This is a genomic window from Bacillus thermotolerans, from assembly GCF_000812025.2.
GTDB lineage: Bacteria > Bacillota > Bacilli > Bacillales > Domibacillaceae > Quasibacillus > Quasibacillus thermotolerans.
Map to the genome: position 1 here is coordinate 1 of NZ_JWJE02000019.1, position 57,232 is coordinate 57,232.

63 protein-coding genes are annotated in these 57,232 nt (G+C 44.9%); 54 read left to right on the forward strand and 9 right to left on the reverse strand.

The features are described from left to right. The first annotated feature begins 249 nt into the window (after positions 1-249). The 6 genes from QY97_RS09375 (at position 250) to QY97_RS09400 (ending at position 4,881) form a co-directional block, all read left to right on the forward strand. Positions 250-1,020, forward strand: a complete 771-nt coding sequence (locus QY97_RS09375) for a tRNA threonylcarbamoyladenosine dehydratase (protein ID WP_039238200.1) — start codon at positions 250-252, stop codon at positions 1,018-1,020. A 129-nt stretch (positions 1,021-1,149) separates the two neighbouring features. After that, positions 1,150-1,926 (forward strand): hypothetical protein, encoded by a 777-nt coding sequence (locus tag QY97_RS09380; RefSeq protein WP_039238202.1) that lies wholly within the window; start codon positions 1,150-1,152, stop codon positions 1,924-1,926. Positions 1,927-1,929: 3 nt separating this feature from the next. After that, positions 1,930-2,307 (forward strand): GntR family transcriptional regulator, encoded by a 378-nt coding sequence (locus tag QY97_RS09385; protein WP_039238204.1) that lies wholly within the window; start codon positions 1,930-1,932, stop codon positions 2,305-2,307. Beyond that, positions 2,304-3,011, forward strand: coding sequence for an ABC transporter ATP-binding protein (locus tag QY97_RS09390; protein WP_039238206.1), 708 nt, complete (start codon positions 2,304-2,306; stop codon positions 3,009-3,011). Before QY97_RS09385 ends, QY97_RS09390 begins: the two co-directional genes overlap by 4 nt. Continuing rightward, positions 3,008-3,931 (forward strand): ABC transporter ATP-binding protein, encoded by a 924-nt coding sequence (locus tag QY97_RS09395; RefSeq protein WP_039238209.1) that lies wholly within the window; start codon positions 3,008-3,010, stop codon positions 3,929-3,931. Before QY97_RS09390 ends, QY97_RS09395 begins: the two co-directional genes overlap by 4 nt. Further along, on the forward strand, positions 3,928-4,881 hold the full coding sequence (locus QY97_RS09400) for an ABC transporter permease (protein ID WP_039238211.1): 954 nt from the start codon (positions 3,928-3,930) through the stop codon (positions 4,879-4,881). The genes QY97_RS09395 and QY97_RS09400 overlap by 4 nt, the downstream gene beginning before the upstream one ends. Before the next feature lie 32 nt (positions 4,882-4,913). Here the strand turns inward: QY97_RS09400 and QY97_RS09405 are convergent, their stop codons facing one another. Further along, positions 4,914-5,708 (reverse strand): DUF2935 domain-containing protein, encoded by a 795-nt coding sequence (locus tag QY97_RS09405; protein ID WP_039238214.1) that lies wholly within the window; start codon positions 5,706-5,708, stop codon positions 4,914-4,916. Positions 5,709-5,769: 61 nt separating this feature from the next. Continuing rightward, positions 5,770-7,038 carry a replication-associated recombination protein A gene (locus QY97_RS09410; protein ID WP_039238216.1) on the reverse strand — a complete coding sequence of 423 codons (1,269 nt, stop codon included), beginning with the start codon at positions 7,036-7,038 and terminating at the stop codon, positions 5,770-5,772. Between the two features lie 152 nt (positions 7,039-7,190). Here QY97_RS09410 and QY97_RS09415 point away from each other — a divergent pair, with 152 nt between their 5' ends. From QY97_RS09415 to QY97_RS09505, 19 genes are all read left to right on the forward strand, one after another. Then, complete coding sequence (locus QY97_RS09415) at positions 7,191-7,883, forward strand: YczE/YyaS/YitT family protein (protein WP_039238218.1); 693 nt, start codon at positions 7,191-7,193, stop codon at positions 7,881-7,883. After that, entirely contained in the window at positions 7,867-8,289 is a 423-nt protein-coding gene (gene cymR, locus QY97_RS09420) for a cysteine metabolism transcriptional regulator CymR (protein ID WP_039238219.1), read from the forward strand. Before QY97_RS09415 ends, cymR begins: the two co-directional genes overlap by 17 nt. Before the next feature lie 14 nt (positions 8,290-8,303). Next, entirely contained in the window at positions 8,304-9,449 is a 1,146-nt protein-coding gene (locus QY97_RS09425) for a cysteine desulfurase family protein (RefSeq protein ID WP_039238222.1), read from the forward strand. A 35-nt stretch (positions 9,450-9,484) separates the two neighbouring features. Then, on the forward strand, positions 9,485-10,600 hold the full coding sequence (gene mnmA, locus QY97_RS09430; RefSeq protein ID WP_039238224.1) for a tRNA 2-thiouridine(34) synthase MnmA: 1,116 nt from the start codon (positions 9,485-9,487) through the stop codon (positions 10,598-10,600). A 124-nt stretch (positions 10,601-10,724) separates the two neighbouring features. Further along, positions 10,725-11,390, forward strand: coding sequence for a tetratricopeptide repeat protein (locus QY97_RS09435; protein WP_039238227.1), 666 nt, complete (start codon positions 10,725-10,727; stop codon positions 11,388-11,390). A gap of 17 nt (positions 11,391-11,407) precedes the next feature. Further along, positions 11,408-13,801 carry an SF1B family DNA helicase RecD2 gene (recD2, locus tag QY97_RS09440; RefSeq protein ID WP_039238229.1) on the forward strand — a complete coding sequence of 798 codons (2,394 nt, stop codon included), beginning with the start codon at positions 11,408-11,410 and terminating at the stop codon, positions 13,799-13,801. A 68-nt stretch (positions 13,802-13,869) separates the two neighbouring features. Next, on the forward strand, positions 13,870-14,076 hold the full coding sequence (locus QY97_RS09445) for a hypothetical protein (protein WP_039238231.1): 207 nt from the start codon (positions 13,870-13,872) through the stop codon (positions 14,074-14,076). A 126-nt stretch (positions 14,077-14,202) separates the two neighbouring features. After that, positions 14,203-15,282, forward strand: coding sequence for an AI-2E family transporter (locus QY97_RS09450; RefSeq protein ID WP_039238233.1), 1,080 nt, complete (start codon positions 14,203-14,205; stop codon positions 15,280-15,282). 334 nt (positions 15,283-15,616) lie between these two features. Beyond that, on the forward strand, positions 15,617-18,250 hold the full coding sequence (gene alaS / locus QY97_RS09455) for an alanine--tRNA ligase (protein WP_039238235.1): 2,634 nt from the start codon (positions 15,617-15,619) through the stop codon (positions 18,248-18,250). Positions 18,251-18,333: 83 nt separating this feature from the next. After that, entirely contained in the window at positions 18,334-18,600 is a 267-nt protein-coding gene (locus QY97_RS09460; protein ID WP_039238237.1) for an IreB family regulatory phosphoprotein, read from the forward strand. A gap of 5 nt (positions 18,601-18,605) precedes the next feature. After that, a complete protein-coding gene (ruvX, locus tag QY97_RS09465; RefSeq protein ID WP_039238239.1) occupies positions 18,606-19,022 on the forward strand; it encodes a Holliday junction resolvase RuvX in 417 nt (138 codons plus the stop codon). 13 nt (positions 19,023-19,035) lie between these two features. Beyond that, entirely contained in the window at positions 19,036-19,323 is a 288-nt protein-coding gene (locus tag QY97_RS09470; RefSeq protein WP_039238241.1) for a DUF1292 domain-containing protein, read from the forward strand. Between the two features lie 188 nt (positions 19,324-19,511). Further along, entirely contained in the window at positions 19,512-20,627 is a 1,116-nt protein-coding gene (mltG, locus tag QY97_RS09475) for an endolytic transglycosylase MltG (protein WP_039238243.1), read from the forward strand. A gap of 149 nt (positions 20,628-20,776) precedes the next feature. Then, positions 20,777-21,421 (forward strand): O-methyltransferase, encoded by a 645-nt coding sequence (locus QY97_RS09480; RefSeq protein WP_039238245.1) that lies wholly within the window; start codon positions 20,777-20,779, stop codon positions 21,419-21,421. Positions 21,422-21,423: 2 nt separating this feature from the next. Next, a complete protein-coding gene (locus QY97_RS09485; protein WP_039238246.1) occupies positions 21,424-22,353 on the forward strand; it encodes a peptidase U32 family protein in 930 nt (309 codons plus the stop codon). A gap of 22 nt (positions 22,354-22,375) precedes the next feature. After that, entirely contained in the window at positions 22,376-23,644 is a 1,269-nt protein-coding gene (locus QY97_RS09490) for a peptidase U32 family protein (RefSeq protein WP_039238318.1), read from the forward strand. A gap of 2 nt (positions 23,645-23,646) precedes the next feature. Continuing rightward, complete coding sequence (gene udk, locus QY97_RS09495; protein ID WP_039238247.1) at positions 23,647-24,285, forward strand: uridine kinase; 639 nt, start codon at positions 23,647-23,649, stop codon at positions 24,283-24,285. Between the two features lie 177 nt (positions 24,286-24,462). Continuing rightward, positions 24,463-24,933, forward strand: a complete 471-nt coding sequence (gene greA, locus QY97_RS09500; protein WP_039238320.1) for a transcription elongation factor GreA — start codon at positions 24,463-24,465, stop codon at positions 24,931-24,933. A 122-nt stretch (positions 24,934-25,055) separates the two neighbouring features. Continuing rightward, positions 25,056-25,730 carry a YrrS family protein gene (locus tag QY97_RS09505; RefSeq protein ID WP_039238248.1) on the forward strand — a complete coding sequence of 225 codons (675 nt, stop codon included), beginning with the start codon at positions 25,056-25,058 and terminating at the stop codon, positions 25,728-25,730. A 32-nt stretch (positions 25,731-25,762) separates the two neighbouring features. Here QY97_RS09505 and QY97_RS09510 read toward each other — a convergent pair whose 3' ends face one another. Beyond that, complete coding sequence (locus QY97_RS09510; protein WP_039238250.1) at positions 25,763-25,969, reverse strand: YrzA family protein; 207 nt, start codon at positions 25,967-25,969, stop codon at positions 25,763-25,765. A gap of 135 nt (positions 25,970-26,104) precedes the next feature. On the opposite strand from QY97_RS09510, the gene mtnN reads away from it, so the two are divergent. Continuing rightward, positions 26,105-26,803 carry a 5'-methylthioadenosine/S-adenosylhomocysteine nucleosidase gene (gene mtnN, locus QY97_RS09515; protein WP_039238252.1) on the forward strand — a complete coding sequence of 233 codons (699 nt, stop codon included), beginning with the start codon at positions 26,105-26,107 and terminating at the stop codon, positions 26,801-26,803. Positions 26,804-27,012: 209 nt separating this feature from the next. Here mtnN and sigK read toward each other — a convergent pair whose 3' ends face one another. Continuing rightward, a complete protein-coding gene (gene sigK / locus QY97_RS09520) occupies positions 27,013-27,723 on the reverse strand; it encodes an RNA polymerase sporulation sigma factor SigK (RefSeq protein WP_039238254.1) in 711 nt (236 codons plus the stop codon). 218 nt (positions 27,724-27,941) lie between these two features. Then, positions 27,942-28,481, reverse strand: coding sequence for a CDP-diacylglycerol--serine O-phosphatidyltransferase (gene pssA, locus QY97_RS09525; protein WP_039238256.1), 540 nt, complete (start codon positions 28,479-28,481; stop codon positions 27,942-27,944). A 121-nt stretch (positions 28,482-28,602) separates the two neighbouring features. On the opposite strand from pssA, the gene QY97_RS09530 reads away from it, so the two are divergent. Next, entirely contained in the window at positions 28,603-29,382 is a 780-nt protein-coding gene (locus QY97_RS09530) for a phosphatidylserine decarboxylase (RefSeq protein ID WP_039238258.1), read from the forward strand. Between the two features lie 131 nt (positions 29,383-29,513). Here QY97_RS09530 and sda read toward each other — a convergent pair whose 3' ends face one another. Then, the gene (gene sda / locus QY97_RS19915) at positions 29,514-29,648 is read right to left on the reverse strand and encodes a sporulation histidine kinase inhibitor Sda (RefSeq protein ID WP_082090027.1); all 135 of its coding nucleotides are present in this window, start codon (positions 29,646-29,648) and stop codon (positions 29,514-29,516) included. Positions 29,649-30,070: 422 nt separating this feature from the next. Between sda and QY97_RS09540 the strand changes: the two genes are divergently transcribed. Genes QY97_RS09540 through QY97_RS09575 form a run of 8 tightly spaced genes read left to right on the forward strand, consistent with a single transcriptional unit; the run spans position 30,071 to position 35,127 of the window. After that, positions 30,071-30,592, forward strand: coding sequence for a YqeG family HAD IIIA-type phosphatase (locus tag QY97_RS09540; RefSeq protein WP_039238262.1), 522 nt, complete (start codon positions 30,071-30,073; stop codon positions 30,590-30,592). Further along, the gene (gene yqeH, locus QY97_RS09545) at positions 30,589-31,695 is read left to right on the forward strand and encodes a ribosome biogenesis GTPase YqeH (protein WP_039238264.1); all 1,107 of its coding nucleotides are present in this window, start codon (positions 30,589-30,591) and stop codon (positions 31,693-31,695) included. The genes QY97_RS09540 and yqeH overlap by 4 nt, the downstream gene beginning before the upstream one ends. A 43-nt stretch (positions 31,696-31,738) precedes the next feature. Beyond that, complete coding sequence (gene aroE, locus QY97_RS09550; RefSeq protein ID WP_039238266.1) at positions 31,739-32,587, forward strand: shikimate dehydrogenase; 849 nt, start codon at positions 31,739-31,741, stop codon at positions 32,585-32,587. Beyond that, complete coding sequence (yhbY, locus tag QY97_RS09555) at positions 32,574-32,867, forward strand: ribosome assembly RNA-binding protein YhbY (protein WP_039238268.1); 294 nt, start codon at positions 32,574-32,576, stop codon at positions 32,865-32,867. The genes aroE and yhbY overlap by 14 nt, the downstream gene beginning before the upstream one ends. Beyond that, on the forward strand, positions 32,864-33,439 hold the full coding sequence (locus QY97_RS09560; protein WP_039238270.1) for a nicotinate-nucleotide adenylyltransferase: 576 nt from the start codon (positions 32,864-32,866) through the stop codon (positions 33,437-33,439). The genes yhbY and QY97_RS09560 overlap by 4 nt, the downstream gene beginning before the upstream one ends. Further along, positions 33,429-34,007 (forward strand): bis(5'-nucleosyl)-tetraphosphatase (symmetrical) YqeK, encoded by a 579-nt coding sequence (gene yqeK, locus QY97_RS09565; RefSeq protein WP_039238322.1) that lies wholly within the window; start codon positions 33,429-33,431, stop codon positions 34,005-34,007. Before QY97_RS09560 ends, yqeK begins: the two co-directional genes overlap by 11 nt. Continuing rightward, positions 34,007-34,363: a ribosome silencing factor gene (rsfS, locus tag QY97_RS09570; RefSeq protein WP_039238271.1), complete on the forward strand. Its 357-nt coding sequence runs from the start codon at positions 34,007-34,009 to the stop codon at positions 34,361-34,363. The genes yqeK and rsfS overlap by 1 nt, the downstream gene beginning before the upstream one ends. After that, entirely contained in the window at positions 34,360-35,127 is a 768-nt protein-coding gene (locus tag QY97_RS09575; RefSeq protein ID WP_039238273.1) for a class I SAM-dependent DNA methyltransferase, read from the forward strand. The genes rsfS and QY97_RS09575 overlap by 4 nt, the downstream gene beginning before the upstream one ends. Before the next feature lie 88 nt (positions 35,128-35,215). On the opposite strand, the gene comER is transcribed toward QY97_RS09575, so the two are convergent. Then, the gene (gene comER / locus QY97_RS09580) at positions 35,216-36,040 is read right to left on the reverse strand and encodes a late competence protein ComER (RefSeq protein ID WP_039238275.1); all 825 of its coding nucleotides are present in this window, start codon (positions 36,038-36,040) and stop codon (positions 35,216-35,218) included. Between the two features lie 75 nt (positions 36,041-36,115). On the opposite strand from comER, the gene QY97_RS09585 reads away from it, so the two are divergent. The 3 genes from QY97_RS09585 to QY97_RS09595 all read left to right on the forward strand — a co-directional run bounded on the left by QY97_RS09585 (position 36,116) and on the right by QY97_RS09595 (position 39,577). Continuing rightward, positions 36,116-36,772: a helix-hairpin-helix domain-containing protein gene (locus QY97_RS09585; RefSeq protein WP_039238277.1), complete on the forward strand. Its 657-nt coding sequence runs from the start codon at positions 36,116-36,118 to the stop codon at positions 36,770-36,772. 75 nt (positions 36,773-36,847) lie between these two features. Further along, entirely contained in the window at positions 36,848-37,273 is a 426-nt protein-coding gene (locus QY97_RS09590; RefSeq protein ID WP_039238278.1) for a deoxycytidylate deaminase, read from the forward strand. A gap of 9 nt (positions 37,274-37,282) precedes the next feature. Then, positions 37,283-39,577, forward strand: coding sequence for a DNA internalization-related competence protein ComEC/Rec2 (locus QY97_RS09595; protein ID WP_039238280.1), 2,295 nt, complete (start codon positions 37,283-37,285; stop codon positions 39,575-39,577). A 51-nt stretch (positions 39,578-39,628) separates the two neighbouring features. On the opposite strand, the gene QY97_RS19920 is transcribed toward QY97_RS09595, so the two are convergent. Next, on the reverse strand, positions 39,629-39,760 hold the full coding sequence (locus QY97_RS19920) for a YqzM family protein (protein WP_039238282.1): 132 nt from the start codon (positions 39,758-39,760) through the stop codon (positions 39,629-39,631). A 243-nt stretch (positions 39,761-40,003) separates the two neighbouring features. Here QY97_RS19920 and holA point away from each other — a divergent pair, with 243 nt between their 5' ends. After that, the gene (gene holA / locus QY97_RS09605; protein WP_046128492.1) at positions 40,004-41,065 is read left to right on the forward strand and encodes a DNA polymerase III subunit delta; all 1,062 of its coding nucleotides are present in this window, start codon (positions 40,004-40,006) and stop codon (positions 41,063-41,065) included. Positions 41,066-41,111: 46 nt separating this feature from the next. Here the strand turns inward: holA and rpsT are convergent, their stop codons facing one another. Continuing rightward, positions 41,112-41,366, reverse strand: coding sequence for a 30S ribosomal protein S20 (gene rpsT, locus QY97_RS09610; protein ID WP_039238284.1), 255 nt, complete (start codon positions 41,364-41,366; stop codon positions 41,112-41,114). Positions 41,367-41,564: 198 nt separating this feature from the next. Here rpsT and gpr point away from each other — a divergent pair, with 198 nt between their 5' ends. The 15 genes from gpr (at position 41,565) to QY97_RS09685 (ending at position 57,162) form a co-directional block, all read left to right on the forward strand. After that, complete coding sequence (gene gpr / locus QY97_RS09615) at positions 41,565-42,668, forward strand: GPR endopeptidase (protein ID WP_039238286.1); 1,104 nt, start codon at positions 41,565-41,567, stop codon at positions 42,666-42,668. Positions 42,669-42,763: 95 nt separating this feature from the next. Beyond that, a complete protein-coding gene (gene spoIIP, locus QY97_RS09620) occupies positions 42,764-43,942 on the forward strand; it encodes a stage II sporulation protein P (RefSeq protein WP_039238287.1) in 1,179 nt (392 codons plus the stop codon). 12 nt (positions 43,943-43,954) lie between these two features. Continuing rightward, positions 43,955-44,239 carry a hypothetical protein gene (locus tag QY97_RS09625; RefSeq protein WP_039238290.1) on the forward strand — a complete coding sequence of 95 codons (285 nt, stop codon included), beginning with the start codon at positions 43,955-43,957 and terminating at the stop codon, positions 44,237-44,239. A gap of 161 nt (positions 44,240-44,400) precedes the next feature. After that, entirely contained in the window at positions 44,401-46,230 is a 1,830-nt protein-coding gene (gene lepA, locus QY97_RS09630; RefSeq protein WP_039238292.1) for a translation elongation factor 4, read from the forward strand. A gap of 61 nt (positions 46,231-46,291) precedes the next feature. After that, complete coding sequence (gene hemW, locus QY97_RS09635) at positions 46,292-47,440, forward strand: radical SAM family heme chaperone HemW (protein ID WP_039238293.1); 1,149 nt, start codon at positions 46,292-46,294, stop codon at positions 47,438-47,440. A 98-nt stretch (positions 47,441-47,538) separates the two neighbouring features. Continuing rightward, positions 47,539-48,567, forward strand: coding sequence for a heat-inducible transcriptional repressor HrcA (hrcA, locus tag QY97_RS09640; RefSeq protein WP_039238295.1), 1,029 nt, complete (start codon positions 47,539-47,541; stop codon positions 48,565-48,567). A 90-nt stretch (positions 48,568-48,657) separates the two neighbouring features. Next, positions 48,658-49,230 (forward strand): nucleotide exchange factor GrpE, encoded by a 573-nt coding sequence (grpE, locus tag QY97_RS09645; RefSeq protein WP_039238297.1) that lies wholly within the window; start codon positions 48,658-48,660, stop codon positions 49,228-49,230. A 38-nt stretch (positions 49,231-49,268) separates the two neighbouring features. Then, positions 49,269-51,101, forward strand: a complete 1,833-nt coding sequence (dnaK, locus tag QY97_RS09650) for a molecular chaperone DnaK (protein WP_039238299.1) — start codon at positions 49,269-49,271, stop codon at positions 51,099-51,101. Between the two features lie 161 nt (positions 51,102-51,262). Further along, positions 51,263-52,384, forward strand: coding sequence for a molecular chaperone DnaJ (gene dnaJ / locus QY97_RS09655; protein WP_039238301.1), 1,122 nt, complete (start codon positions 51,263-51,265; stop codon positions 52,382-52,384). 22 nt (positions 52,385-52,406) lie between these two features. Next, positions 52,407-53,348 carry a 50S ribosomal protein L11 methyltransferase gene (gene prmA, locus QY97_RS09660; protein WP_039238303.1) on the forward strand — a complete coding sequence of 314 codons (942 nt, stop codon included), beginning with the start codon at positions 52,407-52,409 and terminating at the stop codon, positions 53,346-53,348. A 45-nt stretch (positions 53,349-53,393) separates the two neighbouring features. Beyond that, positions 53,394-54,146: a 16S rRNA (uracil(1498)-N(3))-methyltransferase gene (locus QY97_RS09665; RefSeq protein ID WP_039238304.1), complete on the forward strand. Its 753-nt coding sequence runs from the start codon at positions 53,394-53,396 to the stop codon at positions 54,144-54,146. Positions 54,147-54,151: 5 nt separating this feature from the next. After that, the gene (mtaB, locus tag QY97_RS09670) at positions 54,152-55,495 is read left to right on the forward strand and encodes a tRNA (N(6)-L-threonylcarbamoyladenosine(37)-C(2))-methylthiotransferase MtaB (protein ID WP_039238306.1); all 1,344 of its coding nucleotides are present in this window, start codon (positions 54,152-54,154) and stop codon (positions 55,493-55,495) included. Positions 55,496-55,714: 219 nt separating this feature from the next. After that, positions 55,715-56,398, forward strand: coding sequence for a deoxyribose-phosphate aldolase (gene deoC / locus QY97_RS09675; protein WP_039238308.1), 684 nt, complete (start codon positions 55,715-55,717; stop codon positions 56,396-56,398). A gap of 124 nt (positions 56,399-56,522) precedes the next feature. Then, complete coding sequence (gene rpsU, locus QY97_RS09680; RefSeq protein ID WP_039238310.1) at positions 56,523-56,696, forward strand: 30S ribosomal protein S21; 174 nt, start codon at positions 56,523-56,525, stop codon at positions 56,694-56,696. A gap of 19 nt (positions 56,697-56,715) precedes the next feature. Continuing rightward, entirely contained in the window at positions 56,716-57,162 is a 447-nt protein-coding gene (locus tag QY97_RS09685; RefSeq protein ID WP_039238312.1) for a GatB/YqeY domain-containing protein, read from the forward strand. Positions 57,163-57,232: the final 70 nt, after the last annotated feature.

The following is a 57,232-nucleotide window of genomic DNA, read 5'->3' on the forward strand; positions in this document are numbered from 1 at the left end:
GTAATATAAATTGAACCGCCGTATACGGAACCGTACGTACGGTGGTGTGAGAGGGGCGAAAATAATCAACTTATTTTCCCTCTACTCGATTTTGCCAGAGAAAAACAGCGTAAACAGTCTTTCTTAAGAAAGGCTGTTTTTTAATTCCGTAAAAGAGGAACATATTGAAGGAAGGCTTGTTTTCAAGTATGATTAATCCTATCCGCAAAAAATAAGAATATAACTTAAAGATATGGAGTGATCCGATCAATGCTGCATCAGTTTTCGCGTAATGAGCTCGCGATAGGCGAGGAAGGATTAAATATTTTAAAAAATAGTACGGTCGCTATTCTAGGTATCGGTGGAGTCGGTTCTTTTTCTGTCGAGGCATTAGCCCGCTCAGGTGTCGGCCGCCTTGTGCTGGTGGACAAGGATACCGTTGATATTACCAATGTTAACCGCCAGTTGCCAGCTTTGCTTTCCACCGTGGGCCGCCCAAAGGCAGAAATCATGAAGGAACGCATTGCCGATATTAATCCCGAGTGTGAAGTGATCACCTTGAATATGTTCTATACAGAAGAAACATATGAAGACTTCTTTCAATATGACCTGGACTTCGTTATTGATGCATCCGATACTATCGTATACAAAATTCATTTAATCAAAGAATGCTTAAAGCGCAACATCCCAATTATCTCAAGCATGGGAGCAGCAAACAAGATGGACCCAACGCGCTTCCAAATTGCCGATATTTTTAAAACACATACAGATCCAATCGCTAAAGTGATCCGCACCCGGTTGCGAAAAGAAGGGATTAAAAAGGGGATTCCCGTTGTGTTCTCTGATGAGAGCCCAATTGTCATTCGTGAAGATGTCCGGAAAGTAGTCGGTAACGATGAAGCGGAAATACGTAAAGCGAAAATGCCGCCTTCTTCTAATGCGTTTGTGCCATCTGTCTGTGGATTAATTATGGCCAGCTATGTGGTGAGGGAGCTGCTTAAGGATATTAAAGTCACACGTGTAAATGATGAAAAGAAATGAGTTAAAAACCGCTCCGGTTATCCGGAACGGTTTTTTTATGTAAAATATGACAAATGCCATTGACGTCTAAGTTTGTCCTAGTGTACTATGTAACTAATACACCAATACACTAATACATGGAGGGATATCATGTTTGCTGGATTGCTTAAGAAAGATTTCTTGTTGATTAAAAATTATTTTTTATGGTGGCTATTGCTGATGGTAGGGCTCTATATCGTAGTCGCTGCTTTTGGGGCCTATCACGACAGGTTCTATATAGTAATGGCCCCGATTTTCTTTGTGTACTTTTTTCATGCGGCGCTGCTGCCTATCGTTGTCTTGCTGCTCCTGAGAGCGGAGGAGAAAGGGCATTACTGGCTTCATAGTACAGCTGGGGGCGGAAAGCTGCTGTTATCTAAGCTATTAGTCGGATCCTTTGTATTTATCATCTCATTGGTTCTTATAGACGTATTAGCTCTCTTTTCACTGAATGTAGTTATTCCAATGGACTATACTGAAACACCAGGCAGTGAAATGCCTTATATGGAAGGGTGGCTATTGAATATGGGCATTACAGGAGGCGCCCTATACTTCACTATTTGGGGATTGTTTCTCTGGTCTATCTATCACTCGTTGAACGCTTACCCTATGTTAAGAAAGGTTCGCTGGCTGATCGTGATTGCTGTGTATATCCTTATACAAACGTTGACATCTAAGCTGATGGAGCTGTCATTTGTTCAAAAATGGTTCGCAAGCTGGACAGTCAATATAGGTGAAGTAGGTGAAACGATATTTGGAATGGGCGGGATGCAGATGTCAGTAATCAATAATGATCTGCAAGTATGGCCAGTCCTTCTCACAATTATTTTTCATATTATGCTGTTTTTAGCGGCGGCTTGGCTGCTCAATCGTAAAGTAGAGGTGTAAGAGATGACCGAAGAATTTAAAACATCGAAACCGATATATAGTCAAATCGCTGACCGGATTATTCAGCAGTTCGTCCGTGGTGAAATCAGGCCAGGAGAGAAGCTCCCTTCCGTAAGAGAAATGGCGATTCAATCGGGGGTTAATCCGAACACGATTCAGCGTACGTACGGGGAGCTAGAGCGAATGGGAGTGGTTGAATCTAGAAGAGGGCAGGGGACATTTATGACAGAACAAATAGAAATGAGAAATCAATTAAGAGCCGATATTCAGAGAGATATCGTTGCGGCATTTATTGAAAATATGAGAGGGATTGGCTTAGAGGACAGAGAGATTGCTTATGCGGTAGAACAATTTCTAGTGAAACGAGAGGAGGATAAGTGATGATTGAGTTGAGAGGCGTGACGAAGGAGTACGGCAAACGAAAAGCATTAGATGATATAGATATCACTTTCCAAAAAGGAAAGGTGTACGGCATATTAGGGCCGAATGGGAGCGGGAAATCCACGATGATGAAGCTGATTGCAGGCCTTGTTTTTCCAACAAAGGGGAAGATCTATGTCAACAACAAGCAGGTGAACCGCTATATTGCTGAAGAGACAGCCTACTTAGCGAGTGAAGGAATGCTGTATCCGGGTTTGACAGTTGCACAAATGATTGATTTCTTTTCCTCTCAGTACAAAGACTTCTCTGTAGAAAAAGCTAATGAGCTGCTTTCTTTCTTGAGCTTAGACGCCTCGCAAAAGACAGGGAAATTATCCAAGGGACAGCAAGGACGCTTGAAGCTTTTACTAGTATTATCTAGGGAAGCACCAGTCATTTTGCTCGATGAGCCGTTTCTAGGGTTGGATCCTATGGTAAGAGAAACAATTGTGAAGGGGCTCGTTTCTTTTATTGACTTTGGAGAGCAGACAGTTATTATTGCGACGCATGAGATTACAGAAATTGAGCCGGTTTTGGAAGAAGCTATTATTTTGAGTGAAGGAAAAGTACAAAACTATTGCCAAGTGGAAGAGTTGCGGGAAGAAAAAGGGCTGTCTGTTCTTCAGTGGCTCAAAAGTAGTTACAAGGAGGGGACTGGACGATGACAGCATTGGTGGAGCTGTGGAATGTATCAAAGGTAATAAAAGGCAGGAAGATCATTGACTCTCTCAGTTTTACGGTGAAACAAGGTGAAGTATTTGGCTTTCTCGGTCCGAATGGAGCGGGGAAAACGACTACCATCCGTATGATTGTAGGTCTAATGAAGCTCTCGGAGGGAGATATCCTTATCAACGGACACCCGATCCGAACTGGTTTTGAGAAAGCGGTGAGTCAAGTTGGGGCGATTGTAGAGAATCCAGAAATGTATAAGTTCTTAACCGGCTTTGAAAATCTGCAGCAATATGCCCGTATGCAAAGCAAGATAACAAAGGAGAAGATTGAAGAGGTTATTAAGCTCGTAGGACTTGAAGATCGTATTCATGAAAAGGTAAAAACCTATTCTCTCGGTATGCGCCAGCGGCTTGGCATTGCTCAAGCTTTGCTTCATGACCCTAAAGTGTTAATTCTTGATGAACCGACAAATGGGCTAGACCCTGCCGGCATAAAGGATATTCGCCGCCATATTCGTGATTTGGCCGAGAAGAAAGGGATGGCCATTATCGTTTCAAGCCACTTGTTATCGGAGATGGAAATGATGTGCGACCGTATTGGCATTCTTCAAAAGGGGCGGCTAACTCATATTCAGGCTGTTCATGAGAGTTCTGACCGTGCGGTGGATCGGTACGCAATCGAAGTCAACTATCCAGAAGCAGCTGTTAAAAAAGTGATCTCCTCGTTTTCTTATGTCCAGCCCAAAATTGCGGGAAGCTGCCTGATGGTGGAAGCAGAGAAGGAGAGACTGCCAGAAGTGATCAGCCTGCTGGTATCCAGTCATATAAAGGTGTATGAGGTGAAAAAGGTAACGAAGTCACTTGAGGAGAGGTTTCTGGAAATTACTGAAAGGCAGGAGGTCATGAGCGGATGATCGGGTTAATCAAGAATGAATGGCTAAAACTCGTTAAGCAGTGGGGGACCCGTGTTATGATTGCTTTGCTTGTATTAATTACCTGTTTATTCGCCGGCTTGATGAAGTATGAAGAAAGCCATCAAGCTGATTCGCCGACACCTGGCTGGCAAGAGAAGCTGCAGGCAGAAAATGCCGCCTATAAAAAGGAACTTACTGAAGAACAAAACCTCACAGAAGTCCGCAAAGATTATTTAGAGGGCCAAATAAACATAAATGAATATAGGCTTCAGCATAACCTGCCCGTTGATACAGATATGGATATGCAGTCCTTTGTGGAGGGAAGCAGTGATCTGCTTAGCTTTGCAGGCTTATTTGTTCTAATTGCAGCTGCTGGCATTGTAGCAAATGAACATACATGGGGGACGATTAAGTTACTGCTGACGCGTCCTGTAAGCCGGGTGAAGATCCTCTTTTCTAAATATGCTACCGTTATCTTATTTGGCTTATTCTTATTAGCGGTAGCATTCACTTTATCCTCTTTACTAGGGCTTGTTTTGTTCGGTGCCTCAGGCTCAAGTATTCATCTTGCTTATGAAAATGGGCAAGTCGTTGAACAAAGCATGATTTTCCATCTTCTTAAAGTATATGTATTTAAATTCGTTGATGTATTAATGTTTGCTACGCTGGCATTTATGGTTTCAGCCGTTTTTCGCAGCAGCTCGCTTGCGATCGGTTTATCCTCGTTTTTGTTGTTTATAGGCCCGACCGTTACGATGCTGCTCTCTATGAGATATGAATGGACGAAGTATTTATTATTTGCCAACACCGACTTATTGCAATTTGAAGAAGGCCGCACGCTTGTTTCAGGAATGACAATGGAGTTCTCTCTTGTCGTTCTCGCCGTTTATTACGCTGTCTTTCAAATCCTGGCATTTATTGTATTCTCCAAGAGGGATGTAGCTGCATAACAGGCTGCCGCACCGGTGCGGCAGCCTGTTTTTTACTCTGTTATTCTTGGTTTTCCAGGATCGCAGCCAGGCGGCTCCAGGTGAGTCACCTCGGCCAGCTTCGTTAAATAATAGCATTCTTCTCTCATCATATGATCGGCCATCAGCGGAGCAAATGTACCAAGCGCTTGCTTGCTGAGTTCAAGCTCCTCTATTTCCTGCAGAAAGCCCGTAAATAACTTCATTTCTAAAGAAGTCTCATCATTAAACCTTTCTAATGCCGGAAAGGTGGAAAGGTTTGTTCGCAGAAAGCCGGTTAATTCGACGGCTTTTAAATAAAATGCTTCAAAGTTCTTCGTAAACTGATCGCTCTTTTTCTTGATTTTTTTTTCAATCCGGTCCATATTATCTGAAATTGCTCCTGCATGACCAGCTGCATCCAATAGCCAGATCGAATGATGGTGAAGAGCGTGGTACAAGGCAGGCACGCGCCCCTGTGTTAGATCTTTCAAGAGACGCAAGTACTCATCAAGCTCATTCACCATATGGCTAATGAAGGTTGGACCAAGGTGAATCATTATATTTCCTGTGAGGTGTCTCTTGATTAATTGAAGTTTAAACGTCCGCAATCTCCGCGCTGCTTCTTCAGCTTCTCTGCTTAAAGATATGGCATCATCCGCATCGATCTGCTCTAGAAGCTGATCAAAAGTGCGAATGAAAGAGACCGCTGTTTCAATAGCTTCTGTCTCGCTTGGAGCAAGAGAATCATGTATGAAGCGCGAGTGGTCTCCCAGTACCTGCAGCCAGAAGCGATGCTCAAACGAGGCTGTTTCTTTGTAGTCTCTCAATCCATGACCTCCCTTTTCGCAATGCTTTTATCAGTTTATAAGGGAGGGGAAGGGAGTATGATTATTTCTTGCTTTTTTCCACTTTTTCATAGATTCCCGCTAACGCCTGTTCAAATTTACCGGTTTGCTTTGGTTCGTAATAGCGCTTCGTTTTTAAGCGGTCCGGTAAGTATTGCTGCTTAACCCAGCCGCTGTCATATTCGTGAGGATACTTATACTCTAACCCTCGGCCGAGTTCTTTCGCCCCTTTATAGTGAGCATCCTTTAAATGTTCAGGGATCTCGCCAATCTTGCCGGCACGTATATCAGAGAGCGCCTCGTCAATGGCTGTGATCGCTGAATTGGATTTAGGCAGCAGACATAACTCGATAACGGCAGCAGCAAGAGGGATGCGCGCTTCTGGAAAACCGATTCTTTCAGCCGTCTGTATGGCCGCAAGTGTCCGCTGGCCAGCCTGAGGACTTGCTAAGCCAATATCTTCATAAGCGATGACAAGAAGCCTTCTCGCAATGCTTGGCAAATCTCCGGCTTCGATTAAGCGGGCTAAGTAGTGGAGAGCAGCATTCACATCACTGCCGCGAATGGATTTTTGAAAGGCGCTCAATACATCGTAATGAGCATCCCCATCCTTATCATGAGAAAAGCTTTTCTTCTGCAGGCATTCTTCAGCAATATCGATATTCACATAAATGGCGCCGTCTTTCCGGGGGGGAGTAGACAGCACAGCCAGCTCTAAAGCGTTTAAGGAGCTTCGCACGTCACCGCCGCTTCCTTGAGCAAAATGAAGAAGAGCTGCTTCATCAATTGTAATGTTGTATTTTCCGAGGCCGCGCTCCTCATCTTGAAGAGCCCTTGTCAGTACATCCTTCGTCTCTTCTGCAGTGAGAGGCTTAAGCTCAAAGATTTGGCAGCGGCTCCGGATAGCCGGGTTAATAGCATGGTATGGGTTACTTGTAGTTGCCCCGATCAACGTAATCATGCCATTTTCTAAAAAAGGGAGAAGAAAATCCTGCTTTCCTTTATCAAGCCGATGCACTTCATCTAATAGCAGAATCACTTTACCAGACATTTTAGCTTCAGCAGCTACCACTTCCATATCCTTCTTGTTGCTGGTCACTGCATTCAATGTACGAAATGCATATTTCGTACTGCCGGCAATGGCGCTGGCAATAGATGTTTTGCCGATGCCGGGCGGACCATACAAAATCATCGATGAGAGCTGTTTCGCATTCACCATGCGACGAATGATTTTTCCTTCACCGACCAGATGTTGTTGTCCAGCTATCTCTTCAATGGTCCGTGGACGCATCCGAAAAGCTAATGGCTTCATTCTAACTCCTCATTTCTCGTTGTTTTTTCTCTTCACTTTATCATAGGAAATGGGAGTATGACATGTTATTTGATCGGTTTCCTATGATATAATAGCCGGAGTTAACTATATACAATGGAAGTGAATGGCTCGTTCAGTAAGGGGAGTAGACTATGCAAGGAGACAAGGGGCAGAGGTATGAGAATTTGACAAGCCGTCTGATTATTTTTATCGTAGGCTTGTTATTGATGTCGCTCGGCATCGTGCTGTCCATCCGTGCTGACCTGGGGGCTACACCCTGGGATGCACTTCACGTTGGGCTGTATGAGCAGTTTGGTTTAACGGTTGGAACATGGTCAGTATTGACAGGAGTCCTGATTTTAGGAGCTGCTTCGCTTTACTTGCGTGAGTGGCCGCAATTTGGTGCATATCTAAATATGCTACTGGTCGGTTTATTTATTGATTTGTTCCTGATGATGCCAATGATCGTTACTCCCATGCATTTTATGGGTAAGCTGATGATGTTTATTACAGGTATCGTTGTTATGGCTTACGGAATGGCCTTTTATTTATCAGCTCGGCTTGGAGCAGGTCCGCGGGACAGCTTTATGCTGGCGGTCATGAAGAAAACGGGATGGAAGGTGTCTCATGTCCGGCGTGGAATGGAAGTTATCGTGATGATTGCTGCCTGGCTGATCGGCGGGCCTATTCATATAGGCACACTGCTGTTTAGCGTGTGCATGGGAACAGCTGTCGGCGTTTCGATGCCGCAATGCCAGCGGTTTTCAGATATAATTATCAGTAAAGTAAATGAATGGAAAAAAGAAAAGAAGCAGGAGGTAACCATATATGAGGATTTCCACTAAAGGAAGATACGGATTAACAATTATGATTGCTTTAGCAAAGAGACATGGGGAAGGGCCAACTTCTTTACGTGTCATTGCCGAGGAGCACAATCTATCTGAACATTACTTAGAGCAATTGATTGCACCTCTTCGTAATTCAGGGCTTGTACGGAGCATCCGCGGTGCTTATGGCGGCTATGTACTTGGAAGGGAACCCCGTGAGATTACGGCCGGTGATATTATCCGGGTACTAGAGGGGCCGATTACTCTTGTAGAAGGAATTGAGGATGAAGAGCCAGCTAAGCGTGAGTTATGGGTTCGTATCAGCGAAGCTATTAAAGGTGTGCTGGAGAATACGACATTAGACGATTTAGCAAATCACGTAGAAACACGCGGTGAATCTGATCCGTACATGTTCTACATTTAAGGAGTGACTGAGGAATGGAACGGATTTATTTAGACCATGCGGCTACTACTCCGATGCATCCTGAGGTAATTGAGGCGGTCTCCAGGCAAATGGGTGAAGTGTTTGGAAACCCGTCCAGTATTCATTCGTTTGGCAGAACGGCGCGTCATGTAGTAGATACTGCCCGTTCAACAGCAGCGAAGAGCATCGGCGCTGATTTTAACGAAATCATTTTTACAAGCGGTGGTACCGAAGCGGACAACCTGGCTATTACAGGCATTGCCAAGGCTATGAAACAAAAGGGGCGCCATATTATTACAACGGCGATTGAGCATCATGCCGTTCTTCATACGTGTGAGCAATTGGAGAGGGAAGGACATGAGGTGACATATCTGCCAGTGGGCGAAGATGGACAGCTTCGTTTAGCAGATTTAGAAGAAGCGCTGAGAGAAGATACTATTTTAGTATCGGTGATGTACGGGAATAATGAGGTAGGCACGCTTCAGCCGATTGCTGACATTGGACAGCTCTTGAAAGACCATCAAGCGGTTTTTCACACGGATGCAGTACAGGCTTATGGCATGGAATCAATCGATGTGAAAGCCGCTCATATTGACTTGCTGTCTGTGTCCAGCCATAAAATTAATGGTCCAAAGGGGATCGGCTTCCTGTATGCAAAGGAAGGGATCGCGCTTGAACCGGCACTGTTTGGCGGTGAGCAGGAGAGAAAGCGGAGGGCAGGAACGGAGAATGTTCCAGCAATAGCTGGTTTTAATAAGGCTATCGAATTAGCTGCCAGTTCCCTAGAGGAAAAGAGGGAATTGTATACCGGCTTCAAAAAGCAATTAATAAACATACTTGAGGACAAGCAGATTACCTTCCATTTGAACGGTACGCTTGAACAGTCATTACCCCATGTGGTAAACTTAAGTTTTCCTGGAACGGATGTAGAATCTATGCTTGTCAATTTAGATCTTGCCGGCATTGCTGCTTCGAGCGGCTCTGCTTGTACAGCTGGGTCGATCGAACCATCTCACGTACTTGTAGCTATGTACGGCAAAGATTCTGACCGGCTGCGTAATTCTATCCGGTTCAGCTTTGGTTTGACCAATACGAAGGAACAAATAGATCAAGCGGGAGAAGCTGTGGCAAAGATTGTCGCTCGTTTAACGAACAAGTAGCCGGCTCTTCCCCTTTTGGAAAGTGAGTGGACAAAATGGAAAAAGCACCGAAAGATACACGTGTCGTTGTTGGTATGTCCGGCGGTGTAGACTCTTCGGTTGCCGCCCTTTTACTGAAGGAGCAGGGCTATGATGTCATCGGTATTTTCATGAAAAACTGGGATGACACGGATGAATTTGGCGTCTGCACAGCAACGGAAGACTATAACGATGTCATTCGCGTATGTAATCAAATCGGGATCCCTTATTATGCGGTAAACTTCGAAAAACAATATTGGGATAAGGTATTCACGTATTTCCTCGGTGAATACAAGGCCGGACGTACACCAAACCCGGATGTCATGTGCAATAAAGAAATTAAGTTTAAAGCCTTCTTAGACCATGCGATGAGTCTAGGAGCGGATTATTTAGCGACCGGTCACTATGCCCGAGTCGACCATAGCGGTGAAGAAGTAAGAATGCTTCGCGGCCTTGATGAAAATAAGGACCAAACGTACTTTCTTAACCAGCTTAATCAAAGCCAGCTGGAGAAAGTGCTTTTCCCTATTGGGGATATAGATAAAAAGCGCGTTCGCGAAATTGCTTCAAAAGCTGGACTCGCCACAGCAACGAAGAAGGACAGCACTGGAATTTGCTTCATCGGTGAGCGCAATTTCAAAGAGTTTCTAAGCAATTACTTGCCCGCACAGCCCGGTCTGATGACGACGATGGATGGTGAAGTAAAAGGAAACCACGACGGTTTAATGTACTATACTATCGGTCAGCGTCACGGCTTAGGAATCGGCGGTTCCGGCGAACCGTGGTTCGTAGTTGGCAAGGATTTGGAAAAGAATGTTCTGTATGTTGAACAAGGTTTTCATAACGAGCTTCTTTACTCAGATTCCTTGATTGCTGATCAAGTAGGCTGGGTGTCTAATAAGCCGAAGCCGCAAACCTTTGAATGTACAGCGAAGTTCCGCTACCGACAAGCTGATAGCAAGGTGACTGTTCACTTGCTTGAGGATGGTAAAGTGAAAGTAGATTTCCATGAGCCGATACGTGCTATTACTCCTGGACAAGCGGCTGTTTTCTATGATGGAGAGGAATGTCTAGGCGGAGCAACCATCGATAAAGTGTTCAAGAATGGCGAGCAGCTGACGTATGTTGGCTGATCTGTCGGAAAAAAGCCTTTAAAGCCTTTGCTTTAAAGGCTTTTTTATTCGGAATTTGCTCTATGATTAAGCACAGCCGTTCTCTATGTTATAATTTGAAGGAATATAAATTCAGAGGTGTCTTATGGATAAGAACTTACAAGGTATTGAGTACTTACAGCAAGGAAAAATAGAAGAGGCATTGAAGCTCTTTACAGAAAGAATCGAAGAAGCGCCGGAAGATCCAACGGCTTATATTAATTTTGGTCATGTATTAACAACAGTCGGCGAGCTTGAAAGAGCCGAGCGTTTTTATAAAAAGGCAGTTGAGGTGGCACCCGATGCGGGAGCTGCTCATTATGCTCTTGGTACATTTTACTACGATCAGCAGAATTTAGAGGAAGCCTGTGAATCATTTGATCAATCGGTGAAAGCCGGCCTCGAAGAAAGCGATGCTTTTTTCATGCTGGGCATCACGCTTATGCAGATGGATCAGCCGCTGCGAGCTCTTCCGTATTTACAGCGAGCAGTGGAGCTGAAAGAGGATGATACGGAGGCTCGTTTCCAATTCGGGCTTGCGTTGGCAAAAGTTCAGGCGTATGACGAAGCAATTGCGCAATTGGAGAGAGTGATTAAAGAAGACCCGGAGCATGCCGATGCGTATTATAACCTGGGGGTTGCTTATGCCGGTCACAGGGAAGATGCAGAGAAAGCAATGGAAATGTTTGATCAGGCACTTAACGTCCAGCCTGATCATATGCTTGCCGGCTACGGGAAGAAAATGATCGAGAAACAAAAAGAAACGGATTAATACAAGGGGTGCCGCAGATGGAGCAGAGTTCAATGGATTTATTTGTTGATGGGGAAAAATACATTAAAGGCCGCCATCTTGCGACGATCTTTCGCAATCAGGAGAACTTTTACTCTGTTATACGCATCCGGGTGACCGAAACAAACGAAGTATTCGAGGAAAAAGAAGCGGTCGTGACCGGTTATTTTCCGCAAATTCATGAGCAGGAAACATATGTGTTTTACGGACGGTTTAAAGATCACCCGAAGTTTGGCCGGCAGTTCCAGGCTAAACATGCACAGAAGGAAATTCCGCAGACAAAGCAAGGACTTGTTACCTATTTATCAAGTGATTTATTTAAGGGAATTGGCAAAAAAACAGCGGAATTAATTGTAGAGACGCTAGGAGAAGGGGCCATTTCAAAGATATTGGATACGCCTTCCTTACTTGAAGAGGTTCCTAGACTCTCAGCTGATAAAGCTAAGTCCTTATATGAGACGCTTATAGAGCATCAAGGGCTTGAACAGGTAATGGTGGCACTCAATCAATATGGTTTCGGGCCGCAGCTCTCCATGAAGATTTACCAAATGTATCAGCAGCAAGCCATTGAAGTCATCCAGAAGAATCCCTATCAGCTTGTAGAGGATATCGAAGGAATCGGCTTTGGCCGGGCGGATGAACTCGGTGCTCAGATCGGCATTGACGGAGAGCATCCGGACAGGCTGAAGGCTGGTATTTTATTCACTCTCGAACAGCGGTGCCTAAAGGAAGGACACTGCTATTTGGAGGCAGAGCCCTTGCTAAAGGAAGTGAAGTCGCTTCTGGAAAAGAGCGGAAAAGGACAGGTATCCTTTGAGGCGATCGCCGAGCAGCTTATTGCCCTGGAGAAAGAAGAAAAAGTAGTCGGAGAGAACGACCGGGTGTTTCTGCCATCTCTTTATTTCTCTGAAAAAGGACTCGTATCGAACATTGCCCGTCTGCTCAGCCAAACACAATACGAAGATCAGTTTCCGGAGTCGGAGTTTTTGCTGGCGCTTGGGGAACTCGAGGAACGGATTAACGTACAATACGCTCCTTCTCAAAAGGAGGCAATTCAGACGGCTCTCACGTCGCCGATCATGCTGCTCACTGGAGGACCCGGCACAGGAAAGACAACAGTTATTAAAGGAATTGTGGAGCTCTATGCCGAGCTGCATGGCTGCTCACTTGACCCGAAGTCATACGACAAGGAGGAGCCGTTCCCTATTAAGTTAGCAGCGCCAACGGGCCGGGCAGCGAAGCGAATGGCAGAATCGACCGGGCTGCCGGCTGTAACCATTCATCGGCTGTTGGGCTTTACCGGCCAAGAGACGATGGAAGAGGACGAGGGGCGTGAGGTTGAAGGGCGCCTGTTAATTGTAGATGAGATGTCAATGGTGGACACGTGGCTTGCTTACCAGCTGTTTAAAGCGCTGCCTAATGATATACAGGTTGTCCTTGTTGGGGATGAGGATCAGCTCCCATCGGTGGGTCCCGGGCAGGTGTTAAAGGATTTGCTAGCCTCCGGTACGATTCCAACGGTCAAGCTGACAGATATCTATCGTCAGCAGGAAGGCTCCTCTATTATTGAGATGGCTCATGAGATGAAAAAAGGCCGAATGCCTTCGGATGTAACAAAGCAGCAGAAGGATCGCTCCTTCCTGCCTTGCCGTATCCAGCAAATACCGGATGTGGTGGAGCAAGTGGTTAAGAGTGCGATGAAAAAGGGGTTTACGGCGAAGGATATTCAAGTACTGGCACCTATGTATAAGGGTCCCGCGGGAATTGACCGCTTAAATAAAATTCTGCAGGAAATTTTAAATCCAAACCCAGATGGAACACGCAAGCAGCTCGAATTTGGAGATGCGCAGTACCGGATTGGTGACAAAGTGCTCCAGCTTGTGAACCAGCCGGAACAAAATGTGTTTAATGGTGACATAGGAGAGGTGGTTTCCATTTTCTTCGCAAAGGAAAACACCGAAAAAGAAGATATGGTCATCGTTTCCTATGAAGGCAATGAAGTCACCTATACGAAGCAGGATCTGAATCAAATCACTCATGCTTTCTGCTGTTCGATTCATAAGTCGCAGGGAAGTGAGTTTCCCATCGTCATTTTGCCGGTTGTAAAGAGTTATTATCGGATGCTGAGACGCAACCTTCTTTATACCGCAATTACACGAAGCAAGCAGTTTTTAATCTTATGCGGGGAAGAAGAAGCATTCCGAATCGGTGTTGAGAGAAATGATGATTTAGTAAGAAAAACGGCCCTGAAGGAAAAGCTGCATGCTGAACTGAATGTGCAGGCCGCGAGCAAGGAAGTTGAGGATCGGCCGCTTCAGCTGACGGAAGAAACAATAGAAGTGATTGATCCAATGGTCGGCATGGAAAATGTGACTCCGTATGACTTTTTATAAAAGATATGTATAAAAATGTGGAAAAATGGTCACCCTGCTAGCAAACAAATATTGCGCGAGGTGACACGATGATTATATGTCCAAATTGCCGTAGCAAAGAAATCGGCAAAATTGGCTCTTCTCAATTCTACTGTTGGAATTGCTTTATTGAACTCTCCGTCAGCAAAAACCTCATCTCTGTTCACCAAGTAGAAGAAGACGGCTCCCTAAGCTCGCTGAATGATCTGTTTGAGGAAACAGACCGGCAAATGGACATTGCCGGGAATGACAGTTAAACGTATAGTATCCTTTGCCCGCAGAGAAGATTCTGCGGGCTTTTTATGATAACTGAATGAATAAATCCATACCTTCATGCCGCAAACTAGAACGAATGACAGTTCGTTAAAAGGAAGTTGGAGCAAATGGAGAGTAAATTAAAGCTGAAATGGATTTATTTAGCGTGTACCGTCTTGCTCGTTCTATTGTCTATATACGTTCTATTCCTGTTAAGGCCGGTTCTTATACCGGTTGTGCGCGTCGTGATGATCAGCCTACTGCCTTTTTTACTGGGGGGCTTTTTTGCTTATTTGCTGCACCCATTAGTAAAGATAATGGTAGAGCGCGGCTTGCCGAGGACAGCAGCCATTCTTGTTATCTACATCTTGTTTTTTAGCCTCATTGGAGTTGGCCTAGTCAAGGGCACGCCTGTCTTCATTCATCAGTTAAAGGAGCTGTCCCAAAGCGCACCGGCTCTGTCGAACTTGTATGAACGGCAGGTGACAGCTCTAGAGGTGGAGACGCTGAGCTGGCCGGATGGTGTACAGGAGAAGATACACAATCGGATTATCCGCTTCGAACAATGGTTATCGGGACTGGTAGAAAGATTCATGAATATGGTGCTGAAAGCGGTAAACTTTTTGCTCCTTCTAGCTATTGTTCCTTTCATTTCTTTCTATCTGCTAAAGGATGCGTCAAGTGTAAAGAAAATTGCCTGGAAGCTCACCCCAAAGGTTTGGCGAACAAGAGGAGTGCGCTTTGTTAAAGAGCTGGACCGCTCACTCGGCGGCTATATCCGCGGACAGCTGTTTGTTTGTCTGCTGATTGGCACGACAGCCACCTTGCTGTTCACGCTTATCGGTTTGAAATATGCGGTCCTGCTCGGGCTAGTGATCGGCTTTACGAATGTGATACCTTACTTTGGACCGATTATTGGGGCCATTCCTGCTCTGTTTGTCGCATTAACGATATCGGTGCAGACTGCTATCTACGCCGTCATTATTGTTTTTGCTTTGCAATTTCTTGAGGGAAATGTACTCTCTCCTTGGATTGTTGGCAAGAGTGTCCACTTGCATCCACTCATCATTATCGGCGCGCTGCTTATCGGAGGAGAAGCAGGCGGAGTCATCGGGTTAATTGCAGCCGTGCCGATATTAATTATTATTAAGTCAGCCTTTTTGGCAAGAAAACGTATGAAAGGGCGTTTACCAGAAGCGGTTCATTGACAAATCATCACCGAATTTTTATAATTCGATTATATTCATAAAATAAAAATCAACGATGGATCAAGTATGTTATAGACCACCCAGGTGCCTAAGCACGTCAGAGAGGAATTTCCACGGCTGGAAGAAGTTCCGGGTGAAGGATAACAGAAAGCTAGTCCGGAGAGCAGCTAATCCCTGCCGTCTGCCGCGTTAAGGCATATGAGAGATGGATCTTTATAAGGTTCATAATCAGGGTGGTACCGCGAGAAGCCTCGTCCCTGTTTGGGGGATTGGGGCTTTTTTTGTTGTTTTTAACGAGGTAGCTGCATGATTATTTGCATAGGAGGAATGAAGAATGAAACCACTAACGGGTGCACAAATCCGCCAGAAATTTTTAGACTTCTTTCAGGGAAAGAATCACCGGGTAGAACCGAGCGCTTCGCTTGTTCCCCACGATGATCCAAGCTTGCTTTGGATTAATAGTGGAGTAGCTACATTGAAAAAATACTTTGATGGCCGCGTGATTCCTGAAAATCCCCGTATTACGAATGCCCAGAAAGCAATTCGTACGAACGATATCGAGAACGTCGGGAAGACAGCGCGTCACCATACATTCTTTGAAATGCTTGGAAACTTCTCGATTGGCGAATATTTTAAAAAGGAAGCTATTCATTGGGCCTGGGAGTTTTTAACGGATGAGAAATGGATGGGTATGGATCCAGAGAAGTTATCCGTTACGATTCATCCAGAGGACGATGAGGCGTTCAATATTTGGAATCAAGAGGTAGGCATACCGGAAGAGCGGATTATTCGATTGGAAGGCAACTTCTGGGACATTGGTGAAGGACCGAGCGGACCGAACTCGGAAATCTTCTATGATCGTGGTGAGGACTATGGAAATGATGCAAACGATCCTGAGCTTTATCCAGGAGGAGAGAATGACCGTTATTTAGAAATCTGGAACCTCGTTTTCTCCCAATTTAATCATAATCCAGATGACACTTACACACCGCTTCCGAAGAAGAATATTGATACGGGCATGGGACTTGAGCGCATGGCTTCTGTTATGCAAGAAGTGCCAACTAACTTCGATACAGATTTATTTATGCCAATTATTGAAGCAACTGAAGCGATCTCTGCTGTAAAGTACGGAGAGAGCAAAGAAAAAGACGTGGCATTTAAGGTGATTGCTGACCACATTCGCACGGTTACTTTCGCAGTTGGCGATGGAGCTCTTCCTTCAAACGAAGGCCGGGGGTATGTGCTGCGCCGTTTGCTGCGCCGTGCTGTTCGCTATGCAAAGCAGATTAACATTAACCGTCCATTTATGTTTGAATTAGTTCCAACAGTTGCGGAAATTATGCATGACTTCTATCCGGAAGTGCAAGAAAAACAAGAATTTATTCAACGAGTCGTAAAGAACGAGGAAGAGCGCTTCCATGAAACACTCCATGAAGGACTGTCTATCTTGTCGGCAGTCATCCAATCAGCCAAAAATAATGGATCAGATACGATTGATGGTTCCGATGTATTCCGTCTGTATGACACGTACGGGTTCCCTGTAGAATTGACAGAGGAATATGCAGAAGAGGAAGGCATGAAGCTGGATTACGACGGTTTTGAAAGAGAAATGGAGAATCAGCGGGAGCGTGCACGCGCTGCTCGCCAAGATGTAGGATCGATGCAGGTGCAAGGTGGTGTCCTTGGTGATGTTAAGGTGGCAAGTGAATTTGCCGGCTATGAAGAATTAATGACAGAAACAACTGTAGAAGTCATTATTGCCAATGGCCAAATTGTCGAGCAGGCGCAGGCTGGTGAATCTGTACAGCTCATTTTGAAACGGACACCATTCTATGCGGAAAGCGGCGGTCAAATTGCAGACAAGGGAACAATTGAATCGGATGAGGTAAAAGCAGCTGTTCAAGACGTGCAGAAGGCGCCAAATGGCCAAAATGTCCAGCATGTGATCGTCGAGAGCGGTACACTGCGCAAGGGCCAGAAGGTTACAGCCCGCGTCGATGCGGACTCACGAAACCAAATCATTAAGAACCATACCGCTACCCACCTGCTGCATCAAGCGTTGAAGGATGTGCTCGGTAATCATGTTAACCAGGCGGGATCCCTTGTAGAGCCTGACCGTCTTCGTTTCGACTTCTCCCATTTCGGTCAAGTTACGGCAGAAGAGCTAGAGAAGATTGAAGAAATTGTCAATGAGAAGATTTGGAACAGCTTGCAGGTAGATATTGCCCATAAGTCGCTCGATGAAGCAAAACAAATGGGTGCGATGGCTTTATTCGGTGAAAAGTACGGAGATGTCGTCCGCGTTGTTTCGGTGGGTGATTACAGCCTTGAGTTATGCGGCGGCTGCCATGTACCAAATACATCAGTGATCGGCCTCTTTAAAATCGTTTCTGAAAGCGGAATTGGTGCAGGGACACGCCGCATTGAAGCGGTGACAGGGGAAGAGGCTTACCGTGTACTAAATAGCCAGGTAGCCCTTTTGAAGGAAGCAGCTGACAAATTGAAGGCAAATCCAAAGGATATCGTTACGAAAGTGGAAAGCCTTCAAGCAGAATTAAAAGAAGTACAGCGAGAAAATGAATCACTTTCACAAAAGTTGTCTAACATAGAAGCAGGAAGCTTGCTTGATCGTGTACAGGAAGCAAATGGCGTTAAATTCCTTGCTGCCCGCGTTCAAGCAGCCGATATGAACAATTTGCGTTCGATGGCGGATGAGCTGAAACAAAAAATTGGCTCTGGAGTGATTGTACTTGCTGCCCCAACACAAGACAAAGTGAACATTATTGCTGCAGTAACAAAGGATTTAATTGACAAAGGCTACCATGCCGGCAAGCTGGTGAAAGAAGTAGCTGCACGCTGCGGTGGGGGCGGAGGCGGACGCCCTGATATGGCACAAGCCGGAGGAAAAGATCCGTCTAAAACAGAGGAAGCACTTAAATATGTGGAAGAGTGGATGAAATCCATTTGATTCCATGGAAAAGTATTGTACAATGGAAATAACTTGTACAAGCGAGAGAGTGTCCACTGTCAAGCTTAAAGAGAGGTGCTACCATGGGCTCTTTTGATCAAACCATGAAATTTAATTTTTCAGAAGAACCGTTTGATAAGAATGTAGAAGAGGTACTTTTTAAGGTATATGAATCTCTTCAGGAGAAAGGATACAATCCGATTAACCAAATTGTCGGGTATTTGTTATCGGGTGACCCTGCATACATTCCGCGGCATAATGATGCCCGCAACTTGATTCGCAAGCTCGAACGTGATGAAATTATCGAGGAGCTTGTGAAAACATATTTAAAACAGCAGCGAGAGGAATAATTATTATGAGAGTGATGGGGCTTGATGTCGGTTCCAAAACCATTGGAATAGCCATCAGCGATGAGCTTGGCTGGACGGCCCAAGGAATAGAAACCATCCGTATTGATGAAGAGAACAACAACTTTGGGCTTGACCGCATTGAGAGCCTTTGCGGGCAATATGAAGTGGGAAAATTCGTTGTCGGCTTGCCGAAGAATATGAACAACACGATCGGGCCGCGCGGAGAAGCTTCTCAAGCTTTTGCTGAAAAGCTCGAGAAGCGGTTTTCCCTGCCGGTTGTTCTTTGGGACGAGAGGCTGACAACTATGGCTGCGGAAAGAGTGTTGCTTGAAGCGGACGTCAGCCGAAAAAAACGCAAGAAAGTAATCGATAAAATGGCTGCTGTTATGATCCTGCAAGGGTTTCTTGACAGTCAAAAATAACGAGGTGACCAAAATGGAACATGGTGAAAAGCAAATTACAATTATTGATGAGAACGGCAGCGAGCAGCTGTGTGAGGTCTTGCTGACTTTTGATTCCGAGGAATTTAATAAATCCTATGTACTTTACTATCCGGTAGGCGCAGAAGATGGGGAAGAAGAGGAAATTGAAATTCATGCTTCTGCCTTTACTCCTGCTGAAGATGGAGAAGACGGTGAATTGCAGCCGATTGAGTCGGATGAAGAGTGGGATATGATTGAAGAAATGCTCAATACATTCCTAGCTGAAGAGGACGAAGAGTAATTCTACAATGACTAGCAGCCTGCTGTACGGCGTGTGCGCTTGAATGGCAAGAGAAGGTAAAAGAGGTATCCATAAGTCAGGAAGATCGGCTTATGGGATAACCTCTTTTTTCTATTGTTCCTTTCTCGGTGAATTGTAGTATAATGGGAAGCAGAAAAAACCCGGTATGTGTTGAAAGGGGCAGATATATGTCGAAGCAATCACCTAGCCGTCCGACAAATAACAGGCGGCGAGTCAAAAAAGCTATTTTCGCTGCGATTGTGTTGTTTTTACTAATCGTTGGCGGATTAGCAGCAGGAGGATATTTCTTTGTTCAATCGGCACTCGAGCCGGTTGACCCAAATGATGATACACCAATACAGGTGGATATTCCACTAGGCTCCAGCCTGTCCGTTATTGCTGAAACATTAGATCAAGAAGGCGTAGTGAAGAGTGCAGAGGTGTTCAAGTATTATGTGAAGTACAAGAATGAAGAGGGCCTCCAAGCTGGTCAATATACGTTTACGCCAAACATGACATTGGATGAGATTATCAGCAGTTTAAAGACCGGTAAGGTAACAGGCCAAGGAGAACTGGAGATTATTATACCTGAAGGGTACCAGCTGACACAGATCGCCGCTGAGATTGCTAAAAAGACAGGCGTGAAAGAGGAAGAAGTTTTAACCCTTATGAATGATAAGGCTTTTATCCAGGAAATGATACAGAAGTATCCTAACCTATTAACAGAGGAAGTATTCGCGGAAAATATTAAGTATCCACTTGAAGGCTATTTATATCCTGCTACATATCATTATGACAGCAAAGAAAAGCCGATTAAGGAAATTGTGGAAGAAATGATTAAGAAAACAGACAGTGTGCTTGCTCAGTACCGTTCTTCCATGGAAGCTAAACAAATGACGGCTCATAAGTTGCTGACGATGTCTTCGCTTATTGAGGAAGAAGCAACTGAGAAAGCAGACCGGCGCAAGATATCGAGCGTGTTCTATAACCGTCTAGATAAAGGGATGCCGCTGCAGACAGACCCGACTGTCCTTTATGCTTTAGGTGAGCACAAGAGTCGTGTGCTGTATAAAGACTTAGAGGTGGATTCTCCATATAATACGTACAAGGTAACAGGGTTGACACCGGGGCCGATTGGAAACAGCGGGGTTTCTTCTATGGAAGCGGCTTTGAACCCCGAAGAAACCGACTTCCTTTACTTCCTTGCTTCTCCAGAGGGAGATGTTTATTATTCTAAAACATTACAAGAACACAACCGGTTAAAGGAAAAATACATTACGAGCCACTATGAGGGTCAGCAGTAATAACAGTGAGGAGAGATCGCATTTTCCTCTTTGTTATGGTAGAATAATTTGGGTATTTTAAAGAGAAAAAATAGGAACAACTGATAAAGCAGAAAGCTGATAAAGCTTTCTTCTTTTTCTTATCAAGCCTTATGAAAGAGGAGAAGGTTATGGACGAGAAGATCCATCATTATATTGAGTCGTTAATACCGAAGAGAACCGGGCTCTTTGCTGAGATGGAAGAATTTGCCCGAGAGCAAGGTGTACCCATCATGGAGAGCGTCGGGATTGAGGTAATGCTGCAAATGCTGCGGATTCAGCGCCCGGCGCGCATCCTGGAGATCGGCACAGCTATTGGCTATTCTGCGCTAAGAATGGCGGCTGCCTTGCCTGGCACTGAGATTGTTTCTGTAGAAAGAGATGAAGAACGTTATAAGCAGGCTATTAGCTATTTAGATCGTTCTGAACATGGCCGCCAGGTAAAGGTGCTGTTTGGTGATGCACTTGACCTGTCAGCTCAGGCAAGGGAGCTAGGACCATATGATGCCATCTTTATCGATGCGGCGAAGGGCCAATACAAAAGGTTTTTCGATATGTACTCTTTATGCTTAGCAGAACGTGGCGTCATTTACACAGATAATGTATTATTTAAAGGCCACGTGGCAGGAATTCCGGTCGAATCTAAGCGGATAGACCGCTTGGTGAAAAAGATCCAATCTTATAACGAATGGCTAATGAACCATGAAGAATATGATACGATCATTATCCCGGCAGGAGACGGATTAGCTATTAGCCGAAAAAGAGGTGAAGAATAACAATGAAGAAACCTGAATTGCTTGTTACCCCACATCGCGTAGAAGATCTATTGCCGCTGTCAGAAGCCGGTGCTGATGCGTTTGTCGTAGGTGAACAGCGGTACGGACTTCGCCTAGCGGGAGAATTTAATCGGGAAGATGTGAAGAAAGCGGTAGAACTGGCTCACTCGAAGGGTAAAAAGCTATATGTGGCTGTTAATGCGATCTTTCATAACGATAAAGCAGAAGAATTGGATGACTATATTGCTTTTGTGCAGGATGCAGGGGCAGACGCCATTATATTTGGCGATCCGGCGGTTCTGATGGCTGCAAGAAGTGTCGCGCCCAATATGCCGCTGCACTGGAGCACGGAGACGACGGCAACAAACTATTTCACCTGTAACTATTGGGGAAAGCGTGGAGCTGTTCGAGCGGTGCTTTCCCGGGAATTAAGCATGGAAGCGGTTATTGAAATAACGGAGCAGGCTGAAGTAGCAATTGAAGTACAAGTTCATGGTATGACCTGCATGTTCCAGTCGAAACGGCCGCTGCTCGGTCATTATTTTGAGTATCAGGGCAAGGTCATGGAAATAGAAAACCGCAAAGAAGCAAAGAATATGCTTCTTCATGACCCAGAGAGAAACAATAAATATCCAATTTTCGAGGACGAGAATGGTACTCATATTATGAGTCCGAACGATATTTGCATAATTGATGAGCTAGGGGAATTAGTAGAAGCAGGCGTGGACAGCTTCAAGGTTGACGGTATTCTTCATTCTCCTGAATATTTAGTAGAAGTGACAAGACTCTACCGGCAGGCGATTAACCTGTGTGCGGAGAATCCGGAGGAGTATGAAGATACCAAGGAAGAGTGGCTTGAAAGAATCGAGGCCATCCAGCCGGCCCACAGGCCATTGGATACCGGCTTCTTCTTTAAAGAAACTGTTTATTAAATGAGGAGGAACGATCGTGACTGTGACCGTAAATGATGCGATTTCAACAATAGTTAACGGCAAGCGGGTCATTACGAAGAAACCCGAGCTTTTGGCGCCAGCCGGCACGCTGGAAAAGCTAAAGATCGCTGTTCATTATGGGGCAGATGCTGTTTATATTGGCGGGCAGGAGTACGGCCTGCGTTCAAATGCTGGAAATTTCACATTCGAGGAAATGAAGGAGGGTGTGGAGTTCGCCAAGCAGTATGGAGCAAAAATTTATGTAACAACGAATATTTATGCTCATAACGAGAATATTGACGGATTAGAGGATTATTTACGCGGCTTGGAGGAAGCAGGAGTAGCGGGAATTATCGTAGCAGATCCGCTCATTATTGAGACGTGCCGAAAGGTAGCACCGAACGTAGAGGTTCACTTAAGCACGCAGCAATCGCTGTCAAACTGGCGCGCCGTCCAATACTGGAAAGAGGAAGGGCTGCACCGTGTTGTTCTCGCAAGGGAAACGACCGGAGAAGAAATGCGCAAAATTAAAGAGAAGGTCGACATTGAAATTGAGACATTCATTCACGGAGCTATGTGTATTGCTTATTCTGGCCGCTGTGTGCTGAGCAATCATATGACAGCCCGTGATTCTAACCGGGGAGGGTGCTGCCAGTCCTGCCGCTGGGACTATGATCTGTATTCACTAGAGGAAAATGGAGAGCAGGCGTTGTTTTCAGAAGAGGACGCCCCTTTTGCGATGAGTCCGAAAGACCTGCGGCTTGTAGAGTCTCTGCCTAGCATGATTGAGATGGGCATTGACAGCTTGAAAATTGAAGGGCGCATGAAGTCCATTCACTATATTGCTACAGTGGTAAGTGTATATCGCAAAGTAATTGACAGCTATTGCGCTGATCCTGAAAGTTTCGAATTCAAACAGGAATGGCTGGATGAATTGGAGAAATGTGCGAACCGGCCGGCTGCTCCAGCTTTCTTTGAAGGAATGCCCTCTGCGGATGAGCAGTTATTTGGTGTGCATGGCAAGAAAGCCTCTCATGATTTTGTGGGCCTTGTATTGGATTACGACAACGAAACGGGAATGGTGACCTTGCAGCAGCGTAATTTCTTTCGGCCTGGCGATGAAGTAGAATTTTTTGGACCAGAAATTGAAGGTTTTACTCAGAAGGTAGAAACGATTTGGGACGAGAAGGGCAATGAGCTCGACGCTGCCCGCCATCCATTGCAGGTCGTCCGCTTTAAGGTAGAACAGCCTGTGTACCCGAATAATATGATGCGAAAGGAGCTGGCTTAAATTTGGCGAATCAGAAGCCAGTCATAATAGGAGTAGCCGGCGGTTCCGGCTCTGGAAAGACGAGTGTAACGAGATCCATCCATGATCATTTCAAGGGCCATTCCGTAATGGTGATTGAACAGGACTATTACTACAAGGATCAGCAGCACCTGCCGTTTGAGGAGCGGTTGAAGACTAATTACGATCACCCGCTTGCTTTTGATAATGATTTGTTGATTAAGCATTTGGAAAGGCTGCTGAAGTATGAGCCGATCGAAAAGCCGGTATACGATTATACGCGTCATACCCGCTCTGCCGAGACGATTCATATGGAGCCTAAGGACGTTATTATTCTTGAAGGCATTCTTATATTAGAGGATGAACGTCTGAGAGAATTAATGGATATTAAATTGTTTGTAGATACAGATGCAGATTTAAGGATCATTCGCCGGATGATCCGTGATATTAAAGAGCGGGGGCGCACCTTTGAATCGGTAGTTGATCAGTACTTGAACGTGGTGCGGCCTATGCATAACCAATTTATTGAGCCGACGAAGCGTTATGCAGATATCATCATTCCAGAAGGTGGACAAAATCACGTAGCGATTGATTTAATGGTGACGAAAATTCAAACCGTTCTTGAACAAAAAGCTATTTTATAGTATCTTTTTATGAAATAGACACTATATGGAAAAAGGCTGTCTGACCTGCCTGAGAAATAGCTGCTGCATGGTTTCGCCCTGCGGCAGCCTTTCGCTAGTGGGGATGGCGTGCTCATGTTTATTTGTTTTCCTGATCATATGATGGGAAACGTTGAGATGAAAAGGAGTGGAAGGAACTTGTCAACAGAAAAAGTATATCCAATGACCGAAGAGGGCAAAGCGAAGTTAGAGCAAGAGCTTGAGTATTTAAAAACGGTTAGACGTAAAGAAGTAGTAGAAAGAATTAAAATTGCCCGCAGCTTCGGAGACTTATCAGAGAACTCTGAGTATGATTCCGCAAAAGAAGAGCAAGCCTTCGTAGAAGGACGAATTGGTACGATCGAATCAATGATTCGCAATGCGAAAATCATTGAAGAGAATAACAGTAACGTGGTTACGCTAGGAAAAACAGTTGTATTTAAAGAACTTCCTGATGGGGAAGAAGAATCCTATACAATTGTCGGCAGTGCAGAGGCAGACCCGTTTGAAGGCAAGATTTCAAACGATTCACCAATTGCGAAAAGCCTGATTGGCAAAGGTGTCGGTGAAGAAGTGAATGTTCAAACGCCTGGCGGAGAAATGCAAGTGAAGATTATTTCGATAAAATAATATTTAGATGACAAAGCGCTGAAAGCCCCGTCTTTTAGCGCTTTTTTCTGGTATAATCTCTTCATGTGAAAGGACAGTCATGGTAAAATGTGATTGGATGTTGCAGAGGGAGGAATAAAATTATGGCACAGCACACGCGTGCAGAAAGAAAAGTAAAACAAAGAAAAACGAATCGCATTTTAAACACAGCAATTGCGGTTGTTGTTCTTCTAATCATTGTCGTCGCCTTTACCATTTTCTCAGGGGGACAAGATGAGTCGGCTAATCAGCCGGAGCAGCAGGTGGAGAACAACTCATCAACGGCCAGCCAGACAGAGCAGGCAGATGACGAACAATCTTCAGAAGCTCCAGCAGAAGAAGAGCCGTCTGGCGATTCATCTGAGGATGAAGCAGCGGTAGCTGATGAAGAGGAAAATAAAGAAAAAGAAGAAGAAAACGAGGATAACCAGGAAGAAGTCGTTGTGAAGGAAAGTGACAAAGCGAATGTAGAAGAGGAAATTGTTGATCCTAACTGGTCGCCTGTAGGCACGTCTCAATCTGGTAATCACACTTCTTCATTTGATCAGGGCTCTGTAGACTGGCAAGAGAAGGAGCAAGCTCTTTCATACGCCACTGGCATTCCTCAAGAGAATATGACCGTGTGGTATATTAGCGGGAATGGACCGGACAGTGCAATTGGTACCGTTTCAACAAAAAGCAATCCTGATGAGGCATACCGGGTATTCATTACTTGGGTAGATGGTGAAGGATGGAAGCCGACTAAAATGTATAAGCTTGAACATAACGATAAGCGATAATAATAAGAGGGAGCGCCAATTGGCAGACTCCCTTATTTTTTCGCCTTAAAATGCACTACAGCGGAAAAGTATTTGCGCCCGTCTGCATCCGTGTGCACCTGATGGGATACAGAATGAACGCCGAGCAAAATGGCACGGTTTTGTTCAATTTTGTCTGCGATCTTTTTTTCTAAGGAAGCAAGGTCTCCCGCTTCAAAAAATTCAATCTTATCTTCAATCATTTCAAGCTGAAACGCCAATAGTGATGTCTCCTTTCCAAAGTAAAAATGTCTCCCTTCTTATGTATACAAGATAGAGGGAAGCGATGACAAGCAGTTCTTATAGAAAGATGATAAAATAAAATCAATACATAGAAGGATATGGAGGAATAAAGCATGAAAGTAGCAATTATCGGAGCAATGGAAGAAGAAGTAGCTATTCTGAGAGATCATATTGATAACCGCCAAGCAGAGACGATTGCAAACAGTGAATTTACAACAGGAAGCATGCATGGTACCGAGGTGGTGCTTCTGCGTTCAGGTATTGGAAAGGTTAACGCAGCAATGACAACCTCTGTTCTTCTTCACCATTACAAGCCAGACGTAGTTATTAACACAGGCTCTGCTGGCGGACTAGATCCTAATTTAAATATCGGAGATGTGGTGATTTCTACTGAAGTTCGCCATCATGATGTAGATGTAACTGCATTTGGCTATGAATACGGGCAAGTGCCGCAGCTGCCTGCTGCATTTGAAGCAGACCATCAGCTTGTAGGGATAGCAGCCAATTATGCAGCGAGTGAAGGAGTACAAGTGGTAAAAGGTTTGATTGCTACGGGTGATTCTTTTATGAACGACCCAGAGAGGACATTGGCAATTGGCGAAAAATTCAATGGGCTGCAAGCAGTAGAGATGGAAGCTGCTGCGATTGCTCAGGTGGCTTATCAATTCGGAGTCCCTTTTGTGATCATTCGCTCGATTTCTGATATAGCTGGGAAAGAGTCCAGCATTTCCTTTGAACAATTCCTGCCTAAGGCTGCCCGTCATTCGGCTCAGCTTGTAATGAACATCGTTCGTCAAATAGGTGAGAAGTAAATCTGAAGAATTTTTGAAAACGCTGCTACAATTCATTTCATTTGTGGTACATTATTAGTAAACAGCTTATGTGAGCGTGTAAGGAGTGAGAGAGATGGTCATGATGATTATGGCGCTGCTGCTTGCTACAGTGATGGGAATTTTAGTTTCTGTTACAATCGATTAATAAGGGAAAACCGGCTGAATCGTGAGAGCCGGTTTTTTTGCGCCTATGTGTCTCTTCCTTTCTCTTCTTTATAGAACTCATGAAACATTTTCATGAGCGCGCGTTTCTCAATGCGCGACACATAGCTTCGTGAGATGCCAAGTTCTTTTGCTATTTCACGCTGGGTCTTTTCCTTCTGATGGTTTAAGCCGAAGCGGGCAATAATAACCTCTCTTTCACGGTCATCAAGTACACGAAGGAAGCGCAGCACTTTCTTTAGCTCCAAGGACAACAGAATATGCTCTAAAACATCTTCATCATCGGATTTTAAAATATCCAGCAGATTAATTTCGTTTCCTTCCTTATCGTGACCAATCGGGTCCTGCAGGGAAACATCCTTTTTTGTCTTTTTAAGGGCGCGCAAGTGCATCAGGATTTCATTTTCAATACATCGCGCCGCATAGGTAGCGAGCTTTGTCCCTTTTTCTCCTGAATAGTTTTCGATGGCTTTAATTAAGCCGATTGTGCCAATGGAGATTAAATCCTCTGCGTCTTCTCCTGTGTTCTCGAACTTCTTGACAATGTGAGCGACAAGACGCAGGTTGTGCTCAATTAATTTGTTCCGCGCCTCCTCATCGCCCTTTGCCATCCGTTCTAAATACATCTTTTCTTCTTTGGCAGAAAGCGGCTGTGGAAAGGCGTTGTTCTTGACGTAGGAGACGAAGAAAATCAATTCCTTTACTGCGTACGATAAAGCCGCAATAATGCTGAGCATAGGAGCCCTCCTTTTCCTAGATCCGCCATTGTGTTTAAGTGTATGAGGAAAGAGCAGGCAATTTGCTTGTCCGGCCTAAGATTTTTAAATAGAGGACAATATGAGCAGAAGCAAAGGGCGGGCAAGGTCAAGAAAAGCAGTGCTTACTCACGAAAAAAACACCCATCGCCGGTATGGGTGTGAAAAAGGAAAAAGGAAATACTGCAGAGAAGAGAAAGTTACATCTTTTTTAATTTAAATGGGCTGACCATTAGCAAGGACAGCGTCATCATCATGACCATAAAGAAAGGGGCGGGCAAGTAAGAGGTGAGTAAATAGCTGAGCGTAATTAAGCAGCCTGCCACCGTAATGGGAAGCCCCTGGAAATAACCGTTGTTTTCAGATAAGTTAAAGCGGGCTAGCCGCAGAGCGCCGCAGCCAATATAAAATACGGTGAAAAATGCTCCCGGAGAGCCGAATTGCGATAAAACATCTTGGTGAAGGAGAATGGCCGGAGCAACACCAAAGGAGATAATATCACACATAGAGTCCAGCTGCTTGCCGAGCTCAGATTCGATATTTAATTTTCTTGCAACCATTCCGTCCAGGCGGTCAGCCAGTGCAGCGATGAAAATGAGCAAAAGTGCAAGGTGGTACTGTTCTTCTAGAGTCATTAATATAGAAAAACCACCGAGAGCCAAGTTGCCCAGTGTTAGTAAGTTTGCTGTTTGTACTCTTAGTTTCTTTAAAGTTGAATCTATGACTTGTGATAAAAACAAAAATTCACACGCTCCTTGATTTAGCAAGCAATCTGCTAATCGTTTATTATATAATCATATTTTATTGATTGTTTATTATACCATAAACTTCATGCATTTTTTGTCATTTGGAGGTTACATAGTGCGACAATATCTGTATCGGCTTTTCATTGAATTGACCAATAAGAAATGGTCCTCCCGATTGCTTTCTCAATATACTGCTTCGCCACTAAGCAAGCCGATGATCCGGCCGTTTATGAAGGCCTTTCAGATTAACGAGCAAGAGATGGCCCATCCCGTTGAGAAATATAAAACACTGCATGATTTCTTTATTCGGGTGCTTGCATCGGATGCGAGAATAGTAGAGGGAGGGCCCGGCCGGGTGATAAGTCCGGTAGATGCCCGGCTGGCTGAAGCGGGAGAAATTAAGGAAAACTGTCAGATGCTGATCAAAGGGAAAGTATACTCGCTTAGCGAGATGCTTGGGAGCAGAGAGAAGGCAGCAGGCTATGAAGGCGGAACTTTTCTCGTCTTTTATTTAAGCCCTGGCCATTATCACCGCATTCACAGCCCTGTAGACGGCATGGTGATGGAACGCTGGGTGCTCGGCAAGCATTCTTACCCGGTGAACGATTACGGCTTAAAATATGGAAAAGCGCCGCTTTCCAAGAATTATAGAGACATTACTGAGCTTCAGGCGGAGAATAAAAAGGTAGCGGTCGTGAAAGTAGGAGCTATGTTCGTTAACTCTGTCACTAGGACTCATACAAAAGCACGCTGGAAGCAAGGAGAAGAGGTGGCCTATTTTAACTTTGGCTCTACAGTGGTTTTATTGTTTGAGTGTGGCGCTTTCCGGATCGATGAGCAGCTGACTATTCCGGGAGAGGTGAAGGTTGGGCAGAAAATAGGGATGCTTACGTAAGAGGCCGGCCTTTTATAGGCAGCGAAGAGATAAAAAAAGCACCTGCTTCTTTTCAGCGATAGCGGTGCTTGGACGGTTCATGGCCTGCTTGTTTGGTTATCTGGAAAGACAAGGATGTTTTTAAAGAGCAATCAAATATAAGCTTTTGGATAAAGGGAGCGTCTTTTCAATTCTTTTTCGATCAATGAAATAAATTCAGCATTCAGTCCCAGCTCGCGCGCTTTCATGTAGGCTTCTAGAAGCAAATCGTCTGACATTTGGTTCATCAGAGCGGCACCTCCAAATTAATAAGTTAGTCTATAACGATCAAATGCGCATAAGATGATAAGTTAAGTATAAGTTATAAATTACTTTAGCAAATATATAGAAGAAGAACAAGCGTTCCTTTATCCACAGAAGGAAGTGGATAAAGTGTGAATATTCTGTGGTTAAGTATGGGGAAGCGCTTGTATTCTAACGGGATTATGTGTATAAATTTATCCACAATAGAGGAAGTCGCGAAAGTTGTCGGAAAGTTTTTCTATTTTCTACTTATTTTTACGAAAGAATTAATTTGTCGACATTTCCTTCCTTCTATTACAAAAAAAGAAAATACAAAGAAGGAAAGTATGCTATGTTTTATTTTGTCACCATAGCTAAAATCCGCTATGATAAAAGCAGCGATAGTATAAAGAACGAGGTGTAACGGTTGTTAAAAAAGTTTTTGCCAAGCAGGCATGTAAAAAGCATCTTTCAGATTAAGCCGGAAGAATTAAAAGCACAAGGAATTAAGGCGGTCATTACGGATCTTGACAATACGCTTGTAGCTTGGGACCGGCCCGATGCAACTCCTGAGCTTAAGAGTTGGTTCGGTGAATTAAAGAAAGCAGGCATTAAAGTCATCATTATTTCAAATAACAATGAAAAGCGTGTCAGAGATTTTGCTGTCCCTCTTGATATTCCTTATATCTTCCAAGCAAGAAAGCCGATGGGACGAGCGTTTCGGGAAGCGGTCAATGTGTTAAATGTGAAAAAAGAGGAAACAGTGGTCGTCGGCGACCAGCTTCTGACAGACATATTCGGCGGCAACCGCGGCGGCTTTTATACGATTCTGGTGGTGCCAGTTGCCCAGACAGATGGGGTTTGGACGCGGTTTAACCGTTTGATTGAGCGTCGAATCATGAATTTCTTCAAACGAAAAGGTTTGATACGCTGGGAGGAAAATAAGTGAAGAACGAAGCAATCATTTGTACAGGATGCGGTGTTGATATACAAACAGAGGATCCAAAGGGATTAGGTTATGCACCGGCATCATCTCTTAAAAAGGAACTAGTCGTTTGTCAACGCTGTTTTCGGCTGAAAAATTATAACGAAGTGCAGGATGTGTCTTTAACAGATGATGATTTCTTAAGAATATTGAATACACTCGGTGAAACAGACAGCCTGATTGTTAAAATCGTAGACATTTTTGACTTCAACGGCAGCTGGCTGCCGGGGCTTCACCGGTTTGTCGGCCAAAATCCGGTGCTGCTCATTGGCAATAAAGTCGACTTGCTGCCTAAATCAGTGAAGAAAAACAAGTTGATTAACTGGATGAAGCATGAAGCGAAAGAGCTGGGGCTTAGACCAATTGATGTTCTGCTCGTGAGCGCAGCGAAAGGTGCTTCTATGGATGAAGCGATGTCGGCCATTGACCATTACCGTGACGGGAAGGACGTATACGTAGTAGGCTGTACGAATGTCGGCAAATCAACATTTATTAATCGCATCATTAAGCAGGCTACCGGGGAAAAGGATATGATTACGACTTCGCACTTTCCAGGTACAACGCTTGATATGATTAATATTCCTTTAGATGATGGGCAGTCTCTTGTCGATACGCCGGGAATTATTAATCATCATCAAATGGCTCATTTTGTGGATAAGAAAGATTTAAAGTATATTACACCTAAAAAGGAGATCAAGCCTAAGATTTTCCAATTAAATGAAGAACAGACCCTTTTCTTCGGTGGGCTGGCTCGCCTGGATTACATTTCGGGAGGTCGCCGCTCATTGACCTGCTATGTATCGAATGAGCTTCTTATTCACCGCACGAAGCTGGAAAAGGCTGACGAACTGTACAAAGATCACGCAGGAGAAATGCTTACGCCGCCAAGAAGAGAATATATAGAAGAATTTCCAGAGCTGGTCCGGCAGGAGTTTATGATTAAAGAAGGAAAGACAGATGTAGTCTTTTCGGGGCTTGGCTGGGTAACGGTGAACGAGCCGGGAGCGAAAGTAGCGGCTTATGTGCCAAAGGGGGTCAGCGTCTTCTTGCGGCCATCCTTAATTTAGGCTTGATTACGCGATAGAAGCTATGGAAAAGAGGGGGAAGAGCATGAAAAAGTTGTTTGGTGTGATTGGGGATCCTATTGCCCAGTCTATGTCTCCAGTTATGCACAATGATGCGTTTGAACGGGTGGGGATTGATGCTTATTACCACCCGTTCCATGTACAGCCTGCTCATCTAAGTGCCGCAGTGCAAGGGATGAAGGCGATTGGTGTGAACGGATTTAATGTCACAATTCCTCATAAGGCAGCGATTATTCCGCTCCTTGATCGTGTAGATCCGCTGGCTAAATCCATCGGAGCAGTTAATACGGTCGTATGGGAAAATGATGGGTGGACAGGGTACAATACAGACGGCAGCGGCTTTGTCAGGGGGCTTCAAGAGGAATACGGGACTTCTCTTGAAGGGAAAAATATGTTAGTGATTGGAGCGGGCGGAGCAGCGCGGGCTATTTATTACACACTTGCCTTTGAGGGAGCAGGCCGAATCGATATTGCTAACCGAACGGTAGAGAAAGGGCTCGAGCTCTTAAACGGCTGTCCTGTGCCGGTAGAGGGAGCCGCGTTCTCGGTTGCTGAAGCCGCTGAACAGCTGGAAGTGTATGACATCATTGTCCAAACGACATCGATCGGAATGGTACCTTTAACGGATGAATCCCCACTGCCGGTCGACCGCTTAAAACAGGGTACCTTCCTATCGGATATTATTTACAACCCGCTCGAAACGAAAATAATGAGGGAAGCGAAGCTGCGGGGTGCACGGGTACAAAGCGGCCTTAAAATGTTTGTTTATCAGGGCGCGTTAGCCTTTGAAAAATGGACGGGACTTACTCCTGATACGAAACGGATGGAGGAAGTCGTACTCAATCAATTGGAGGAAAAAAATGTTAACAACTAAGCAAAAAGCCTACCTGCGCTCACAAGCGCATCACTTGGATCCAATTTTTCAAGTGGGTAAAGGTGGGGTAAATACAAATATGGTAAAACAAATTGCAGATGCATTGGAGGCCCGTGAGCTGATTAAGGTGAACGTCCTGCAAAATTGTGGGGAAGATAAGCATGAAGTGGCCAAAAGTTTGGCGAAGGGAGCGCGCGCGGAGCTTGTACAGGTAATTGGAAATGTCATTGTGCTGTATAAGCAATCGAAAGAAAATAAAAAAATTGAGCTGCCGCGATGAGCAAAAGAACAGGCATATTAGGCGGAACCTTTAATCCGCCGCACCTTGGCCACTTAATTATAGCGAACGAGGTATTGGAAGCGCTCCAGCTGGATGAAATCCGCTTCATGCCAAACCATACCCCCCCGCATAAGAAAATGACTCAATCTGTAACAGATGACGACCGGGTAAGTATGCTGCTTGCCGCTATTGAGGACCATCCTAAATTTTCAATTGAACGCATAGAACTAGAGAGAAAAGGCACCTCGTATACGTATGATACAATGAAGCTTCTGAGGGAGCGGGAGCCGGGTACGTCCTTTTTTTTCATTATTGGCGGTGACATGATTGAATATTTGCCGAAGTGGTACAAGATTGATGAGTTGTGCGAGCTCGTACAATTCGTTGGTGTAAGCCGGCCGGGTTATTCCGCAAATACAACATACCCGGTAGAGCTGATTGATACACCTGAAATTCATCTGTCATCCACCATGCTGAGAGAAAGGGCAGCGAATGGGGGATCGCTCCGCTATTTGCTGCCGGACCGTGTGATTGAGTATATAAAGGGGAATCGTTTATATGATGGATCGTGAACAAGCGTTATTGCTTGTGAAAGAACAGATAACTGAGCATCGTTATACCCATACACTTGGTGTAACGGATACAGCGATTACGCTCGCTAAGCGCTACGGAGCGGACGTAAAGAAAGCGGAAATGGCCGCTATCTTCCATGACTATGCTAAATTCCGTTCAAAGGAAGAAATGGCCGCCATTATCCGCCAGCAAAAAATGGATCCGCAGCTGCTTTCATTCAACAGTGAACTGTGGCATGCACCCGTAGGAGCCTATTTAGTCCACAAAGAGGCGGGTATAGAAGACGAAGAAATTCTTGATGCTATCCGTTATCATACTTCTGGAAGAGTCGGCATGACCCTTCTTGAAAAGGTTATTTACGTAGCAGATTATATTGAACCAGGCCGTCATTTTCCTGGCGTAGAGGAAGTGCGCGAGCTGGCAGAAGAGGACTTGGACAAAGCGCTGATTCAATCATTAAAAAACACTATTCAATTTTTAATGAAGCGAGATCAGCCCGTTTTTCCTGACACATTTCATACGTATAACAACTTAGTGAGCAGCCAAAAAGAAAAGGAGATGAGCTAGTGGAAAAACCGAAAATTTTACAAGCAGCTGTCGAAGCAGCGGATGATAAAAAGGCAGAGAATATTGTGGTATTGGACATGCACGGTATTTCACTGATCGCCGATTATTTCATGATTTGCCACGGCAATTCGGATAAGCAGGTTCAGGCAATTGCCCGTGAAGTAAAAGAGGAAGCTGAGAAGCAGGGAGCTTACGTGAAGAGAATGGAAGGCTTCGATGAAGCGCGCTGGGTACTTATTGACCTCGGTGATGTAGTGGTTCATGTCTTCCATCGTGACGAACGCGTATATTATAATCTTGAGCGGCTATGGGGAGATGCACCAGAAGTAGACGTGCAAAGTGAATTGCTTTCATGACCTATGAACGCTTTGCTTATGTGTACGACGCTTTAATGAAAGAAGCGCCTTATGGGAAGTGGCTGCGCTTCTTCGAGCAGCATGCTGCCTCCCTGCCGGGCAAGGATGTGCTGGATCTTGCTTGTGGAACAGGCGAACTGTCATGGCGTTTTGCTGCTGCCGGCTGGAACACAACGGGCGTAGATTTATCAGAAGATATGCTGATGATCGCTCAGCAGAAAGCTGTCGAAAAAGGCTTGTCTATTCCAGTCTTCCAGCAGGATATGCGCTCCTTAGAGGGACTTGGTCAATTTGATGCGGTTACGATATTCTGTGACTCCTTGAACTATATAACAGAAGCGGAGGATGTACGGCGCACTTTTCAGCATATACAGCCGCATGTCAAGCCGGGAGGACTGCTCTTGTTTGATGTTCACTCTCTCTTTAAGGTTCATCACATCTTTAAAGGTCATACCTTTACAGAAACAGGAGAAGATATTTCCTATATATGGGACTGTTTTGAGGGAGAACAAGCAGACAGTGTAGAGCATGAATTGACGTTCTTCGTTCTGGATGAGAGTACAGAACAATACGAACGCTTTGATGAATATCATGTACAGAGAACCTTCAGTCCGGTACAGTATGCAGCATGGCTTCAGGAGGCTGGTTTTACTGATATTCAAATAAGTGCTGACTTTACCAGTGAACCGCCTACAGAACAAAGCGAAAGAATCTTTTTTGTATGCAGAAAACCAGTAGAGTCGAATGAAAATGAAAAAGGATAAAAAAGTCGAAGGCAGGGAGGAGCTCTGCTTTCGACTTTTTGTTTATAAAATAATTAAAGGATTTTTTCTGTAAATCTCGAATTGCTTATTACGGGAGGCCGAATTGCTCTGCTGTTTCCTGCTTATCGTCGGCAAATTTCTGATGAGTCGCTTGAAACAGCTTGGTGAACATATCGCCGACCTCGGCTTCTAGCACTTCGATCCCCTTTCCAGTAACTCCGCCTTTTACACATACCTTTTCTTCGAGCTGGGCCAGCGTATATTCCTTCTGCTTAAACAGCTCCCCTAAGCCCGCCAGCATGGATTCTGCCAGCTTCTCTGCTACCTGCCCATCCATGCCTGTCGTTTCTGCTCCTTCAATAAACTTTCTTGTTAGAAAGCTTATAAATGCCGGGCCGCAGCTGACAAGGTCAGAAGCCGCACGTGTAATTGCCTCATCAATTTCGACTGCCTCCTCGCACAATACATTCATCCGTTCTTGCATCTCTTGTTTCCACTGTTCTTTGCAGTTTTTCCCAAATGTATAGAGCACGGTTCCTGAGAGAACTTTATTGGTAATGCTCGGAATCATGCGCATGCATGAGCAGGAGACCACCGACTCCAGCTGGTTCGTACTGACGGGGCTGGTAATAGAAACCATGCACTGATCGGGCCGTACTAAAGGCTCCACCCGTTTTAATAATGGATAAATATCATGTGGCTTTACACAGATAAAGATAAGGTCGCACGCTTTTATAATTTCCTCCGCCTCGCGGCAAACCGTTATGTCGGGATGTCGTTTCTGAATAGCCAGCGCTTTGGTGGCTGTCCGGTTTGTGATCTGCATATCTGATGCAGAAGCAGCTCTTGAAGAGATGAACGCTTCAATCAGTATTTCTCCCATATTCCCTGTGCCAATCACTCCTATTTTCATTTTCATTCCTCCTTTACAACGCTGCTCTTACAATGTATGAACGAAAAAATTATTTATGAAAAGAGGTGTTAGTCGTTGGACGTAAAAGCATGGCTTGAAAAGAATAAAGCTTATGTGCTGGGCGGTGCTGCTCTTCTAGTGGTTGGCCTGTCTCAAATCGGAGAAGATCCCCTTCCCGTCTCGGAAGCCGAGCCGCTTGCACTCGAAGAAGAAACGGTACAGGAAGAGGAGGGGCCTTCTGAGCCTGCCGAACAGGAAGTGGCGGAGCCATCCGTTCTGATGGTCGATGTCAAAGGGGCTGTAGAAGCGCCAGGCATTTATTCGATGAATAACGGGGACCGGATTAACGATGTCATAGCCAAGGCAGGAGGCTTTCAAGAAGAGGCTGATCCGACAGCGGTTAATCTTGCCCAAAAACTCCAGGATGAAATGATTATCTACGTGCCGAAAGCAGGAGAAGAGGTTCCGGCAATGCCGGCGGCTTCTAGTGGAACGCCTTCTTCTGGGACGGCAGGCTCTCCGGGAGCAAGTACGACTGAACGTGTGAATATTAACACAGCGACTCTTGATCAGCTGCAGCAGCTGCCGGGAATAGGAGCATCTAAAGCACAGGCAATTATTGACTACCGCGAAACGAGCGGCCTGTTCGCTCAGCCGGATGACTTAAAGAACGTATCGGGAATTGGAGATAAAACATTTGAGAAACTGGCATCTCATATTGTCGTTCAGTAATAAGGATTGACGTGAAACGGATCATTTGTCTACACTAGATAAAAAGATGATTTTATAAAGAAAGAGTGGGAATCAATGAGCCGAAAAAGCTGGGATGAATATTTTCTCGATATTGCTGAAGTAGTGTCTACACGTTCGACTTGTAATCGTCTCCATGTCGGTTGCGTTATTGTGAAGGACAAACATATTGTATCAACGGGCTATAACGGTTCTATTCATGGCCATGAGCACTGTGATGAAGCAGGCTGTCTGCTGTCTGATGAGAAGCGCTGCATTCGCTGTCTTCATGCAGAGTTAAATGCAGTTCTGCATGCGGAGCGGGATGAGCTGAAAGGCGCTGCTGCTTATGTCACTCATGAACCGTGTGAGAACTGTGCGAAAACGCTGGCGCAGGCGGGGATCAAAAAAGTTGTGTATAAGCACGCTTATCCAAATAAATGGAATGCTCATTTCTTAAAGGGGATTGAAGTGGTTCATTTATCTGAATCTACAACCGTTTAAGGAGAAGCTATGCGCAATCAAGTAATTTATGCAGCGGTTGGAATGTTCACCGGACTGGTATGGGCGCTTCCTGCTCTAACCAGTATCCGGGCATTTCTGACGGCAATGGCTCTTTTGTTCATGATCCGTTTAAGCGGAAAGGCAAAGAGCGCTTTTTTTATGTTTATGTTTATCGGTTTTTTGACCGGCCAATTTCATGAAGAACGGAATGTTACATTATTGAAAGCAGGAGAAGGCGAGTGGGAGGTCACGCTCTCCGCGCCGGTGCGTGTCGACGGTGACCGCCTTCAAGCGGTAGTGACGACTGTCCAGGCTAAGGAAAAGCTGCAGTTGTTCTATAGGCTGCCTTCTGAAGCACAAACAGAGCTTGAGCGGCAGCTGACACCTGGCACAGTTTGCCGTATAAAGGGCACGCTGGAACGTCCGGCTAAAGCGCGAAACCGCCATGCCTTCGATTATCGGGTATTTCTAGAGCGACAGCATATTTTCTGGCAGCTGGAGGCGAGTGAGCTGTCTTTATCCTCTTGCTTTTCACAAAAGAAGACTTGGAAAGAAGCTGTTTTTGCCTGGCGGCTAAAAGGAATAGATCATATCAAATCACATTTTCCTGATAATCTGCAGCCAGTCGCTGCAGCCCTTCTGTTCGGAGACCGGACGATGACGGAAGAAACAGTGCTAGAAGCGTATCAGCGCCTAGGCATTATTCATTTGCTGGCTATTTCCGGTCTGCACGTTGGATTAATTACCTCACTTCTTTATTACTTTTTCCTCCGAATAGGCTTGACGAAGGAAGCAGCAAGAAATCTGCTGATAGGTATATTGCCTGTTTATTCTCTTCTTGCCGGCGGTTCACCCCCCGTAGTTCGAGCCGTTTTGATGACGCTCCTCGTCCTATTGTCCTTTCGCTTCCAGCGGACATTCTCTGCGCTTGATGCACTCAGCATCAGCTTTATCCTCGTGATGCTTTATGACCCTTATCTTCTTTACCAGGCAGGCTTTCAGCTTTCTTATCTTATCAGTCTCTCCTTACTTCTTTCTTCAAGCATTATTCTTCTGGTTCCCTCCACTGAATTAGGAAAAATGGCAGCTATCACGGCTGTGTCGCAAATAGCCGGCTTGCCAGTGCTGCTGTATCATTTCTTTGAATTTTCCCTTTACTCCTTTATAGCGAATTTATTCTTCGTACCTTTCTATTCCCTTTTAGTTCTTCCGCTCTTGTTAATCATCTTCTTATTAAGCTTCGTATGTCCAGCTATTGTTATGCTGTTAGAACCTTTTGCCTTCGTGTTTCGCCACATTGAAGGGTTTACTGTGGAAATCAGCCGCTGGCCATTTGCTGCTGTCACTACGGGGCGGCCCGAGGAATGGCAGCTTATCCTGATTGCTTGTATGTGGGCCTGTACCTTCGTGCTAACCGAGAAATGGAAGGGGGTGAAACCCGCCTCCACTTTGCTGTTCTTCATGCTAGCTTCTGCCCTTGTTCCCCATCTTTATTCTATAGAAGGCGAGGTATCCTTTATCGATGTTGGGCAGGGAGATGCGGTTTTCATTCAGCTCCCTTTTGGCCAAGGAAATTATTTAATTGATACAGGCGGCTTGCTGCCTTTCGAAAAGGAAGAGTGGCAAAAGCGCAAGAAAGAATTTACAGTGGGAAAGGATATTTTGCTGCCATACTTTAAAAGCATGGGAGTGAGGCGGCTAGACAAGCTCATTTTAACGCATAGTGATTATGATCACATTGGAGCAGCCAAGGAGCTGTTTGATGAATTGGAGATCAAGGAGCTGGTGATTAGTCCGGGATCAGAGATGAAACCGGTGATGAGAGAAACAATAAAGGAAGCAGCCAAATACCATGTCCCTGTTCGCTATGGTAAATATTTGGAAACCTGGCAGGCAGGAGCCGCTTTTTTTCAAATTGTATCTCCAGCTGATCATCTCTATGAAGGGAACAATGATTCACTTGCAGTATATGCTGTCATTGGCGGGAAGAAGTGGCTGTTTGCAGGTGACATGGAGGCGGAGGCGGAAAGAGAGCTGCTGACACGCTTTGCATTGGATATAGATATTCTAAAGGTAGGGCATCATGGGAGCCGCTCCTCTACAACAGAGGAATTTCTGTCGGAAGCTGCCCCTGAAGAAGCGGTCATTTCCGCGGGCAGAAACAACCGCTATCAGCATCCGCACGGGGAAGTGGTGGATCGCCTGCTCAAGCACCAGGTACGCATTTGGCGTACAGATCAGCACGGCGAGGTAACATTTACTTATCGAGGAAAGGAAGGAACCTTTTCAACAGTTTTTCCGTAAAATATAGCGAGAAAGGTAAAAGACCCGCCTCTATGAGCGGGTCTCCAGGTGTTAGCCAACTAGGTCGATAACTGTTGCGATGACAAAGATGAGGGTAAAAAATAAGAAAGAAGCAACAAATCCGACACCAGAATCGACTACGTCATTACGCTTTGTTTGGACATCTTTTTCAAATTCGTTCACAAATACCCCTCCTATTTCCTCTATAGTATAGACGATCAATGTCAAAAAATCTAGACTGCGCTCGTTCATTTCCTTCGTTGACAAGAGTTAACTGCAATAAATTCAGTCATTCAGGTGAAAATACAGGTAACAGGATCACCGCCAGCGAATCTGTTCCCGGGACAGTGGAACTGGCGTTCATATAGATCACGGGGGAAACATTCCGGAGGTTTCCCCTTGTCAAATGAGCGGGTCTTTCTTAACATGAGAATATCACATATACGAAAATGGAGAGAAAAGCCCTTGATACCTGTTTGGAAGAAGATAGAGGAAAAGCAATTATCCTCGATTTATTTATTGTATGGAACGGAATCGTTTTTAATCGATGAAACAAAGCAAAAGCTAATTCAGTCGGTATTAACGGAAGAGGAGATGGATTTTAACTTTTCTGTTTATGATTTAGAGGAAGTACCAGTTGAAACGGCTGTGGAAGAAGCGGAAACCTTGCCTTTCTTTGGCGACAAGAAGCTGGTTTTTTTACATAATCCGACCTTCCTGACAGCAGAGCGGTCAAAGGAGAAGGTTGAGCATAACCTGAAGGTGTTAGAAGCCTATATAGAAAGCCCTGCCCCTTATACAATCATGGTGTTTGCCGCTCCTTACGAAAAGCTGGATGAGCGCAAGAAATTAACTAAGCTATTAAAGAAGAAGGCTGAGGTGGTAGAGGCAAAGAAGTTAAATGATAAAGAAATAAAAACGTGGGTTCGCAGCCAGGCTGCTGCCAATGGGGTGCAGATGGATGAGGAAGCGCTGGAGCACTTTCTTATGTTAGCAGGCACGAACCTGCAGCTTCTTGCTTCTGAAATTGATAAGCTTTCTTTGTATGCGAGTGAAGAGAAACGGATCACAGTGGATATAGTAGACAAGCTCACAGCCCGTTCACTGGAACAGGATATCTTCGCGCTGGTCGACCGGGTGGTCAGCGGAAATATTGAAGCTGCTTTTCGCATTTATTATGATTTGCTGAAGTTGAATGAGGAGCCGATTAAAATTTTAGCCGTCATTGCTAACCAATTCCGCCTAATTTACCAAACAAAGGAACTTTCACGGAAAGGGTACGGTCAGCAGCAAATTGCCAGCTTCTTAAAGGTTCACCCATTTCGCGTGAAGCTGGCGCTACGGCAAACGGGCAATTTTTCAGATGAGCAGCTTTCTTCTATTATAATGATGCTCGCAGACAGTGACCTGCAAATGAAGACGAGCGGGATGTCTAAGAAGCTGATTGTTGAGATGTTTTTATTCCGGCTGCAAAACCTGGCGAACTAAAAAAACTCCTTCAAGGTTTCTTGAAGGAGTTTTTTTTAGTTCATTATTAAGCGTTTAACTTTTTGGATAAACGAGATTTTTGACGGCTTGCCGCATTTTTGTGGATCAAACCTTTAGAGGCAGCTTGGTCAAGGCTTTTAACTGCTTGGTTGAAAAGCTCTTGAACGTTCTCAGCGTTGTTAGCTGCAGCTGTTTCGAATTTCTTAACCGCTGTACGCATAGCAGATTTCTCTTGGTTGTTGCGCTCTGTACGGTCTTGAATAGTTCTTGTACGTTTGATAGCAGATTTAATATTTGGCATTCGAGTCACCTCCTATAAGTGATCGAGATTCTATTTTTTACTCGATTTTACTTTTCTTGAACAATTAAGAACAAAAGTTATTCTATCAAACCGGGAGTTAGATTGCAATAGTTTCATTTCTTATCTAGTGTCAAGGAATGAACTTTTACACAGTGGGGCACAATGGGGAGTGAATATTTAAAATAAAGGGTGATATGAATGAAGGATCCATCCATTGATTTAAGCCATTATGCTGTGAGAACGGATTTAGCTGTAGAGGCAAAAGCTCTAGCCGAAGAGAGGCCGGAACAGAAGCAGAAAATGACCGGCATTTTAACGGAGGAACGCGAAATTAATGGTATTAAGATCACCACTGTTTCTATTGATGAAGCAGGGGCAGAAGCAACAGGAAAAAAAGCAGGTGATTATCTCACCATCGAATCGCAAGGAATTCGCAGCCATGACACGGAGCATCAGCATGAAGTGGAGAAGGTACTGGCTAAGGAGCTTTCCGCTTTTCTAAAGAATAAAGGGATTAAAGAGGACGCTAGCTGTTTGATTGTAGGGCTTGGAAACAGAGATGTTACGCCCGATGCGCTCGGTCCGCTCGTTTGCGGAGAGATTATGGTAACAAGACATTTATTTGAACTGCAGCCTGACCAGGTAGAAGAAGGGTTCCGGCCGGTGGCCTCCCTTGTCCCAGGAGTGATGGGGCTGACTGGCGTGGAGACGAGCGATATTGTCTTTGGGGTAGTAGAAAAGACGAAGCCTGATTTCCTGATCGTCATTGATGCACTGGCCTCCCGTTCAATTGAGCGGGTAAACGCAACTGTACAGGTTGCTGATAGTGGCATTCATCCAGGGGCAGGAGTCGGCAATAAGCGGAAAGAAATTAGTGAAAAGACACTGGGTATTCCCGTCATCGCCATTGGCGTGCCGACTGTCGTTGATGCAGTTTCGATCACCAGTGATACCATTGATTTTATTTTGAAGCATTTAGGCAAGGAAATAGAGGAAGGAAACCGGCCTTCAGGAGCTTTAGCCCCTGCCGGCTATTCATTTGGCCGAAGCAAGTTGACAGAGGAGGATTTACCGGACGAGGAAAATCGACGTTCCTTCCTTGGAGTGGTTGGAACGCTTCCTGATGAGGAAAAGCGTCAGCTTATTAGAGAAGTGCTGGCACCGATCGGGCATAACTTAATGGTAACACCAAAGGAAGTAGATCTGTTTATAAAGGATACGGCCAACCTGCTGGCTAATAGCCTGAATGCTGCTCTTCATTCGGCTATTGACCAGGAGAATACCGGCTTCTATACAAAATAAGTAACGAAAGAAGAGGACGAGCTTGGCAAACTGGTTCTGCTTTTTCTCACAAAGTCATACATATAGGGTAAGACTTGTGCAGAAAGGGTGGAGCAATGAAGGAGAACAAGCCGTCTAACCTCTTCTTAATTAACCTGTCAACAATCATAAAAGGAACGCTGCTTTTTACAATCTCTCTCCTTTCGCTTTTTTCGATAGTCGGGATGCTGACATCGCTGGCATACAATTACCGCATTTCTTCTGATTCTCTCAATGAAGCGGCCGAGCATGTGCCTGGCGGTGCACTATATTATCTGTATGAGATGGAGAGCAAAGTATTTAGCCAGTATACGCCTGACCAGGTTGACATGCCTTCCTTAGGTGAAATGGCTTTCCGGTACGCGACCAATGTGCGATTTAAAGATCCACGGAGCTTTCTCGGGAAAGAAGTGCCGGGCTTCTCTATTTACGATGGAGAAATTTTAGTAGCTGGGGAAGGGACAAATTATACAACCATGCCAATTGAATCGGAGCCGCCTCCGGAAGTGTTGAACAAAGAAAATGAAGGGGACGTCAGGCCGGCTAAGGATACGACGATCGAAGGAGACAGCCCTCCTTCATTCACAACGGACGGACGAGAGCGGGTGTTTTTATACTTCACGCATACAAGGGAATCGTATTTGCCTCACCTTCAGGGAGTCTCTTCACCAGATTCCGCGCATCACTCTGAACTCAATGTAACAAAGGTCGGTGAAATGGTGAAACAGGCGCTGGAGGCGAAAGGGATCGGGACTGCAATCGACAAGACAGACATTGTAGCCAAGCTTGACGCCGCTGGCCAGGGCTATAATCAGTCTTATCAGGCTTCTCGTGATATTATGGTGTCCGCTCAGGAGAATAATAGCGACCTTCAATATTTCATAGATATACACCGCGATTCGCAGCGCAAGGATGTGACCACTGCAACGATCAATGGTAAAAGCTATGCAAAGGTTGCCTTTGTTGTTGGCGGAGAACACGCCAATTATGAAAAAAACGCCAAGCTGGCTACAGAGCTGCATAACCTATTAGAGAAGGAATATAAAGGGTTATCCCGAGGGGTTATTTTAAAGCAGGGGAAGAGCACGAACGGGCGATTTAATCAAGATCTATCAGAAAAGGCGCTGCTGATTGAATTCGGGGGAGTCGACAATTCATTTGAAGAGCTGAAAAGGACGTCAGAGGCATTTGCTGAAACCTTTGCTGACTACTACTGGCAGGCCGAAAAAGTGCAGGGAGAAAAAAGCAGTGACTAGGAAGGAAGAAAGATGAAAGAGTTTCTGTTAAAAGTGAATGTCATTGTTTCTATTTTCTTTTTGGGTATACTGATCGGCATTTTCCAAGACAAGCATGAGGAAGAGCCGCCGACAGAAGAGAAAACAGATAAAGCCATCTTCTCGCTTTTTCAGGCGGAACAGACCGAAGTAGACTTGCGTGTAAAAAAAGCCGAGATGACCGAACAGGATGGAGTTAATATTTTCTCTGAAGCAGGCCAGACTGTCGCTGACTCCGTTACATTTATCGTTTCCTCCCTGTTTCAGGAGGAAAGGTGAATCACCCCTTTTGTCCGCTGCTGTGCAGCGGTTTTTTTTTATGTACGTAAGGCTATTCGGCATGTTTCTTCTTTATCTATGTTGTGAATTGTCAATTGCATTTTAGACTGATATAATCAAGGCTAGTATACATGCGCCGATTAACAGGAGTGAAGAAACTGATGAAACATACGGATAAACTACGGAGACAAGAGCATATTCGAAACTTCTCGATCATTGCTCATATTGACCACGGGAAGTCCACGCTGGCTGACCGGATTTTAGAGTTCACGAATGCGCTGACTGCCCGTGAGATGAAAGCTCAGCTGCTCGACTCTATGGATTTAGAGCGCGAGCGGGGGATTACGATTAAGTTAAATGCTGTACAGCTGAACTATAAAGCGAAAAATGGAGAAGAATATATTTTCCATTTAATTGATACGCCGGGACACGTCGACTTTACATATGAAGTCTCCCGGAGCCTTGCTGCTTGCGAAGGAGCAATCCTTGTCGTTGATGCTGCACAAGGCATTGAAGCGCAAACGTTAGCGAATGTGTATCTCGCTTTAGATAACGATTTAGAAATCTTGCCGGTCATTAACAAAATTGACCTGCCTTCTGCTGAGCCGGATCGTGTCTGCCAGGAGGTAGAGGATGTCATTGGCTTGGACGCATCTGAAGCTGTACTGGCTTCAGCCAAAGCAGGAATTGGGATTGAAGACATATTAGAGCAAATTGTCGAGAAAGTACCAGCGCCTTCAGGTGACCCTTCTGCTCCATTAAAGGCGCTTATTTTTGACTCTTTATATGATGCTTACCGAGGCGTTGTCGCTTACATCCGTGTAGTGGACGGCTCAGTAAAAGTAGGCGATAAAATTAAAATGATGGCGACAGGCAAAGAGTTTGAAGTAACAGAAGTAGGCGTCTTCACGCCAAAAGCCACTATACGGGACGAACTGACTGTCGGTGATGTTGGCTTCTTGACTGCTGCTATTAAAAATGTTGGAGACACAAGGGTAGGGGATACCATTACATCAGCGGTTACCCCTGCTGCTGAGGCTTTGCCAGGCTATCGTAAGCTGAATCCGATGGTATTCTGTGGCCTGTATCCAATTGATTCCGCTAAATTTAATGATCTGAGGGAAGCATTAGAGAAGCTGGAGCTGAACGACTCTTCCCTGCAATTCGAGCCAGAAACTTCTCAAGCACTTGGATTTGGTTTCCGCTGCGGCTTCTTAGGCCTCCTGCATATGGAAATTATTCAAGAACGGATCGAACGTGAGTTTAATATTGATCTTATCACGACAGCTCCGAGTGTTATTTATAATGTACGCATGACCAGCGGAGAGGAAATAAGAGTGGATAACCCTTCATATATGCCCGACCCGCAGAAGATCGACGCGGTGGAAGAGCCGTATGTCAAGGCGACAATTATGGTGCCGAATGACTTTGTAGGCGCTGTAATGGAGCTGGCGCAGGGCAAGCGGGGCAACTTTATTGATATGCAGTATCTGGATGAAAACCGGGTGAATATTATTTATGAAATCCCGCTTTCAGAGATTGTTTATGACTTCTTTGATCAGCTGAAGTCCAGTACGAAAGGCTACGCTTCGTTTGATTATGAGTTGATTGGCTATAAGGAGTCCAAGCTTGTGAAAATGGATATCTTGCTGAATGGTGAAAAAGTAGATGCCCTGAGCTTTATTGTTCATAGAGATTTTGCTTATGAGCGCGGAAAAGCGATTGTGGAGAAATTGAAAGAACTCATTCCAAGACAGCAGTTCGAGGTGCCTGTCCAAGCGGCTATTGGACAAAAGATCGTTGCCAGGTCAACCATTAAGTCTATGGGGAAAAATGTATTGGCCAAGTGTTACGGTGGAGACATCTCTCGTAAACGGAAGCTGTTAGAGAAGCAAAAAGAAGGGAAAAAGCGGATGAAGCAAGTCGGCTCGGTCGACATCCCTCAAGAGGCGTTCATGGCTGTGCTGAAAATGGATAATGAGAATAAATAAGAAAGAAGAAAAGGGAAAGCGCAGCCGCTTCCCCTTTTTCTTGTGAGAGAGAGGTTGCGAAATGATACGATCTGCTTACATCCATATTCCCTTTTGCCATCAAATCTGCCATTACTGTGATTTTAATAAAGTGTTTTTACAAAATCAGCCGGTAGATGAGTACATTGAGGCGCTGGCGAAGGAAATGGCAATGACAATGAAAAGCACACCTAGCCAGCGGCTGGATACGATATTTGTTGGCGGGGGTACGCCGACTGCGTTAGACGCCCGTCAGCTCAGCCGGTTGTGTGAAGCGATACGTGAGTATCTGCCGTTTGAACAAGGAGAGTTTACCTTCGAAGCGAATCCGGATGATTTAACAGCCGAGAAGCTGCGCGTACTGAGAAGCTTCGGTGTGAACCGGCTCAGCCTCGGTGTGCAGTCCTTTAATGATGAGCTGCTTCGAAGCATTGGGCGCACCCACAGCAGCAAGGAAGTCTTTGGGGCAGTGGAAAGAGCGAAGCAGGCAGGGTTTGAGAACATCAGCATTGATTTGATGTATGGTTTGCCAAATCAGACGCTTGAAGACTTCCGTGATACACTTGATAAAGCCTTGGGTCTTGAGCTCCCGCATTATTCCGGCTACTCGCTCATTATTGAACCGAAAACGGTCTTTTATAACTTAATAAGAAAAGACAACCTGCCGCTTCCGAAGGTGGAAACCGAGGCGGCTATGTATGAGCTTCTCATGGATAGGATGGAGCGCGCAGGTGTAAAGCAATACGAGATCAGCAACTTTGCTCGCCCGGGATACGAAAGCCTTCATAATCTTGCTTACTGGAACAATGAGTTTTATTACGGATTCGGAGCAGGAGCACATGCTTATATGAATGAAAGCAGACTGTCCAATCACGGCCCGCTGAAGAAATACATGGCGCCGCTTAAGGAAGGGATACGGCCGATTCTGACAGAAACCAGGCTGTCTGAAAAAGAACGAATGGAAGAGGAAATGTTCTTAGGACTGCGTAAAATGTCAGGTGTATCAGCTTCGCATTTTCAGAAAAAGTTTGGCCTTTCTCCATTTGATCTCTTTAAACAGCCGATAGAAGAAATGGTTGAAAGACAGTTATTGGTGGTAGAGAATGGGGAAACGATCCATTTAACTGAGCAGGGAAAGCTGCTTGGAAACGAAGTGTTTCAAGCATTTTTATTAGTCTCAGACGATGAATAGCTGCTGAGGCTATGCCGTTGACAATAATCGTTGATTTTGATAATTTATTTATAGATTTAGCACTCATAATCATAGAGTGCTAATAGGGGTGATCAGCGATGTTAACCGATCGTCAGCTTCTTATTTTACAGGTAATTATTGATGACTTCATTCGATCAGCACAGCCGGTTGGCTCACGCACCCTTTCGGAGAAAGAAGAAATTACATTCAGCTCGGCTACTATACGCAATGATATGGCGGAGCTTGAAGAATTAGGCTATATTGAGAAGCCTCATACCTCCTCTGGCCGCGTACCGTCGGAGAAGGGGTATCGCTATTATGTAGATCATCTTCTTCATCCAAAGGAATTGAATCATCGGGAAGTCGAAACGATCAACTCAATTTTTGTAGATCGCATTTATGAGCTAGAGAAGGTTGTACAAAAGTCAGCCAGGATTCTGTCAGAGCTGACCAATTACACAGCCATTGTATTAGGTCCTGAATTAAAGGATAACAAAGTAAAGAAACTGCAAATCGTCCCGCTCGATAAGAACAAGGCCATAGCCATTATTGTACTGGATACCGGACATGTGGAGAATAGGCTGTTTAAGCTGCCTAAACAAACGAATATATCCGACATCGAAAAAATGGTCAATATACTGAACGAACGGCTCGTCGGTGTCTCATTGTCAGAGCTGCACGACAAGCTGTACAAGGAGATCGTCGGCCTGCTTCGTCGGCATATAAGCAATTATGAATCTATGCTCTCTGCTTTTGCTGAAACAGTTGATGTGCCGACCAACGAAAAGCTGTTTGTTGGGGGAAAGACCAATATTTTGAATCAGCCTGAATTTCGCGACTTGGATAAACTAAGGCTGATTATGAATATGATTGATCAAGAAGAAGGAATATACCGGTTAATCGGTAATGTGCCAACAGGCATCCAAGTGAAGATTGGCAAAGAGAACAAGAGTGCCGCTATGGAGCACTGCAGTTTAATTACTGCTTCTTACTCAGTCGGAGAAGAACAAGTAGGAGCTATTGCTATTTTAGGACCGAAGAGAATGGAATATTCACGGGTCATCAGCCTTGTTGACTTTTTAAGTCACGACATGACCAAGGCTTTAACTAATTTATATAAAAGCTAACAATTATGCGGCAATGGAGTGGAAATTAGCACATACCAGCTGATTTCCTTCTCTTTGTGCCCTTTTGAATCCTAAAAGGAGGTGAAACGAATGTCAGAAGAAAAGCAAGTGAACAACCAGGAAGAGAAAGAGGAACAAACAGTAACAGAGGAAGCAGCTGATCAAACAGCAGAGGCAGCAGGAACAGCTGAAGGTCAGGAAACAGATGTTTCTTCTGAGGACATAAATGAGCTAAAGCAAAAGCTGGAGGAATCAGAGAACCGCTACTTGCGTTTGCGTGCGGACTTTGAAAACTTCCGCCGGCGTGTACAGCTGGATCGTGAAGCGAGCGAGAAATATCGAGCGCAGTCCCTGATCACAGAAATTCTTCCTTTACTGGATAACTTTGAACGTGCCTTGCAGGTGGAAACAGACAATGAGCAGGCTGCATCTGTTTTGCAAGGAGTAGAGATGGTGTACAATGGGCTCGTTTCTGCTCTTGAGAAAGAAGGAGTAGAAGTGATTGAGACCAAAGGAAAAGAATTTGATCCGCATGTTCATCAAGCTGTCATGACAGAGAGCAATGAAGAATATAAGCCGAACGAAATTATTGAAGAATTCCAGAAAGGCTATAAACTAAAGGATCGCGTTCTTCGTCCGTCCATGGTTAAAGTGAACCAGTAAAGAATTACTTGTTACATATTCTTAAGGAGGTAGACTAAATGAGTAAAATCATTGGTATTGACTTAGGCACAACGAACTCATGCGTGGCGGTTCTTGAAGGCGGAGAGCCAAAAGTCATTCCGAATCCGGAAGGCAACCGCACCACTCCATCAGTGATCGCATTTAAAAATGGTGAGCGTCAAGTAGGGGAAGTAGCGAAGCGCCAAGCGATCACAAACCCTAATACGATTGCATCGATCAAGCGCCACATGGGAACTGATTATAAAGTGGAGATTGACGGAAAAGAATACTCTCCTCAAGAGATTTCAGCTATGATCCTACAGCATTTAAAGTCATATGCAGAAGATTATTTAGGCGAGAAAGTAGAGAAAGCTGTTATTACTGTACCGGCTTATTTCAATGATGCAGAGCGCCAGGCAACAAAGGATGCAGGAAGAATTGCAGGTCTTGAAGTAGAGCGTATTATCAATGAGCCGACAGCAGCTGCGCTTGCTTACGGTATGGATAAAATGGAAGAAGACCAAACGATCCTTGTTTACGACTTAGGCGGCGGTACATTCGATGTTTCTATCCTTGAGCTTGGGGACGGTGTATTCGAAGTTCGTTCAACAGCTGGTGATAATCGTCTTGGTGGAGACGACTTCGACCAAGTGATTATTGATTATTTGGTGGAAGAGTTTAAAAAGGAAAACGGCATTGATTTATCAAAAGATAAAATGGCTATGCAGCGCCTAAAGGATGCAGCAGAAAAAGCGAAGAAGGATCTATCTGGTGTAACATCTACGCAAATTTCCTTACCGTTCATCACAGCAGGCGACGCTGGACCGCTTCACTTAGAATTGACTCTAACACGAGCGAAGTTTGAAGAGCTTTCTTCTGACTTAGTAGAGCGTACCATGGGGCCTGTTCGCCAAGCGCTTTCTGATGCAGGTCTTTCTGCTTCTGAAATCGACCGTGTCATTCTAGTGGGCGGCTCGACTCGTATCCCTGCGGTACAGGAAGCGATCAAAAAAGCGACTGGTAAGGATCCGCATAAAGGTGTGAACCCGGACGAAGTAGTAGCGATGGGAGCTGCTGTTCAAGGCGGCGTATTAACTGGAGATGTAAAAGACGTTGTTCTTCTGGACGTTACACCTCTTTCCCTTGGTATTGAAACGATGGGCGGCGTATTCACGAAGCTGATTGAGCGCAATACAACAATTCCTACTTCTAAGTCGCAAGTGTTCTCTACCGCTGCTGATAACCAAACAGCTGTAGATATTCATGTTCTTCAAGGGGAGCGTTCTATGGCATCTGCGAACAAAACACTTGGACGCTTCCAATTAACGGATATTCCGCCAGCACCACGCGGCATTCCGCAAATTGAAGTAACATTTGATATTGATAAGAACGGTATCGTAAATGTCAGCGCGAAGGACTTAGGCACTGGCAAAGAACAGAACATTACAATCAAATCTTCTTCTGGTTTATCTGATGAAGAAATTGACCGCATGGTAAAAGAAGCTGAAGAAAATGCAGAAGCAGATAAGAAGCTTAAAGAAGAAGTGGAATTGAAAAATGAAGCAGATCAGCTTATCTTCACGACAGAAAAGACATTGAAAGAGCTAGAAGGCAAAGTCGATGCAGATGAAGTGAAGAAAGCTGAAGAAGCGAAAGATGAACTGAAAGCAGCTCTTGAGAAGAACGAGCTTGAAGAAATTCGTACGAAAAAGGATGCTCTTTCAGAAATCGTCCAAAACTTATCTGTTAAACTTTATGAAGAAGCAGCTAAGCAGGCTCAAGCACAAGAAGGCCAAGGGCAAGCTGGCGGACAATCAGGCGATGATGTAGTCGATGCTGAATTTGAAGAGGTTGACGACGATAAGAAATAATGCTTCATGAAAGCTTGAAAGAAAAGTCAAAGTCAGGGGGTTCCTTGGCTTTGGCTTTTTTCATGATAGGAACGTGAAAAGGTTTGTGAACACTATTCACTATTACAGCTTAGCTGTGTTAAAATAGCCTTTATGTGAAATGAAGCGGGGAGTGGGCAATCATGAGTAAACGAGATTACTATGAAGTACTCGGCGTAGAAAAGAGCGCCTCGAAAGAAGAAATCAAGAAAGCATATCGAAAGCTTTCCAAAAAGTATCATCCCGATATTAATAAGGAAGCCGGGGCAGACGAAAAGTTCAAAGAAATCAAAGAAGCCTACGAAGTGTTAAGTGATGAGCAGAAACGGGCTCAATACGATCAGTTTGGCCATGCAGGACCTAATCAGGGCTTCGGAGGACAGGACTTTGGCGGCTTCGGCGGAGGTTTCGGTGGTTTCGAGGATATCTTCAGCACCTTCTTTGGCGGCGGCCGCAGAAGGGATCCAAACGCACCGCGCCAAGGAGCAGATCTGCAATACACAATGACAATCAGCTTCGAGGATGCTGTGTTCGGTAAAGAGACAGATATACGCATACCAAAGGAAGAAACATGTGATACGTGTGAAGGAACAGGCGCAAAGCCAGGCACGTCACCCGAAACATGCAGTCATTGTCAAGGAACGGGTGAGCTGAATGTCGAGCAAAATACACCATTTGGCCGTATCGTGAACCGTCGCGCTTGTCCTTATTGCCAAGGAAGCGGAAAGCTAATTAAAGAGAAGTGTGCTACTTGTGGCGGAGAGGGAACCGTAACGAAGAATAAGACTATTCATGTAAAAATCCCAGCCGGAATTGACGATGGTCAGCAGCTTCGCATACCGGGACAAGGCGAACCGGGAATTAATGGCGGACCTGCGGGTGATTTGTTTATCGTTTTCCGTGTGCTGCCTCATGAGCTGTTTGAGCGGGATGGCGATGACATTTATTGCGATATTCCGGTAACATTTGTCCAGTCAGCGCTTGGAGATGAAATTGAAGTGCCAACCATTCATGGCAAAGTGAAGCTAAAGATCCCAGCTGGTACACAAACTGGCACGAAGTTCAGATTGCGCGGAAAAGGCGTGCCGAATGTCCGCGGGCAAGGAACCGGCGATCAGCATATCCGCGTAAAGGTAGTGACGCCGACCAAGCTAAACGAAAAGCAAAAACAGCTGCTGCGTGAGTTTGCTGAAGTAAGCGGTGAGACTCTTGGTGAAGAAGAAGGCTTTTTTGATAAGGTAAAACGCGCGTTAAAGCGTGATTAAATGAGAATGGAGCTGGCGACACATGAAGTGGTCCGAAATTAGCATTCAAACGACTAATGAAGCAGTGGAACCAATTTCGAATATTTTGCATGAAGCGGGCGCAAGCGGAGTAGTCATTGAGGATCCAGCTGAATTGACAAAGGAACGAGAGGATCGTTTCGGTGAAATTTATGAGCTTAACCCTCAGGACTATCCTGCAGAAAATGTAGTCACCGTGAAAGCATACTTGCCAGTGACCAGCTTCTTGGCTGAAACGGTAGAGGATATAAAAGAATCGATAAAGAACCTGGCCAACTATGATATTGATATCGGGCGAAACGAGATAACAACAGCTGAAGTGGACGAGGAAGACTGGGCAACGGCCTGGAAACAATATTATCATCCGGTCAAGATCTCTGAGCGTTTTACGATCGTGCCTACCTGGGAGGACTATCAGCCTGTTTCTACAGACGAATTGATTATTGAGCTGGACCCTGGGATGGCCTTTGGAACAGGTACACATCCGACAACTGTTATGTGCCTGCAAGCACTGGAGCGTTATGTGAAAGAAGGCGATCATGTCGTGGACGTTGGTACAGGTTCAGGCGTATTAAGTATTGGTGCGGCTTTATTAGGTGCTGGTGAAGTCACCGCGTTAGATCTTGACGAGGTAGCCGTGAAGTCAGCAAGAGAGAATGTAGAGCTAAATAAGACAGATAAGAAAGTAACCGTATTGCAAGGTAATCTGCTTGATGGCATTAACGGACAGGCCGATGTGATTGTAGCTAACATTTTGGCCGATGTTATCATTTCATTTGCTGATGATGCTGCTGAGAAGGTGAAGCCAGGCGGCTGCTTTATCTCATCAGGCATCATCGGGCAAAAGAAGGAAGATGTAAAGACAGCTATTCAAAAAGCAGGGTTTACTGTGGAAGAAACGGTTATAATGGAAGACTGGGTCGCAATTATTGCGAAGAAGCAGTAGCTGCTGCCTTTGGCAGCAAGATACTCGAGTAATGGAGGGACGATTGTGCAGCGGTATTTCTTACAGCAACATCCTGGAAGTGAGGGAACGGTGAGGATTGAAGGGGAAGATTTCCACCACCTGGCCCATGTTATGCGTTTAAAAGAGGGCGATCGTGTATATGCCGTTTTCCCGGACCATATATCAGCAGAGGTAGAAATTGAAGAGATAGCCAAAGATTACGCCCTTGCTTTTGTAGCGGAATGGGTGCATGATGAGAAAGAGCTGCCAATCGCTGTTACGATTGCGAGCGGCCTGCCGAAAGGGGATAAATTTGAACTGATCGTTCAGAAAGGGACAGAGCTTGGCGCCAGCAGATTTGTCCCTTTTCATGCCGATCGCTCCATCGTTAAATGGGATGAAAAAAAAGCAGCTAAAAAGGCGGAGCGCTGGAGAAAGATTGCCAAGGAAGCAGCTGAACAATCCCATCGGACGCTTGTGCCAGAGGTGGATCAGCCAGTCAGCCTTCAACAGCTGATTGAGATGAGCCAGGCGTATCGGTTTAAATTATATGCGTTCGAAGAAGAAAGCAAGCAAGGTGAGAAAACAGCCTTTCATCGCATGTTAAGCGATATGAAGCAAAATGATAAATTGTTTATTGTTTTTGGACCAGAAGGCGGCATAACTGAGAAAGAAGCGAAAAAGCTGAGTGAGGAAGGCTTTATTCCATGCGGCCTGGGGCCGAGAATCCTCCGCGCAGAGACCGCTCCTTTGTACGCGTTGTCCGCTATTTCCTACCATTTTGAATTAATGAGGTGAATACCATGCCAACAGTGGCCTTCCATACACTTGGATGTAAAGTAAATCATTATGAAACAGAAGCCATCTGGCAGTTGTTTAAGAGTCGTGACTATGAGCGTGTAGAGTTTGAATCTACAGCTGATGTTTACGTGATTAATACATGTACCGTTACAAATACAGGAGATAAGAAGAGTCGTCAGGTGATTCGTCGTGCTGTGCGCAAGAATCCGGATGCAGTCATTTGTGTCACGGGCTGCTATGCACAGACATCTCCAGCAGAAATTATGGCCATTCCTGGGGTCGATGTCGTTGTCGGCACGCAGGATCGTGTGAAAATGCTTGATTATATTGAGCAATACAAGAAAGAACGCCAGCCGATTAACGGTGTAGGCAACATTATGAAAAACCGTGTATATGAAGAGCTGGATGTACCTGCTTTCACAGATCGTACGCGTGCCTCCTTGAAAATTCAAGAAGGCTGTAACAATTTTTGCACCTTCTGTATTATTCCATGGGCACGTGGCCTTATGCGTTCACGCGACCCGGAAGAAGTAATTCGTCAAGCTCAGCAGCTTGTAGATTCAGGGTATAAAGAGATTGTGCTAACAGGCATTCATACAGGCGGCTACGGATCTGATATGAAGGATTACAATCTGGCCATGCTGCTGACGGATTTAGAGCAGCAGGTAAAAGGCTTAAAGCGCATCCGTATTTCTTCTATTGAAGCGAGTCAACTGACAGATGAGGTCATCGAAGTGATTGATCGTTCGAATATTGTTGTTAGACATTTACACATCCCGCTTCAATCTGGTTCTGATACAGTGTTAAAGAGAATGCGGCGGAAGTATACGATGGAGTTCTTTGCTGATCGCTTAAACCGCTTGAAAGAAGCATTGCCAGGACTTGCTGTGACGTCTGATGTAATTGTTGGCTTCCCAGGCGAGACAGAGGAAGAATTCATGGAAACATACAATTTTGTAAAGGAACATAAATTCTCTGAGCTTCATGTCTTCCCTTATTCCAAACGGACAGGAACGCCAGCCGCCCGGATGGATGACCAGATTGATGAAGAAGTGAAGAACGAGCGGGTTCACCGTTTGATTTCTCTTTCTGATCAGCTTGCGAAGGAATATGCTTCTCAATTTGAAGGGGAAGTACTGGAGGTTATTCCGGAAGAACCGTTCAAAGAAGGAGCGGAAGAAGGACTTTATGTCGGATACACAGATAACTACCTAAAGGTTGTTTTCCCAGCTACAGAGGATATGGTAGGCGAGATTGCAAAGGTGAAGATTACAAAAGCCGGCTATCCTTATAACGAGGGACAGTTTGTTCGCGTGGTAAGCGGTGAGCTGGAGCCGACTCGTTAATTAAGAAGCTTATATAGAAAGCCTGTTCTGCGTAATTGGCAGAAGAGGCTTTTTCTTTTACGGAGCTGGCCGCTTATTCTTGCGAGAAATGGGTATTTTATGAATAAGGTCAGAGAATCTGTAGAAGGCATCCGGGAGCTGAGGTATTTCATTTGCATTTTTTTCAGCTTATGACACAATAAAAAAGAAATTTGTTTGAGTAAAAGGAGATTAGCCGATATGCCAATCAATCAGTTTGAAGATATTTCAAAAACAATTGACCATACGCTTCTAAAAGCGAATGTGACAAAGGACCAAATTAAGAAGCTTTGTGAGGAAGCAAGAGCTTATGAATTTGCTTCTGTGTGCGTGAATCCTTTTTGGGTTTCCTATGCAAGCGAGCAATTAGAAGGAACGACTGTAAAGGTATGTACCGTGATCGGATTCCCTCTAGGCGCCTCTACTACTGAAGTGAAGGCGTATGAAACGAAGGATGCCATCCATAATGGGGCAACAGAGATAGATATGGTCATCAATATCGGTGCGTTGAAAGCGGGAGATGAAGAGACTGTCAAAAGTGACATTCAAGCCGTAACTGCAGCAGCACGTGGAAAAGCACTTGTAAAAGTAATTATCGAAACGAGCTTCTTAACGGACGAAGAAAAAGAAAAGGCATGCCGCCTGGCTGTAGAAGCTGGTGCACATTACGTGAAGACCTCCACTGGTTTTTCCGATGGGGGAGCCACGCTGGATGATGTTCAGTTAATGAGAAAAACAGTTGGCGCTGATCTTGGTGTCAAGGCCTCAGGAGGAGTAAGAACTCACGAGGATGCAGTCGCAATGATTCAAGCTGGAGCAACAAGAATTGGTACAAGCTCTGGTGTAAATATCGTTCAAGATGCCAAGACGAAAACGAGCAAATAAAGTATGCTATTTATGTAAAGGAAATTTCTTGACCGTTATGCCCAGTTGCATTATAATTATCTAGTACATGGATTTTCCAATAGGAAACATGTAATCGTAAGTGTTCGGAGGGAGGGAAAGAGATATGTCAAAAACAGTTGTTCGTAAAAACGAATCGCTTGAAGACGCTCTACGTCGTTTCAAACGTACTGTTTCCAAAACTGGAACGTTGCAGGAATACAGAAAACGCGAATTCTATGAAAAACCAAGCGTAAAACGTAAGAAGAAATCAGAAGCGGCTAGAAAACGTAAGTTCTAAATAGAGAGAGGGTATAACTTTGAGTCTTCTCGACCGTTTAAATAGCGATATGAAGCAAGCGATGAAGAATAAAGAAAAAGAAAGATTAACTGTGATCCGCATGCTGAAAGCTGCCTTGCAGAATGAAATGATTCAAGAGGGCGGCAGAGAGTTGACCGATCAAGAAGAACTGACTGTTCTTTCTCGTGAAGTTAAGCAACGCAAAGATTCCCTCCACGAATTTGAAAAAGCGGGTCGCGCTGATCTCGTTTCAAAGATTCAAACTGAACTGACTTACGTACAATCATATATGCCAGAACAGCTTTCTGAAGAAGAGGTTGTTGAAATTATTGAGAAAACAATCGCAGAAGTCAACGCTTCTTCTAAAGCGGATATGGGAAAAGTAATGGGTGCTTTGATGCCGAAAGTGAAGGGACGAGCCGATGGCGGCCTCGTTAATCGCCTTGTGCAGGAAAAGCTATCATAAAAACCAACACTACACAAAAGACGACAGAGTTTCTGTCGTCTTTTTTACATATGTTAATAAAGTGTTTCAA

Excerpts from the sequence above, each read along its gene's own strand:
- QY97_RS09375 (WP_039238200.1), top strand. The coding sequence starts at position 250 with ATGCTGCATCAGTTTTCGCGTAATGAGCTCGCGATAGGCGAGGAAGGA.
- QY97_RS09380 (WP_039238202.1), top strand. The coding sequence starts at position 1,150 with ATGTTTGCTGGATTGCTTAAGAAAGATTTCTTGTTGATTAAAAATTAT.
- QY97_RS09385 (WP_039238204.1), top strand. The coding sequence starts at position 1,930 with ATGACCGAAGAATTTAAAACATCGAAACCGATATATAGTCAAATCGCT.
- QY97_RS09395 (WP_039238209.1), top strand. The coding sequence starts at position 3,008 with ATGACAGCATTGGTGGAGCTGTGGAATGTATCAAAGGTAATAAAAGGC.
- QY97_RS09400 (WP_039238211.1), top strand. The coding sequence starts at position 3,928 with ATGATCGGGTTAATCAAGAATGAATGGCTAAAACTCGTTAAGCAGTGG.
- QY97_RS09410 (WP_039238216.1), bottom strand. The coding sequence starts at position 7,038 with ATGAAGCCATTAGCTTTTCGGATGCGTCCACGGACCATTGAAGAGATA.
- QY97_RS09415 (WP_039238218.1), top strand. The coding sequence starts at position 7,191 with ATGCAAGGAGACAAGGGGCAGAGGTATGAGAATTTGACAAGCCGTCTG.
- cymR (WP_039238219.1), top strand. The coding sequence starts at position 7,867 with ATGAGGATTTCCACTAAAGGAAGATACGGATTAACAATTATGATTGCT.
- QY97_RS09425 (WP_039238222.1), top strand. The coding sequence starts at position 8,304 with ATGGAACGGATTTATTTAGACCATGCGGCTACTACTCCGATGCATCCT.
- mnmA (WP_039238224.1), top strand. The coding sequence starts at position 9,485 with ATGGAAAAAGCACCGAAAGATACACGTGTCGTTGTTGGTATGTCCGGC.
- QY97_RS09435 (WP_039238227.1), top strand. The coding sequence starts at position 10,725 with ATGGATAAGAACTTACAAGGTATTGAGTACTTACAGCAAGGAAAAATA.
- recD2 (WP_039238229.1), top strand. The coding sequence starts at position 11,408 with ATGGAGCAGAGTTCAATGGATTTATTTGTTGATGGGGAAAAATACATT.
- QY97_RS09445 (WP_039238231.1), top strand. The coding sequence starts at position 13,870 with ATGATTATATGTCCAAATTGCCGTAGCAAAGAAATCGGCAAAATTGGC.
- QY97_RS09450 (WP_039238233.1), top strand. The coding sequence starts at position 14,203 with ATGGAGAGTAAATTAAAGCTGAAATGGATTTATTTAGCGTGTACCGTC.
- alaS (WP_039238235.1), top strand. The coding sequence starts at position 15,617 with ATGAAACCACTAACGGGTGCACAAATCCGCCAGAAATTTTTAGACTTC.
- QY97_RS09460 (WP_039238237.1), top strand. The coding sequence starts at position 18,334 with ATGGGCTCTTTTGATCAAACCATGAAATTTAATTTTTCAGAAGAACCG.
- ruvX (WP_039238239.1), top strand. The coding sequence starts at position 18,606 with ATGAGAGTGATGGGGCTTGATGTCGGTTCCAAAACCATTGGAATAGCC.
- QY97_RS09470 (WP_039238241.1), top strand. The coding sequence starts at position 19,036 with ATGGAACATGGTGAAAAGCAAATTACAATTATTGATGAGAACGGCAGC.
- mltG (WP_039238243.1), top strand. The coding sequence starts at position 19,512 with ATGTCGAAGCAATCACCTAGCCGTCCGACAAATAACAGGCGGCGAGTC.
- QY97_RS09480 (WP_039238245.1), top strand. The coding sequence starts at position 20,777 with ATGGACGAGAAGATCCATCATTATATTGAGTCGTTAATACCGAAGAGA.
- QY97_RS09485 (WP_039238246.1), top strand. The coding sequence starts at position 21,424 with ATGAAGAAACCTGAATTGCTTGTTACCCCACATCGCGTAGAAGATCTA.
- QY97_RS09505 (WP_039238248.1), top strand. The coding sequence starts at position 25,056 with ATGGCACAGCACACGCGTGCAGAAAGAAAAGTAAAACAAAGAAAAACG.
- mtnN (WP_039238252.1), top strand. The coding sequence starts at position 26,105 with ATGAAAGTAGCAATTATCGGAGCAATGGAAGAAGAAGTAGCTATTCTG.
- sigK (WP_039238254.1), bottom strand. The coding sequence starts at position 27,723 with ATGCTCAGCATTATTGCGGCTTTATCGTACGCAGTAAAGGAATTGATT.
- sda (WP_082090027.1), bottom strand. The coding sequence starts at position 29,648 with ATGAACCAAATGTCAGACGATTTGCTTCTAGAAGCCTACATGAAAGCG.
- aroE (WP_039238266.1), top strand. The coding sequence starts at position 31,739 with ATGAAAAAGTTGTTTGGTGTGATTGGGGATCCTATTGCCCAGTCTATG.
- yhbY (WP_039238268.1), top strand. The coding sequence starts at position 32,574 with ATGTTAACAACTAAGCAAAAAGCCTACCTGCGCTCACAAGCGCATCAC.
- QY97_RS09560 (WP_039238270.1), top strand. The coding sequence starts at position 32,864 with ATGAGCAAAAGAACAGGCATATTAGGCGGAACCTTTAATCCGCCGCAC.
- yqeK (WP_039238322.1), top strand. The coding sequence starts at position 33,429 with ATGGATCGTGAACAAGCGTTATTGCTTGTGAAAGAACAGATAACTGAG.
- QY97_RS09575 (WP_039238273.1), top strand. The coding sequence starts at position 34,360 with ATGACCTATGAACGCTTTGCTTATGTGTACGACGCTTTAATGAAAGAA.
- comER (WP_039238275.1), bottom strand. The coding sequence starts at position 36,040 with ATGAAAATAGGAGTGATTGGCACAGGGAATATGGGAGAAATACTGATT.
- QY97_RS09590 (WP_039238278.1), top strand. The coding sequence starts at position 36,848 with ATGAGCCGAAAAAGCTGGGATGAATATTTTCTCGATATTGCTGAAGTA.
- QY97_RS09595 (WP_039238280.1), top strand. The coding sequence starts at position 37,283 with ATGCGCAATCAAGTAATTTATGCAGCGGTTGGAATGTTCACCGGACTG.
- holA (WP_046128492.1), top strand. The coding sequence starts at position 40,004 with ATGAGAATATCACATATACGAAAATGGAGAGAAAAGCCCTTGATACCT.
- rpsT (WP_039238284.1), bottom strand. The coding sequence starts at position 41,366 with ATGCCAAATATTAAATCTGCTATCAAACGTACAAGAACTATTCAAGAC.
- gpr (WP_039238286.1), top strand. The coding sequence starts at position 41,565 with ATGAAGGATCCATCCATTGATTTAAGCCATTATGCTGTGAGAACGGAT.
- spoIIP (WP_039238287.1), top strand. The coding sequence starts at position 42,764 with ATGAAGGAGAACAAGCCGTCTAACCTCTTCTTAATTAACCTGTCAACA.
- QY97_RS09625 (WP_039238290.1), top strand. The coding sequence starts at position 43,955 with ATGAAAGAGTTTCTGTTAAAAGTGAATGTCATTGTTTCTATTTTCTTT.
- lepA (WP_039238292.1), top strand. The coding sequence starts at position 44,401 with ATGAAACATACGGATAAACTACGGAGACAAGAGCATATTCGAAACTTC.
- hemW (WP_039238293.1), top strand. The coding sequence starts at position 46,292 with ATGATACGATCTGCTTACATCCATATTCCCTTTTGCCATCAAATCTGC.
- hrcA (WP_039238295.1), top strand. The coding sequence starts at position 47,539 with ATGTTAACCGATCGTCAGCTTCTTATTTTACAGGTAATTATTGATGAC.
- grpE (WP_039238297.1), top strand. The coding sequence starts at position 48,658 with ATGTCAGAAGAAAAGCAAGTGAACAACCAGGAAGAGAAAGAGGAACAA.
- dnaK (WP_039238299.1), top strand. The coding sequence starts at position 49,269 with ATGAGTAAAATCATTGGTATTGACTTAGGCACAACGAACTCATGCGTG.
- dnaJ (WP_039238301.1), top strand. The coding sequence starts at position 51,263 with ATGAGTAAACGAGATTACTATGAAGTACTCGGCGTAGAAAAGAGCGCC.
- prmA (WP_039238303.1), top strand. The coding sequence starts at position 52,407 with ATGAAGTGGTCCGAAATTAGCATTCAAACGACTAATGAAGCAGTGGAA.
- mtaB (WP_039238306.1), top strand. The coding sequence starts at position 54,152 with ATGCCAACAGTGGCCTTCCATACACTTGGATGTAAAGTAAATCATTAT.
- deoC (WP_039238308.1), top strand. The coding sequence starts at position 55,715 with ATGCCAATCAATCAGTTTGAAGATATTTCAAAAACAATTGACCATACG.
- rpsU (WP_039238310.1), top strand. The coding sequence starts at position 56,523 with ATGTCAAAAACAGTTGTTCGTAAAAACGAATCGCTTGAAGACGCTCTA.